The sequence below is a fragment of the bacterium genome (assembly GCA_021372515.1).
In the GTDB taxonomy this organism is placed as follows: Bacteria; Gemmatimonadota; Glassbacteria; order GWA2-58-10; family GWA2-58-10; genus JAJFUG01.
Genome location: JAJFUG010000197.1, coordinates 1 through 41,762, shown reverse-complemented (window position 1 = coordinate 41,762; position 41,762 = coordinate 1). Strand labels below are relative to the sequence as shown.

Annotated in this window: 26 protein-coding genes; 1 reads left to right on the top strand and 25 read right to left on the bottom strand. The window is 64.0% G+C overall.

Annotated elements, in window-relative coordinates:
- On the bottom strand, positions 1-309 hold a 309-nt coding region (locus LLH00_17805; protein ID MCE5273136.1), incomplete at its 3' end, for an NAD(P)-binding domain-containing protein.
- 261 nt (positions 310-570) lie between these two features.
- Here LLH00_17805 and rpmB point away from each other — a divergent pair.
- On the top strand, positions 571-762 hold the full coding sequence (rpmB, locus tag LLH00_17800) for a 50S ribosomal protein L28 (GenBank protein MCE5273135.1): 192 nt from the start codon (positions 571-573) through the stop codon (positions 760-762).
- Positions 763-801: 39 nt separating this feature from the next.
- Here rpmB and LLH00_17795 read toward each other — a convergent pair whose 3' ends face one another.
- The 24 genes from LLH00_17795 to LLH00_17680 form a co-directional block, all read right to left on the bottom strand.
- Positions 802-2,409 carry a radical SAM protein gene (locus tag LLH00_17795; protein ID MCE5273134.1) on the bottom strand — a complete coding sequence of 536 codons (1,608 nt, stop codon included), beginning with the start codon at positions 2,407-2,409 and terminating at the stop codon, positions 802-804.
- 189 nt (positions 2,410-2,598) lie between these two features.
- Positions 2,599-3,501: a tetratricopeptide repeat protein gene (locus tag LLH00_17790; GenBank protein MCE5273133.1), complete on the bottom strand. Its 903-nt coding sequence runs from the start codon at positions 3,499-3,501 to the stop codon at positions 2,599-2,601.
- Positions 3,502-3,507: 6 nt separating this feature from the next.
- Positions 3,508-4,146: a tetratricopeptide repeat protein gene (locus LLH00_17785; GenBank protein ID MCE5273132.1), complete on the bottom strand. Its 639-nt coding sequence runs from the start codon at positions 4,144-4,146 to the stop codon at positions 3,508-3,510.
- Between the two features lie 19 nt (positions 4,147-4,165).
- A complete protein-coding gene (locus LLH00_17780) occupies positions 4,166-8,356 on the bottom strand; it encodes an FG-GAP-like repeat-containing protein (GenBank protein ID MCE5273131.1) in 4,191 nt (1,396 codons plus the stop codon).
- Between the two features lie 32 nt (positions 8,357-8,388).
- On the bottom strand, positions 8,389-9,306 hold the full coding sequence (locus LLH00_17775) for a fibronectin type III domain-containing protein (GenBank protein ID MCE5273130.1): 918 nt from the start codon (positions 9,304-9,306) through the stop codon (positions 8,389-8,391).
- A gap of 411 nt (positions 9,307-9,717) precedes the next feature.
- On the bottom strand, positions 9,718-14,238 hold the full coding sequence (locus LLH00_17770; protein MCE5273129.1) for a hypothetical protein: 4,521 nt from the start codon (positions 14,236-14,238) through the stop codon (positions 9,718-9,720).
- Between the two features lie 394 nt (positions 14,239-14,632).
- Positions 14,633-19,201 (bottom strand): T9SS type A sorting domain-containing protein, encoded by a 4,569-nt coding sequence (locus LLH00_17765; GenBank protein ID MCE5273128.1) that lies wholly within the window; start codon positions 19,199-19,201, stop codon positions 14,633-14,635.
- An 860-nt stretch (positions 19,202-20,061) separates the two neighbouring features.
- Positions 20,062-20,271: a hypothetical protein gene (locus LLH00_17760; protein ID MCE5273127.1), complete on the bottom strand. Its 210-nt coding sequence runs from the start codon at positions 20,269-20,271 to the stop codon at positions 20,062-20,064.
- A 76-nt stretch (positions 20,272-20,347) separates the two neighbouring features.
- Positions 20,348-20,770 (bottom strand): hypothetical protein, encoded by a 423-nt coding sequence (locus tag LLH00_17755; protein MCE5273126.1) that lies wholly within the window; start codon positions 20,768-20,770, stop codon positions 20,348-20,350.
- Between the two features lie 207 nt (positions 20,771-20,977).
- Positions 20,978-23,221 (bottom strand): tetratricopeptide repeat protein, encoded by a 2,244-nt coding sequence (locus LLH00_17750; protein ID MCE5273125.1) that lies wholly within the window; start codon positions 23,219-23,221, stop codon positions 20,978-20,980.
- A 44-nt stretch (positions 23,222-23,265) separates the two neighbouring features.
- Positions 23,266-25,407, bottom strand: a complete 2,142-nt coding sequence (locus LLH00_17745; GenBank protein ID MCE5273124.1) for a tetratricopeptide repeat protein — start codon at positions 25,405-25,407, stop codon at positions 23,266-23,268.
- Positions 25,377-27,638, bottom strand: coding sequence for a tetratricopeptide repeat protein (locus LLH00_17740; GenBank protein MCE5273123.1), 2,262 nt, complete (start codon positions 27,636-27,638; stop codon positions 25,377-25,379). Before LLH00_17740 ends, LLH00_17745 begins: the two co-directional genes overlap by 31 nt.
- Before the next feature lie 118 nt (positions 27,639-27,756).
- Positions 27,757-29,199, bottom strand: coding sequence for a hypothetical protein (locus LLH00_17735; protein ID MCE5273122.1), 1,443 nt, complete (start codon positions 29,197-29,199; stop codon positions 27,757-27,759).
- 77 nt (positions 29,200-29,276) lie between these two features.
- Complete coding sequence (gene panC / locus LLH00_17730) at positions 29,277-30,140, bottom strand: pantoate--beta-alanine ligase (protein ID MCE5273121.1); 864 nt, start codon at positions 30,138-30,140, stop codon at positions 29,277-29,279.
- A 4-nt stretch (positions 30,141-30,144) separates the two neighbouring features.
- The gene (gene folK / locus LLH00_17725; GenBank protein ID MCE5273120.1) at positions 30,145-30,603 is read right to left on the bottom strand and encodes a 2-amino-4-hydroxy-6-hydroxymethyldihydropteridine diphosphokinase; all 459 of its coding nucleotides are present in this window, start codon (positions 30,601-30,603) and stop codon (positions 30,145-30,147) included.
- An 11-nt stretch (positions 30,604-30,614) separates the two neighbouring features.
- Complete coding sequence (gene folB, locus LLH00_17720) at positions 30,615-30,995, bottom strand: dihydroneopterin aldolase (GenBank protein ID MCE5273119.1); 381 nt, start codon at positions 30,993-30,995, stop codon at positions 30,615-30,617.
- A gap of 1,059 nt (positions 30,996-32,054) precedes the next feature.
- Positions 32,055-32,318, bottom strand: a complete 264-nt coding sequence (rpmA, locus tag LLH00_17715) for a 50S ribosomal protein L27 (protein MCE5273118.1) — start codon at positions 32,316-32,318, stop codon at positions 32,055-32,057.
- 47 nt (positions 32,319-32,365) lie between these two features.
- Positions 32,366-32,821: a 50S ribosomal protein L21 gene (rplU, locus tag LLH00_17710; protein ID MCE5273117.1), complete on the bottom strand. Its 456-nt coding sequence runs from the start codon at positions 32,819-32,821 to the stop codon at positions 32,366-32,368.
- A gap of 104 nt (positions 32,822-32,925) precedes the next feature.
- Positions 32,926-34,476, bottom strand: a complete 1,551-nt coding sequence (locus tag LLH00_17705) for an Rne/Rng family ribonuclease (protein MCE5273116.1) — start codon at positions 34,474-34,476, stop codon at positions 32,926-32,928.
- A 165-nt stretch (positions 34,477-34,641) separates the two neighbouring features.
- Entirely contained in the window at positions 34,642-37,221 is a 2,580-nt protein-coding gene (locus tag LLH00_17700; protein MCE5273115.1) for a TIGR03960 family B12-binding radical SAM protein, read from the bottom strand.
- A gap of 146 nt (positions 37,222-37,367) precedes the next feature.
- A complete protein-coding gene (locus LLH00_17695; protein MCE5273114.1) occupies positions 37,368-37,832 on the bottom strand; it encodes a hypothetical protein in 465 nt (154 codons plus the stop codon).
- 82 nt (positions 37,833-37,914) lie between these two features.
- Entirely contained in the window at positions 37,915-39,438 is a 1,524-nt protein-coding gene (locus LLH00_17690) for an outer membrane beta-barrel protein (GenBank protein ID MCE5273113.1), read from the bottom strand.
- Between the two features lie 87 nt (positions 39,439-39,525).
- A complete protein-coding gene (locus LLH00_17685; protein MCE5273112.1) occupies positions 39,526-40,344 on the bottom strand; it encodes a 3'-5' exonuclease in 819 nt (272 codons plus the stop codon).
- 537 nt (positions 40,345-40,881) lie between these two features.
- Positions 40,882-41,762, bottom strand: an 881-nt coding sequence (locus LLH00_17680; GenBank protein MCE5273111.1) for a sugar transferase, incomplete at its 5' end; no start/stop codon positions are given.

The following is a 41,762-nucleotide window of genomic DNA, read 5'->3' as shown; positions in this document are numbered from 1 at the left end:
CGGGTTCTTGGTCTTGTTCAGCGGCGTGGGCACGCAGATCGACATCGCATCCGCTTTGGCCAGTGCCTCGAACTCGGTTGTGGCCTTGAGCAGGCCCTTTTTCACCAGGGGCGAGACCACCGCCGGGTCGACATCCGGGATATGGCTGCCGCCGTGGTTGACCACCTTGACCTTGGACTCGCTCAGATCGATGCCCGTGACCGAGAACCCGGCAGAGGAGAACTCAACCGCCAGCGGGAACCCGACGTAACCGAGGCCGATGATTGCAACTTCCGCCTTGCGGCTTTGGATTTTTTCAATAAGTTTCAACTTTACCTCGTTCTGGAAACGGGATGAAAGCTGACCTGGGACAGCCCGAAAGTGCAGCGGATGACCGGGCTCAAAGTCAGAAATTTAACCGTACTGCATTTTCAAGTCAATCAATTTTGCCGGAGCCCCGGTTCCGCTTCCCGATCGGATGCACACCTCCGATAAGCCTCACGGAGCGCAGGCCCGCAGACATTGACGAAAACATTGCTTTTTTTCAGAATTGATTTAAATTTTGTCTTCTTTCCATTCGACGGAGGAATGATGGCCAAGGTTTGTGAAATCTGCGGGAAAATCCCAAGTGTCGGGAACAACGTTTCCCACGCCAACAACCGGACTAAGCGCCGTTTCCTGCCCAACCTTCAGGAGATACGGATCAGCGAAGGCGGCGTGAACCGTCGCGCCACGGTCTGCACCCGCTGCATCCGCTCCGGTAAGGTCAGCAAGGCGGTCTGAGCGCGCCAGAATCCGGCGGCGAAAATTCGTGAGAAGCCCTCACTCCACGTGGTCCCAGGGACGCGGAGCGGAGGGCTTTTTCTTTTGGTGCAGAAAAGCCTCCGTGTCGATCCCGGCCCGGCCGGCCGCGGCCAGAAAGTCCCGCCCCTCCGGCTCGGCGGCCTCCAGGGCCGCTGCCAGACGGCTATCGCCCAGCGATATCAGGGCCTGGATCAGGCTCCCGGCGGGCGGCTCGCACTGAAGCTCCACACGCCGCAGCGGGGACAGCGCCCGACGCACCTGGTTCAGCGCCGCCTTGATCTGACGCGGCGCGAGCATGGCCTCGTCCTGCCAGGCGGTCTGCGGCTTGGGCACGAACGGGTTGAGGCTGATCCGCAGCCGGGTGCGCGGACCCAGGCTGCCGGCCAACTCGCGCACCTGCTCGCCCAGGGCTGCCCGGTCGGCCTCGCTCTCACCCGGCAGCCCGATCATATAATACAGCTTCACCTGCTCGAACCCCATCTCGGAGGCCCGCGCCACAACCGAGGGCAGAAGCTCGGCGGCCGAGGGCTTGCCCAGCTCGCGCAACAGGGCCGCGCTGGCGGTCTCCGGGGCCAGGGTGATGCTGCGCGTGCCACATTCCAGCAGCAGGCCGAGGATCTCGTCGTTCAGCGTGTCGACGCGCAGCGAGCTGGCCCCCAGGCGCAGGCCGCGCTTTTGCACCGCGCGCAGCACGCGCGGCAGCTCAGGGTAGTCGCAGAGGTTGGTCCCGACCAGGCCCGCCACCTGGGCGCTCTCGGGCGCGTTCTCCAACAGCGCCTCCACCCGGAGCGGGTCGGAGACCCGCCAGGGACGGTTGATCCGGCTGACCAGGCAGAACCGGCAGGCGTGACGGCAGCCGCGGGCCAGCTCCAGCATGAACATCTCGGAAAAATGGGCCTTGGAGGTGATTATCACGCTGTGGGCCGGATCGCCGGTCAGCGGGGCGCTCTGACGGCGGACACGCTCCGGAGCGGCTGGAACTGCGGGCCGCGGCACGAGCACGCCTCCCTCCCCTGCCAACATCTCGGCGCGGTAGAGCGAGGGGATGTAGAACCCCGGCCGCGCGGCCAGCGCCTCCAGGAACGCCCCCCGCTCCCAGGTGCGCCGCGCGCTCTCCAGCCAGGTGTCGATGAAATCCGGCACCAGAACCTCGCCATCGCCCAGGCCCAGCGCCTCGACAAAAGGGGCCACCGGCTCCGGGTTGCCGCTGGGCACAGGTCCGCCGGCCAGCAGCACGGGGAGATTGCCCCAGCGCGCCTGCGCCCGGGTCGGAAGGCCCATCGCCCGGAGGAACAACGGCAGCCAGAGGCAGTCCTGCTCGTAGCTCAGCGACAGGGCCAGCACATCGAACGTGGAGGGCGGCGCGCCGCTTTCCAGGGCCAGCCAGCTCCGCTCGGCGGCGGGGTTGTCGCGGTCCAGGCAGAACACCCGCTCGCAGCGCACCTCCGGATGGGCGTTGAACAGGCGGTAGATGGTCTGGAAGCCCAGACTGGCCATGGCAACGTCATAGGGGCTGAGGGCCACCAGGCCCACGTTCAGCGCCGCCCGGTCTTTCCTGACAAGCGTGCCGCGCTCTGCGTCGAGCAGGCTCGTGCGAGTATTTTCGGTCTCTCCATAGCGGGCCACCGCCACTTCCTTATCTTTGCCGTCCCTTAAGGTGCAAGCATCCTGTATTCAACGGGGCAGGCCACCCGTCTCCGTGTATTGAACCTCATACCGGCCTGTGAGCTATCCCGCGCAAAGATAGGCAAAAAAAAGCCCCCCCGCAACGGCTGCCGTCACGGGGGAGAGAAGCGGATAGTCCTGCGGGCAGGATCAATAGGTGCGGTGACGGTCGCGGTCGGGCAGGCTGGGCTTGACCCGCGTGCGTCCGCCGAAAATATGGTGGTCGAAAAAGTATGAATCCACCAGGTTGAGCAACGTGATCCCCAGGGCGGCATCCACCATGTAGCCGCCTATCTTGTAGCGGGTCTGGCCCGTGTTGATGAAGCTCTGGTACTCCTCGCGGGTGAGCGCCTGGACCGCGCTGGTGTAGCTCTTGGAGCCGGCCGAGCGCAGCATGTAGCCGGCCAGGAACATCCCAGCCGTGGCCCCCAGAATAGTGTAGCCGGTCAGCATCGGCCGGGTCTCGGCGGTCTGGATCAGCCGCCAGCCGGGGACGAAATTGCCGATCAGCGCCGACTCCTTGACATCCTGCACCTCGCGGTAGCGCACCAGGGCGGCCTCCTCCTTGCGGCGCAGCTCGGTCATCACCTGCTGCTGCTCCTGGTTCTTCACCTCGCTCAGGCGCACCAGGTTTTCGGCCTTGGCCAGGTCGGGGTTCATCTGGAGGGCCTTTTCGGCGGCCTCGCGCGCTTTGGCGTACTGGTGGGCGTCATAGTACGACAGGCTGATCATGTACTGCACGTCCACGTTGTCGGGCTGCTGCTTCAGTACGATCTGGTAGTTCTCGATCGCCTTGTCGAACATCTCTTTGCGGCGATAGACCTCGCCCAGCCCCAACCGGGCCTGGATGTTGTTGAAATCCTCGGCCACCGCGTTCCAGTACTCGCGCTCGGCCTCATCCCAGAGGTTCATCTCCTGATATTTCTTGGCCCGGTCCACGCTCTGTCCGGCCTGGTATAGCTGCTCGACGGTCTGCATCTGGGCCGCGGCGCTTTGCGGCGCCAGGCAGAACGCCAGGCTGAGGGCAAGGGTGGCCAGGGCTGCTCGCATCATCACCGCTCACACTCCTTCCCGGCTGATAGTGAGCAATTGATTGATCTTGGAAAGCAATTTCTGATTGTAATCATCGGCGCTCGGGTCGAGCGTGCCGCCCGGGTCGGCAATAGCGGCCGCCTCCTCGTACTGCCCGAGGTTGAAATATGCCTCCGCCAGGACCGCTTTGACATCCTGCGCGTTGATCGAGGTGCGGTAGGCGAAGACGAAGCTCGGGTCTTTCTCCAGCACCACCACGGCGTCATCCCGGACTTTCTGGTAATCGGGCGGGTTGAGATCACGGTAGGCGAAGCTCAGGCCGCTCAGGATGTTGACGCTGTCCCGGGAGTCCTTCGGAGCGCGGTCCAGCGCCAGGTCGAAATTGAGCACGGCCTTCTGCAGCGAATCCTGCATCGCCATGGCCCAGCCCAGGCCGATATGGGCCTCATAATAATCCTGTTGCACATCCCGGGCTATCGCGGAGCGGAAACTGGTCGCGGCCAGGGCGAAATTTCCTTGGGCGAACAGACTCCAACCCTTGGACACATCGCTCAGATAGGCCGGCTCGATGTTGAACTCGGGGGCCGAGGGCGTGCTGCATGCGCAGGCCAGAGCGAGGGTCAGCAACAGACCCCCGGTTAGAATCTTCAGCCTGGTGTTCTCCATACTTCTCTCCCTCCGGGGTTCAGCGGATCAAGACCATCTTGCGGTTGATCGCGATGGAACCGGCCTTGAGTCGATAGAAATAGATGCCGCTGGGGAGTTCCCGTCCGCCCTCGTCACACCCGTTCCATTCCACCGAGTACACACCCGGCGTGTGGGCACGGTCGATCAGGGTGCGCACGAGCGCCCCGCGCAGGTTGTACACTTTGAGCTCCACCTGAGCCGTGCCCATTTCCTCGGGCACACGGTAGCTGATCGTAGTGGAGGGGTTGAACGGGTTGGGCACGTTCTGGCCCAGGGAGAAAGCCCGCGGCAGTCCGGCCGCGGACGGACCCATCCCGGACAGCAGGGCGAAAGTGCCGATAGTCGCGCTGGTCGCGGTGTAGAGGCGCCGCGACTGGTCGTAGCTCGTGGCCAGGGCCTGCCAGCCGCCCGACTCATCCAGGCGGCAGATCGCCAACCCGCTCCGGAAACCGTCCGTTGCGCGGAAGAAGACCTTGTAGCCGCCGGCGGTGGACTCGCCCAGCGGGATGAAGGTGTAGCTTTCGCAGGAAAGGCTCTCGTCGCCTGCGCCCAGGCCTTGCAGGCTCAGGCTCTCCAGCTTGTGCTTGAGTGCGCTCCCCGACGGCGGCAGGTTATGCGCCACCAGCACCTCCACCGACCCGGTCCCGGCAGGCTCGATCCAGGACGGCAGGGAGGCGGACTGCATGGCGCCGACCGAGGCCAGCATCGAGGGATAGGTCTGGACGAATTCGCCGGGCCGGCCGCCGAGGCTGGTGCCGGTCACCGACAGCAGGAACCCGCTGCGGGCGAAGTACTGGCCGCGCCAGATGTCGTTCTGACCGATCCGGGTCACGCCGAGCGCCGACAGGTTCACGGTGAGCTGCGGGGCGGCGGCCAGTGGGACGCTGGAGACGATGTAGATGTTCATGTAGCCGGTCAGCACGGGGTTGCGGCTGAGCAGCACCGCGAACTCCGGCGTCCCGCCCAGGAAAGATGTGTTCACAACGAAAGAGAAGGTGCTGTTCGAATACACCGGCGTCAGGGTGCTGTTCTGGGCGTAGACCCGCCACCAGAAACGGGTGTTGTCCGGCAGGTCGCTCAGGGTGAGCGTGGTGTCGGACAGGGTGGTGTACTGATTGACAATCTTGCTGGCGCTGAACAGGCTGTCCAGTGACAGGTCGAAACCGTAGCGCACCACGTCCGTGCTGTCTTCGGAATAGCTCCGGTGCCAGATGAAAGTGACCTGGGTCGCGCTGACCGTATCCGACCGGGTCGGGGTTATCAGGTCGAAGCGTGAGGGCAGGTCGCTGGGATTGATCAGACGGGCGCGGCTGAACACCAGGGTGTTGCGCCGGTCCTCCTGGGTGATGTAGAGGTCGGGACGGCTGTCCTGGTTGAAATCGGTCAGGCCCACCGAGGTCGACACGCCGATCCAGGTGGGCATCATTCCGGCGGGCGCCTCTGAGAAATAGCCGGTGCCGTCGTTGAGCAGCAGACGGTTGGCCTGGCTGTAATTGACGTAGTACAGGTCCGGGTAGCCGTCCATGTTGGCGTCGAAAGAGCGCACGCCGTAGGTGTTGTCGCTCTCCGCGGGCAGGCGCTGGGTGTCGCGCGTGAACACGCCCCGCCCGTTGTTCAGGAACAGCTCGTTCTGCTGGGTGTTGCTCTGGGCGACCACCAGGTCCAGGTCGCCGTCCCCGTCCACATCCACCAGCTCTCCACCGTGGGCCTGGGCCGCGCTGGCCGCGGTTATCTCACTGCGCTGGAATATTCCCTTGCCCTTGTTGGTAAGGATTGCGTGGTTCTGCGCCCGGTTGATCACCACGATGTCGATGTCCTTGTCCCCGTCGATATCGCCGGCGCAGGCCCAGACGCTCTGGTCGGCCTGGGAGTTGAGGATGTAGAGGTTGGTGACGTCGCGGAACACGCCCAGGCTGTCGTTGAACAGCAGGCGGTTCACCTCTCCGCCCGGGGTGTTGTTGACCATGTACAGGTCGATCGCCCCGTCGCCGTTGAAATCATCGGCCAGGACCATGACCGTGTGCCAGGCCTCGGCGGGCATGCGCGTGACACCTTCGGCCACTGTGCGCGTTGTGACATCGTCGAAAGCGCCCTTGCCGTTGTTGATGTAGAGACGGCTCTGCTGCCCGTCGTTGCCGAACACGAGGTCCAGGTCGTCATCCGCGTCCACGTCGATCGCAGCCACCGAGTTGCTCTTGTCCGAGGGCTGTATGCTGATGGCCTGGGAGGTCACCTCGTGCAGGGCGCCGTCGTACTGGTTGTAGAAATAGACGCTGTTGGGCTCGCCGTAGTTGGCGGTCACCACGTCCGGATAGCGGTCGCCGTTTAAATCTCCCACCGCCGCCTGCTCGGAGCGGTGCGCGTCGGTCGTGCCCAGATACATGGTCGTGTCGACATAACTGGCCTCGGAGCGCGGCCCCGCGGCCAGCACCTCGTAGCTGTACAGATCGGACAGGGGAGCGCGCCGTCGGTCGGCATCCACCCGGCCCAGGGAATCGGTCACTTGGATGAAATACTCGATCCGGCTGCCCACCGGCTTGGCCGGGATGCTGCCCCAGTAATGCGAGCCGTAATGCTCCATCACCACGTCGAAGAACGTCTCACTCTCTTTGGCGTTGCGCCATTTGATCACCGCAGTGCGCACGCCGGAATGCGCGGTCACCCAGGTTTCGACCCGGCGCGGACGGGTGGTGTTGGTGGTGTTCGACAGCTCGGTGGTGTGGGTGATGCCCATCTTGGCCTCGGGGCTGCCGCCCGGGGGCAGCACCTCGAAGCGGTAGGGCAGCAGGAACGGGTTGCTGATGAAGGAGTCGGGGCTCGAGACCCGGAACCCGGCTGAGTCGGAGGCCATTACAAAGTAATTGACCACCGAGTTGTAGGCCTGGCCCGGAATCCCGTAGCGGAAATCGTCCGTGCCCGCCTGGGCCATCATCAGGACCGTGTCCTTGTAGACGTTGCCGGATACGCTCCAGGCCATCCTGACAACCGGGGTGAAATTGTCCACCACGCTGGCCGTGATGTTGTAGGGGCCGAGATTGTCGTTCGTGTCGGCGTACTCTGTGGTGAAATAGATGAACGGCGGAGTCTTGTCCTGGGTGATATCGCCGGGCGGAGTGACAAAATTGATCATCGCCGTGGAGTCGAGGGCGGCGCTGTCGGGACGGCTGACATTGAGCGCCTGGATGATCTTGGTCTCGGACACCGTGGAATGGACCAGGCCCCAGGTCATGCCGTTGACATCCGTGGGCGTGGTGGGCTGATGGAAGGTGACGCCCTGCTCGTAGCCCACGGCGGCGCGCAGGCGGACCTCCACATTGGAGACCGGCTTTTTTGTCTTGTCCAGCACTGTCACCCGGACCACCGAGGCGCTGCGGCCATTGGCCAGCACCGGTCCGGTGGCTCTGACCCGTCCGTTCAGGGCCTCGCGTTCATCGACCAGCAGGAACACTCCCAGATCCTGCAACAAAGTGGATTCTGTAGCAGTCAGCAGAACACTGTCAGTCACCGTACCCTGGGAGGTGCCAAGCAGCTCGAGGTGGATCCAGGTCAGGCCGGGACGGTATACGAAAACCGACCCGTTGAAGTCACGGTAATTGGCCCGGTCATACTGGAATATACCCTGAACGTCGGTAAGCAAGGAGTACCACGTGGAACTGTCGACCACTGTCGTGCCGCCGACGCCGGGCCGGATTGTCTTGAGGTACGAACGGGCCAGCACGCGCTCCAGCGGATCATGGGTGGAACTGTTGACCACCTGGCCGTAGAACAGGATCGCCGCCGGAGGGAGCTTTTGCGAAAAAGTGACCACCGAGTCCACACCCATGGGGCTGACCGAATACTCCACCCCGTCGCTGCGCACCTTGAAAAAGTAGGTGGTGTTGATATCCAGGTACACGAGCTGGACATAATGGATAACGCTCGACTTACCGGAGGAAATTGTGGAGTCCCCCATCACTCTGTCCAGGTTGAGGCTGTTTTTACCGTAAAGCAGAACGTTGTTGAAAGTCGGCCGGCTGGTGCGCCAGGAAACGACAAAAGCGTTGCCGAGTTGGTTGGACACCTGAAGGTCGGTGATTTCAAGCGGCTCCTGTGCCCCCTGCGCCGCGTCTGGCATCCACAGCGCCAGGACAAGGCCGAGGGCGAACAGGACGGTCAATGCGAAGCGGTGCAGAACTTTTGTGTTGGCCATCTTTTCACCTTTCGTGTTTTCAAAGGTACGGCTCAGGCTGCACTGCCGCTCATCAACCGTAAAAGGGCCAGCAGGTCGAAGACATCGTACCGGCCGTTGCCGTCCACGTCCGCCGCAAAGGCCAGGCGCTGGTCACCGGCGACCGGCTTCGAGCCGCCCAGAACTTTAAGGATATCGAGAAGGTCGAAAACGTTCACTTTTCCGTTGTTGTCCAGGTCGCCGCGCATCCCCAGGTTCGGATCGTAGACCTGAACCGTGTGGGCCGGAATGAAAAAGCTGGCGCTTCCCTGGAGCACCACCGAGCTGTCCGTGTCGTTGGTCCAGTAGTTGGGAAAGTACTCGATGAACAGCCGGTCGCCGGCGCCGGGATTGAACGCATAGCCGGTGAGTTCCTCCCGCACGGTCGTCATGTCCACGTCCCACTGCCCGGCCACCTCACCGGTCCCGCCCCTTTTATTCAGCACGGTCTTCACTACCGAACGGTCACCGTTGGCCCGTCTCACCTGCAGACGCACCAGGCAGCGGTCCAGCGGCTCGCCCTGCCCATCGAACAGGCTGCCATGGGCCGTCCAGGGTGTCCCGCCGCCCACAGTCTCCAGGAAAGTCTTGAACGAGTACCAGCGGTCGCTGTTGTCCCAGAGTGTGCTGTCGGAGCGCAGACGGTACTCGTATTCCGTGCCCACCTTGAGGCCGATCAGGGCGATCAGGTGCGTGTAGGTCTCGCTCGCGTATTCGTCCGTGAAAACCAGCAGCGAATCGGAGCCCTTTTCCCGCACCTCGACCCGGTTGTCGAGGGTCTGGGCGTCGGTGAGCCAGGAAACGCGGGCGCTGGTGATGGACAGGTCGGTGCAGGCCAGACCGGTCATTTTGATCTCGGCGGCAACCGAGGGCGTCACATGGAAAATCAGGGCGGCCAGAGCCAGAGTCAGGATGGTGGATGAAGGGCGCATATTGATTCCTTTCAAAGCTTTATCGAAAAGGGTGGCTGGTTTGCATCTTTCATATCCTGGTCTTTGCAATATCCATACCACAGCTTGCTCCCTTTCGGCCGCGGAACATTCCTTTTCCGCCACGGCGGAATCACAGCAGTAGCCCTCTTACATCCAGCCCCGAAAACGAAAACATAGGGCTATGCAACCCATTGCGCCGGCATAACGCATCTCGGCTTTTTCTTGTTTAGGCCGTCCGCCCGGGAATGGCTGGCAAATTTTTCCGGCCGCCGGGAAAAACAAATCTCCCCTGCCAGCCCCGAATGCCAAAGCCTGAGCAAGGTTCTCCCTGAAAAACAACAGGGGCGGGTCTGTGACCCGCCCCTGCCGGGGTTGATTCCAGTTGAGGCCCAGGGCCTCACCCGTTCCACCTCACTTGAGGATGATCATCTTGCGCATGGCCCGGAACGAGGGTGTGGTCAGGCGGTAGAAGTAGACCCCGCTGGAGGCGCGGCGCCCGGCTGAATCGGTGCCGTCCCATTCCACCTGGTACTCGCCCGGCTCACGCAGAGCAGTCACCAGGTTGCGGATCATCTGGCCGCGCAGGTTGAACACATCCAGCCGCACCGAGACCAGTCCCGCGCCCTCGGGCACCGCGTAGCGAATGGTGGTCGAGGGGTTGAACGGGTTGGGCGAGTTCTGGGCCAGGCTGAAAGACTTGGGCAGCACAGCCGGAACATTCCCGCTGCTGGCGTCCGTTGCGGTCTTCTCCGAACCGGCCTGCAGGTCCAGGGCGAAATTGTGCGGGCTTTCCGGTTTGACCGTTGAGGAGAAGCTGCGGCTCACGCCCAGTCCCAGCACGGTCAGGTCTATCTTGTCGCCGGCCGACCACTTGTAGGGTATGCCGCTGCCACTTTCCTTCAGGTTTGCCAGGTTGAGCGTCCACATGCCGTCCCGGTCGGTCGCGGCGCAGATCGTCCCGGTCTGTTCGCCGCTCTCGGCCCCGGTCAGCTTGAGGAACACCAGCATCCCGGCCAGGGGCTGGTCCTGGCTGTCGGTCAGGCGGCCGTACAGAGTGTAGAGGTTAAGCCCGGCGCCCAACTGGGCCGTGGTCAGAGTGCCAGCCATTGTCTGGGCCACGCTCTGGCCACTCAGGCCGTCCACCGAGTAACGGTACTCGACGCCGGATTTCAGGCCGCTGACCAGGGCGTAGCTGAACCCACCCTCCAGGGTCCTGGGCTGCACCAGCGTCTCCCTGCCGTCCGGATCGGTCATGTGCAGCACGCCCGGCGTCTGGACCGTGGCGGCCCAGGTGAACGTGGCCGCCGAGCTGGTGACATTGGACACATGGATCCCCGGAGCGTTGCCCGCGACCGAGCGGTTACCCAGATCGAGGGCGATCGAGGGCGTCTTGGTGGCGCCCGAAGTGTTGTCCGCAGCCAGCAGGGTGCCACTGACGTTGGGGTTCCAGCTCGAGGCCGCGGTGACCTGGAAGATGTAGCCCTGGCCCACGTCGATACCGAAGTTCTCACCCCGATAGCTCGTGCCGTCCTTGAAATACTGCTTGTATTCCTGGGTGCTGGGTTCGTAACGATAGATTGCCTGTATACCGGTTACGGCCTTCAACACGCTGTTGGCGTCCCAGGAGCGGAACAACATATCATCCTGCGCCGGGCGCGAGACGAAAAACTGTCCGGCGGCCGGGAACTGGATGATCGGCACGTTGCGCGTGAAGGCACGTCCCTCGAGCAGAAGGTGGTTCTCGGAGTTCACCTTGATGAAATAGCCATCCTCGATCGCGATGTTGAAATCGGCCGCGCCAACATAGGAGCCGCTGATCGCCCGGGTGATCGACTCCTGCATGCCTGTGGAGCTGACATAGCGCGACAGGGCCGGGGTGCCGCCCAGTATCATGCCCAGAATGGCGTGGGCCGTGGAGGGCTGACCCTTGAACAGGTTGAGAGGCAGGCCGATCAGGTTCAGGCCGGTCTTGAGTTCGAGGTCGTAGCTTACGTAGGGCACGAGCTTGACCTTGTTGATCGCCATCGGGCTGGCCGCGTCGGCGGCGCGCAGGGTGTCGTATTGCTCGAAGCCCTTCTCGGCCCCGTCGAACTCCAACAGGAGGTAATCGCCCTGGGCGTGGCTGAACCCGCTGCCGTCCGACTTACGCAGGTTGGCCAGGTTCAGTTCCCAGAGGCTGTCACTGCCCACGGTGGCAACCAGTGGCAGCGAGGTGTCGGCAGTGCTGGTGGCATCCACCACCTTGAGCCGGACCGTGGCGTTGACGGCCGCGCCGCCCGAATAGTAGACTTTGCCCTTGAGCGTGTACATGCTGCTGTTGGTTCCGCTGGACGGCAGCGTGCGCAGCTTGAACGCGGTCAGGGTGGAGTTTTTGGCCGCGGTGGTGCGGTCGACCTTCTTGGGCCGGTAGGGCCCGTTGATGTTGCGCAGGCTGTCCGCCGCGAACACGCCGTTGGACGAGCCGATAAAGAAGCGGTAGAGCGTCCCGGGCGATAGGTTGGTCAACTGGATCACGTGGATCCCGTCATCCGCCGAGGTCTCGTCCTTGAACACGGTCACCGAGCTGCGGATCTCGGACAGACCGGAGTTGTATTCGACAAATGTCGGGAAGCCGTTGAACTTATTCACATCGGTGAACGCCGCGCTGTGGATGTCCAGCGTGTCGCTGCTGGCCGCCACCACGATGCTGTCGGCGCCGTTGAAATTCGTGCGGTAGCGGAGCATGGCGCTGGTGGCGGAGATATTGACCACCTCGATGTTCTCGTATCCGCCCGAATCGACCAGCACGGTGAACGGGTAGGTGTCGAACCCGCCGTAGATCGCGCTGATCACCTTGATCGTGTCGGGCACCAGGAAGCTGAGGCTCCGGTCGAGGCGCGAGACCGGAACGCCCGAGGGCACCGAGGCGACAATCTTGTCCTTGGCCCAGGAGATGATCTTGGCCGCTATGTTCTGACGGCGGCCGTTGAGGTCGGTGGCGTAGAAAATCACCTTGCTCGTGTCCTCGACGTTGCGGTCGAACAGGCCGAACCCGCTGCCGAAGATCGTGAACTCCTGGTTGATCGAGCCCTTGGCCGGGGTCACCCGCGAGATTGTGGGGGCCGGGGCCACGCGGAAGCGCACCTGCTGGGCGCTGGATTTGGCGCCATGGCTGTTGTTGTCAGTGGCCGTGATGTTGAAAGTGTAGGTCAGGGTGTCGGACACGCTCGGACGGAAGACGTTCAGGCCCGTGCTGGTGTTCAATGCGCCCTGATAGTCCCCGCTGTGGGAGAAGCTGAGCGGCCAGCCCAGACTGTCCCCGCAGAGGAAATCGGGATCGTAGACGTAGCGCGAGAAATAGGTGCTGTCGGTCTGGTTGTTGTTCAGGGTGAAAGGCCCCACGACCTGGATGCTGTCGGGCTTGGCCGCCGCCGGATTGGGGCTGAACACCAGGGCGCTGTCCGGCGGCAGACTGGTGCTGTCGCCGTCCCAGATGGGTGCGCGGTTGGTGTTGCGCACCTTGAGGGCGAAAGTGTCGGCCGCGATCGTGGTGCCGTCGGAAACCATTACCACCAGGGTATCGGCTTTCTCATCGCTGGTGGCCAGGTTGAACGGGATCTGAAGCTTGACCTTGAAACTGGGGATCGCTCCGCCGGTTAGACTGGAGACGGTGTCCGCCAGCAGGGTGTCGACCGTGCCGGCACGGTGGATGAACTGGTTGAACCCGGCTATCGGGCCGGTGGTCGTCCCGCCCTTTGGAACACCCTTGAGGTTGTCGTTCCAGAGCAGGCCGAAAGCGATGGGGTCGTTGCTCTCCCCCTGAAGGCTGTCCTGGTCCTGGGCGTAGAAAGTGAGCACCACGCTGTCACCCTCGAACACGCTGAACAGGGTGTCCTCCACTCCGGCCAGGTAGTTGAAAGCCCGGGTCTGGCTCACACCCAGAGAATCCTTGCGCAGCATGGTGCGCTTGGTAAAGCGCGGCGTGGGGTTGGGCAGCGAGTCGTTGACCATGATGAACAGGCTGTCGATGGCGGTGTCGTTGCCCTGGTTGCTGTCGTCGGTGGCCTTGAAATAGATGACGTAGAGGCTGTCGCGCAGTTCGCCCACACCGACGCCGACCTTGACGGCGCTGCTGCTGGTGTCGCCGGCGGCGCTGGAGGTTTCGGAAGTTGTGCTGCCGTTGGAGATATTGGCATCCACGAAATACCGTCCGCCGTGGATACTGTTGTCCGTGGCGCCGTCACCCTGCACGAAACTGGGGACCCAGCGCAGGCGGTTGCCCACGAAAGTGGCGCCGGCGGGAAGGTTCAGGGCGGTGAAAGTGACGTTGTTGGCCCCGTCGTAGCCGGATGTGCCGTCACCGTTCTGGCTTTTCAGGTTGCGGCCGGTGAAATCCTGATCCGCGGCCTGATCCCCTTTCACCATCTTGTTGTTCGGATCGATGAAACCGGAGATGTTGATCTCCAGGGTGTCACCCTCGTTGATCGCGATGAAACCGTTCATGCCGGTGTAGACCAGGTAGCTTCCGCCGCCGAGATCATCCGGATCGTAACTCGTCGCCAATATGCGCGAGCCGGGCAGGTTGGCCACTGAAGCCCCACCGCTCGTTCCAAAATCCGGATCGGAGCCGTACTCGGTTCCACCCAGGGTCAGACGGCTGCCGCTGGTGTTGCCGCGAGCGACCACGGTTGTATTCTTGTTAAGGATGTCGGTGAAACCCAGGAACCCGCCCACGTTGTTGTTCGAGGTCGGGTAAAAGAAATCGCCTCCGTAGAAAACACGCTTGTTTGTGCTGAAATTCGTGTTGATCAGCGAGGAGGCGTTGCCGTCCGGTGGAGAGATGATTTCGAAAGTGGTCGGCACCGGAGCGGTGTTCTGCGCCAGCAGTCCCAACGGAACCAGGACCAGCGCCAGGGCCGTTAAGGCGATGAGAGGACGGACACGGGACATCATCTGCTCACTCCTTGAGAAGTGGTGGTCTAATCCGTTAAACCGGAACAATTTTTCAGTTTCGAGTCGGGTTATGCTGGTGCAGAGTATGGCAACATGCGTGCCAATAGAGGAATGCCGTGTCCATCCTGTTCAATTACAACCACTTAGACACAACCGAAAAAAGAGAGCAATCTGCCGGCAACAGCATGAGGGTAATTTTTGCCACATTCTATGCCAATTTTAAAGCAAATAACAGGGCATTATTTTCCGCGCCGTGCTTTAAGGAATACCCGGGAGGTCGGACAGGGAAGTTTCGAGGGGTGGGTGCGGATCGGGCGCGGGTGGAGCCAAAAACAAAGCGGCCGGGGGATTGCTCCCCCGGCCGCTCCGCTCTGACTTGAATCCTGCCGTAACCTTACTTCAGCAGGACCATCTTACGGGTGGTGGTGAAGTCACCGGCCTTGATCCGGTAGAAGTAGACACCGGAGGAGACCATGTCACCCTTTTCATCCCGGCCGTTCCACTGGATCACATACTGGCCGGGCTGCTTGACCTCGTTGACCAGGCTGCGGATGAGCTGGCCGCGGAGGTTGTAGACCTTCAGCTCGACACCCACACCCTCGACCTTCGAGTCGGGGATGTCGTAGGAGATGGTGGTCGACGGGTTGAAGGGGTTCGGATAGTTCTGCGCCAGGGCGAACGCCTTGGGCAGAGCGACCCGAGCGGTTTCCTTCTTCTGCGCCGCAACCATTGCGTCGAGGTCGGAGGCCTTGACCACGTTCTGCGGGCTGGCGCCGCTGACCAGGGTGCGGAACGGGATGGAGGCGTTCTGGAAGATCGCGTTCACCAGAATCTCGTTCCCCACGTTCCACGGGAACACTTCACCGTCGGCCGTCTTCTTGAAGTTGGCCAGGTTGATGTCCCAGTAACCCTTCGCATCGGTCACGGCCAGCAGAGGCAGGCTGACTTCATCCTTGTTCTTCAGCTCGACATAGACCAGAGCCTTGGACAGCGGGTTGCCGCTCTCGTCCAGCAGGCGGCCGAACACCGTGTAGGGCAGCCCGGTGCCGACTTTGGCCGAGGTGAAGGTGAACGGCTGGCCGTTGTTGTTGTAGGTGGTGCCGTTGATCACGACCTCGTAATTATACTCGGTCTCGGCCTCCAGCTTCAGCAACTGGACCATCCGCATGGCACCATCCAGCGACTTGCTGTCGAACTCGGCGGTCTGGTTCAGGCTCTCACCGGCCTTGCCGTAGCGCACCAGGGCCTTGCCGTTCACGTCAGTCAGCCAGGACAGCGTGGCGGCCGAGCTGGTGACATCGGTGAGGGTCAGGCCGCGCAGGGTCGCCGAAGCGCCCTCAGGCGCCTTGGTGGCGTTGGCCGTGTTGAGAGTCAGCGACGGCATGTTCTCGGTCAGGTTGTCGAACTTGGCCGAGGCATTGGCCAGCAGCAGGCTCGCCGGGGTGTTCGGGTCCCACTGGCTGGCGGCCGTGATGTTCAGGACATAGCCCTCGCTCACGTCGATGTGGAAATCATCGCCGCCGAAAGCACCGCTGATCGGCTCAATGTAGCCGCTCTCCCAATGCTGATCTTCTTCGTTGTAGCGGAAGATTTCGCTCAGGTTGGCGATGTTGGCCAGCATGATCTTGGCGCTCCAAGCAAAGAACAGATTGGAAGACTGCGCCGGGCGGCTGATCCAGTAGTAAGCCGCATTCTGGAAAGTCTGAACTCCCAGCGAATCGCCGATCAGGCTTCCATTGAGCGTAACATACTGTTCCTGGGTCGTCTTGACGAAGTAACCCTGGAACAGGGCCAGATTGAAGTTTTCCGCGCCGATGAACCCGCGTCCGGTGGTGCCGGTGATGGCCCGGGCGATAGTCTCCTGGGTGCCGGTGGCCGGAACATAACGGGTGATCGAGGGCAGCCCCCCGGCGATGCGATTGAGCAGCGCCTCGGCGTTGGCAGGCTCGCCGACGAACAGCTCCACCGGCAGACCGACCAGGTTCAGACCGACTTTCAGGCGCATGTCATAGTTCACGACCGGGGCCAGACGGATGCCGGTAGCCGTGAAATCGATGCGCTGCGGGGTGCTCGCGCCACGCGTGGTGGTGAACTGCTTGGTTCCGATTTCCGCGCCACCCTCGATGGTGACGATGAGGTAATCACCCTGCTTGTGATGGAACACACGGTCCGGCACATCGAACGTGTCGGTCACGGCGTTGCCCAGGTTGACGAACCAGGAGCTGTCGCTCTGGACGATGGAAGTCAGGGCCAGTGCGGTGTCGGACACATTCTGATAATCCACCACCTTCACCGTGACGATGGAGTTCACCGCCGCACCGGTGCCGGTGTAGGCGTCACCCTCGACCACGAACGTCTCGCCGCTGGCAGACTGCGTCGGCAGGGTCTTGAACTTGAAGCCCTTGATTCCGTTGTTGAAGGTCGGGCTTGTACGATTGATCTTGGCCGGCTTGTACGGGCCGTTGACCCGGCCTGAGGTATCCCCGAAGAAATACCCGTTGCTCATGCCGAGGAAGAAACGGTAGACCTTGTTCGGCACCAGGTCGGTGATCGTGACATAGTGGAGCTGGTCCGTCGAGGTGGTCGCACCGTGGTAAACCTGCGCCGCCGAATTGACCTGGCTCGTAGTGACCTTGAACACAGGATTAAACGGGACTGTCACGCCCGCGTCGTCCAGGTGCAGCGTATCTTCCTCTGTAGCTACCACCACGCTGTCGATACCGGAGAAAGCGGTCTCCCACTTTAACCGCACCGAGGTCGAGCTCAGGTTGGCCAGCTCGAACTGGGTCACTCTGGTGCTGTCATACTCCGAGATGACAAACGGATAGTAAGTCGGCGAATTGAACACAGCCGAATTCACCTGGATCGTATCCGGAATCCATATGTTTCTGGTAATATCCCATTTCGTAACGGGAGCACCGGCGGGCACGGTCAGGTTGATCCGGTCGCGACCCCAGGAATTGATCGTGGCAACCAGGTTCTGAGCCACACCGGAGCTGTTGCGGGCACGGAAAGTGACCTTGCTCGGAGTGGTGCTCTTCTCGTCATACAGACCGAACCCACTGCCGAAGAGGGTGATGTTCTGGCCGGGATAGGCCGTGTACGGGTACACCGAGGCGACCAGAGGTTCCGGGGCCACCCGCAGGATCAGCACCTTGTTGCCGGTCTTCGGGTCCGGAGTGAAGCTGTCCGTGCCCTTAATGGTGAACGGATAGCTCGTGGTGTCGGTGCTCGTCAGCAGCAGCACCATCAGCCCGTTGGGCAGGAACGTGGCGCCCGAGGGCGAACCGACCTGCGAATAGCTGATGCTGTTGCCCAGCGAATCACCGATCAGGACGTCCGGGTCATAGATGTACTTGGTGAAAGTGATCGAATCTGTCCGGCCATTCGCCACAGCGATGGGCAGGAAATCATTGATGCTGTCGGCATCGACTGCGCCCGGATCGAGCGAGTACACCAGGTGGTAAGGTGTAGGCTTGCTGCTGGTGTCCGAATCCCAGATCGGAGCGCGATTCACGTTGGCGATCCTGAACAGCATCGTGTCCGGAACATCGTTGCCTGACGAATCATGCACCTTGACGACGAGAGCGAGAGTATCGCTGGTCGCGGTGTCGCCCACATTGAAGGCCACCTTGAGCCGCACGCGGAAAGAGCCCGGAGTTCCAGGGGTCTTTATCGACACGGTGTCCAGAGCCATCGAATCGATATGGCTGCTCGCGCGGTGGATGAAATTGCTCCAATTGACTACCGAGTAGTCTAGGACGTCGTTGATTTCACCGCGCGCGCTGTCCTGATCCACAGCGTAGTAAGTGATGACGATGCTGTCACCCTCGCTGTAGTGCAGGAGCGAATCAGAGGCGAACTGCACACTGCTCTTGGTATAGGTGCGCAGCAGGCCCTGACGGTTGATGACCTCGCGCTTGGTGATTATGGGCGCGGGGTTGGCGATGGAGTCGTTGACCATAATGAACAGGGAATCCGTACCCACTTTCGACGGAATTCCGTCATCCGTGGCCGTGAACAGGATTACGTACAGACTGTCTTTCAGCTCACCCTTGCCACGTCCAATAAACTGATGATTGGTCGGGTGAACGGTGGCATCCTCACTGACAGTGTCCAGCGCCGTTCTGGTCGCTGTCTCGGAAGCAGTAGCGCCGCTGGAAATGTTGGCGTCGACAAAGAAACGCCCGCCGCGGACGCTGTTGTCCGTGGCGCCGTCGCCCTGAATGAAATTGGGCACCCAGGTGAAAATCCCGCCGTTGAAGTTGGCGCCGGCCGGCAGAGTGGAGGGGACCACGCCATATTTGACGCCGTTGGCCGAATCATTGGACGGGTGCGCCAGATCGAAAGCATATGACATGCTCTTCATGTTGGCGCCGGAGAAATCACTTGCAACACCCTGAGCCGTCACCAGCGTATTATTAGGATCGACATAGCCGGTCAGACGGATAACCAGGGAATCTTCCTCGTTGATCGCGATGAAGCCGTTGGCGCCATGGTAATCCAGAACCCCGGCGGCTCCGCCCGCGTCGTCATCGTCGAAAGCAGCGGCGACACGATCCACATTCGTGGTCGGGTCAATGCCGGGAAGGTTGGCGACCGCAAAAATGTCGACACCTGCGAGAGCACCGGCGATATCACTCGCCGTGCCGCCCAGGGTCAGACGGCTGTCGGTGAGGTTGCCGGTAGCAACAGCCGCCGCTGGCAGGGTGAACCCCAGGAACGGGCTGTTGGCCACGGACGAAGAGGCAAAATCACCACCGTAGAAAATCCGGTGGTTTTTGCCCGTAGCCGTTCCATAACTTGTATTGATCTGGAACGGGAAGTTACCGTCCGCCGGGCTGAGGATTTCAAAGGTTGTCGGCACGGGGGCGGTATTCTGCGCGTACGACTGCACGTATGATAGCGTGATCAGAAAAGTGAGTAAGGTGATTACTCGGGTCACCTTAAGTAAAGCTCTCATTTTTCTCTCCTTGAGAAAAGTTCGTTTACTTCAGATTAGTTCCCCTCCTGGAAACTAGCACTGCTGTTCTGTCACCCCGTATCATAGCAGAATACCATGTCCCCTCCTTTACATATTGTCCTTCAAGCGTTCCCGTCAATTTTGTTCAAATTTGCATGCATCTGGCCAAGTTTGAGCGTAGAAAGGGGCAATACACTACTTCTTTAAATCGGCGCAGGCCCTTCAAACTTTAAAAAAAGTTTGGAAACTCACAGTTTCCGCGGCCTCTGCGTCGAACAAAGTGAATCTTGCAGTCTGAATTTTATGTTTAGGGACAATTTCTCTGGAATTTTTTACCTTATCTTTTCCTCCGGTCTGAAACACCTCACCTGGCCCGACATGGAAGGACAATACAGTCACAACCACTCGCCTCGAGCCCTGAGGCTTTCAGCGGGCGGTTCATCCCCTATCCCGGACACAGGAATCCCCGGGAGTCAAGACTGAACTCAAATACTTGGCCTAAAGAGTTAAATCGGCATCCTGCTTTCAAACTTTAGTTTTGACTTGCTATGGTTCACGGGCCGGGCTTAACCGTTGGACTCCCAGCCTGTAATGGTCAGCAGAATAACCGGTGCGGCGGCTGTTGCTGCACGGAAACGGGCGCTCCTGGCTGAAATCGCACAGAAAATCCCACATCGCATTACAGGGCTTCTGTCGGTCAAAGACCTGCAAGCTCAGCCAGTGGCTGTCCTCACACCTTGTCTGTCCGATCGGCAGCGGAATCCGAGTTGTAATAAGGGCAATTGGCATACCGCCGGAGGCAAAAAGCCGCACCCGTGGTGGGTGCGGCTTCAGATCGGTCCGTTTACGTCAGGCTCTCTCTATTGCAGCATCAGGAACATTATCGTGATGATCTGCCAGGTGCCGACCAGCAGGAAAATCCCGGCGACCCAGAAATCGACGAACTGTTCCGGCGGGATGAGCCACTCCAACTCCTTGCTCGATGAATCGAGCAGCTCATCGAAAGAGTGACTCTCTTCCGAGGTTTCCTCTTCCGTTCCCATCAAATCCATGCTTGTCAGGTCGGCCATGGTGCTGTCCCTGTAAATTGATCGCTATATTAAGTTAAAGCCGGCCGGACCGACTTTCAAGTCCTGCCGGAGCATTTTACCGGCCCCGCTGCCCGCTGGTCAGCCAGGCCCCGTTCTGGACCGGACGGGCCGCCGGATTGGTCCGCGCGCGGGGCTCCGGACGGCTTTTCGGCTGGGACGGCCGGCCCTGCAGGCGGATAAACTGCAACACCTGGATGCAGAACACACCCAGAAGCAGAAAGAGAACCGACAGGACCAGGGCTTTCTGAAGGTGATAGTACGGAACGTGCGAGAACAAGAGCCAGCCCGCGAAAGTGGCGCTCAGCAGGAAGCAGAATATGGCCAGCGCCGCCAGCAGGATCTGCACGATACTGTCGTGGCCGATCCTTAACGCCGATTTGCTCAGATGCCTGCGCCCACGGCGAAACAGGACATAGAACAGGTAGAACAACGACGGCAGGCACGACATACCGATGACAAGCAGCAGCTTGTTTCCCATGAGAAATCCCTTTCTCCCTGAGATCATCCCTGATTGATTCCCGGAACGCACCGGCCGGAACTGTAGTTCCAGGAGGGTGGGGTGACTGTGCCAGACCAGTCAGCGCGCTCCACCGGCGCCCTTGCGGTCCCGCCCGGCCGCATCCTGCGGCTCGGCAGTCCAGGCACCGGTTCCTTATGATAGAATCGGAATGCAGAGTGGTGGGCTTTAATTTTTCGGGGAAACATCCGCCCCGCGGCCCCGGCGTTCCAGGACCCGTGAGGGAGGATTCTGCATTGCAGCGTCACAGCGGCGGTAGATTTCACTTGCCTTGTCACGGCGTCCCGACTGCCAGAGAGCATCCGCCAGGCCGAGAAGGGCCTCGGAGGCGCCGGGCCGCGCCTTGAGCACCCATTCGAACACGCTTGCAGCCTCGACGCCGCGCCCCAGGTCGAGCAGCGCCAGTCCGCGGGCCAGCTCGACATCCAGGCGGCTCCCCTCCAGCGCCAGGGCCCGGTCATAACACTGGAGGGCCTGAGCCGGACGGCCCTGCTTGCGGGCCACGTTGCCCAGGTTGAACAGGGCGTCCGGGTAGCGCGGATCGAGTTCCAGGGCGCGGCTGTACTCGCTCTGGGCAGCCTGAAGGCTGTCGAGGGCTTCCAGCGCCACGCCCACGTTGTTGCAGGCCGCGGCCGTGGGGTGGGCCGAGCTGTCGCGCAGCGCCCGGAAAAGGTCCAGCGCCCGGGTGTACCGGCCGGAGGCATAGCAGCCCGCGGCCAGACGCTCCAGCCGTTCGGCATCGAGATAACGCACCGGCAAGGCCCCGTAGAGAATGGCCGCGGCGCTCCAGTCACCGCTGGCGAACAGACGGTCCGCCTCGCGGATGGCTATCCCGCGGACATCCCGGTCGTCGCTCGCCCTCCCGGCCAGGGCCGCCAGGCTGTCCAGGCGTCCCAGGCCGCGCCAGGCCTCGGCCAGAAGCTCCGGCTTGCCCATCGTTTCCCCGTACAGCTCCACGCTGCGCCGGAAAGCCTGACGTGCGGCCAGGCTGTCGCCCCGTCGCTCGTAGATCTGGCCGCTGTACAGGGTGGCGCGCAGATGTTCCTTGAAACTGTTCACCACGCGGAACGCATCCAGCGCTTCATCGTCACGGCCCAGCTGCATATATGTTGCGCCCAGGCCATAGAAATTGAACTGGAAATTCGGGTAGGTGCGCGCCGCCGAGCCCCACAGGCTGACCCCATCCCGCCAGGCGCGGCAGCGCGCCGTGGAAAGCACGGTCAGGGCGGCCAACACAAGGGCTCCGGCGGCAACCAGAATGCGGCGCCGGGCCGGAGAACTCTGCTCCAAACGGCGCAGCAGCACCAGCCCGGCCAGCACCGCCCCGAAAGAGGGCAGGTAGAGGTAGCGGTCGGCCATGAAGATGCTGATCGGCAGAAGGCCCGAAACAGGCAGCAGGGTGAGAAGGAAAAACGCCAGCCCGAAAGAGACCATGCGCTCGCCGCGCCTCACGGACAACCACAGGCCCCAGAACAGGGCGGTATCCAGAGCCAGGTAGGCCGCCAGGCGCCAGTCGTACCGACCGGAGAAAAACGGCGGCGGGTAGCTGTTGCATAGGTTGACCGGCAGAAAGACGATCCTGACGTACTTGGCCAGCACCGAGGCCAGGCTTAGGATGTGCACCCGCAGGCTGTCCTGCAGAAAGCTGCCGGTGAACGCGGTGCTGCGGAACACGTAGTAGAGGCCGGCCAGGGCCACCGGCGCGGCGAACGGGGCCAGCCGGGCCATGCGACGCAGCAGGCCGCAGTGGCGCTCACCCTCTGCGGCGCCGGGGTTCAGGAGCTCGAACACAGCCAGGGCCAGCGGCAGCGCCGCCGCCGTGGGCTTGGACAGAAGGCCCAGCAAAAAGAAAAGCAGGGCCAGGGCGTACCAGAGCCGGCTGTGCCCTGCCTCGCGGCTGCGCAGCCAGGCGTGGAAACTCAGAAAGCAGAACAGTCCGCAGAGCAGTTCCTTGTTCGCAACGACCCAGGCCACCGCCTCCACGTGCACCGGGTGTACGGCGAAAAGCAGCGTGCCGGCCCAGGCGTACAGGTCGCGGGTGCGGGGAGCCTCGAATCCGGGAGTCAGGCCCAGCAGGCGGCGCAGCAGCACGAACACCGCGGCCAGATTCAGCCCGTAGAACAGCAGGTTGAACAGGTGGAAGCCGAACGGTCCGGCGCCCTGCAGACGCCAGACCAGCGCGAAGGCCAGGTCGCGCAAGGGCTGGTAGGCGCCGCCCTCGTGAAGGCTGAAAATGCGCTTTACCCCGTCCCAGGAGAGCTCGCGCAAGTGACGCCATTCCGGGCGGTTCACCAGGGCGTCATCGTAGTTCACCATGCCGAAACCCAGGCTTTGCGCGTAGACCGCCAGGACCGCAGCCACGGTCAGTCCCAGGAGCAGAAGTCCCGCGGCCCCGCCCGGGAAACGTTCCATGAGGCTACTGCGACCACCCGGCTCCCTATGAACAGGTTGTCCGCTCACTTGGCTCTCTCAGTCGCGAGCTTTTCCAGGCGCGCCGCGCAGGCGGCAGCCGCCGCGCTGTCACCCGCGGCGAGGCAGGCGCGTCCCAAGGCCATGACCACCGCCGGGTCGGCGCAGCCGCTCAGGCTGTCGGCCCGCGCGTAGAGCACGCGCGCCGAATCGGTCCGGCCCAGCTTGAGCAGCACGTTTCCCCGGTTGAACAGGGCATCCGCGTACAGGCTGTCCAGGGCCGCGGCCCTGGCGTAAAGCGTGTCGGCCAGTGACAGATCGCCCCGGTTCTCGGCTGCCACGGCAAGGTTGTTCCAGCCGCGGGCCAGAGCCGGCTGGAGCTGCACCACCCGCCGGAAATACCCCTCCGCCCGCGTATAGTCTCCGTCCCCGAAACTGCGCGCCCCCAGGAATTCCAGGCCGTCCACATCCAGGCGGCCCGGGTCCAGCGCACGATAGATATCCAAGGCCTCCCCTGCCCGTCCGCTGAGCGCGCACAGGCGGGCGCGTGCCAGACGGGCTTCAGTCGCTTCCGGATCGTGGCTCAGGATCCGCTCAAGAAGGCTGTCCGCCCGTCTGTAGTCGCCCTCGCGGATCAGAAGGCGGGCCAGGGGGACGTTCAGTCCGGGGTCCTGCGGGGCCAGTTTCACTCCCAGCTCAAGAAAAGCGCGCGCCTCGCGCAACCGTCCCTGATGCGCCAAGGCCACCGCCGAGCCGCCGAGTGCGGCCAGGTTGGGCGGGTTCTGCCGCAGAAGCGGGGCGAAAGCGCGCAGGGCCTGCTCATCCTGCCCCTGCTGCAGGTACGAGTTCCCGAGCATGACATGCCCCAGGGGCATCTGCGGGTACAGGGCCGCCACCCGTCCCCACAGCGCGGGGCCGTCCTTCCAGTACCCCACCTGCACGAAACACAGTCCGGCCAGGACCAGCGCCGCGCTGGTCCCCGCCCCGGCCAGGGCCGCTCTCCAGCGGCCGGCGTTCTGGTACAGCCGGGCGAAAGCCCAGCCCGCCAGGGCCGAGAACGCGTATGAAGAAAGGTAGTAATAGCGGTCGGCGCGCTCGATGCGGATGGGCACCAGGTTCATATTGGGCAGCAGGGCCAGGGCGAACCAGGCCAGGAAAAAGCCCCAGGGCCGCCGCTGCCGCGCGGCCTGCGCTGTCACACCGAGCAGGGCTGCGGAAACGCCCAGACTGGCCCAGAGACGGAAATCGGCCGCGCCCCGGAAATCGAACGCCGGGTAGCGGTGGACCAGATTCAGGGGCAGGACCAGCTTGAGCGCCGAAAAGGCAAGCGCCCCGGCCGCCCGCGCCAGTCGCCCGGACAGGCCGCCCTCGGTCAGCACCGCTCCGGTGCGCGCCGTGGTGCCGATGAAATACAGCCCCGCCGCCACTGCCGGCAGCAGAAGGAGCGCGTAGAAAACCAGTGTCCCACCCCGGCGGCGTCCCGAGAGGCTCTCCGGCCGGAAGAACCGGTCGTAGGCGGCCAGGACGAGCGGCAGGCTGACCGCCGAGGGTTTCGAGCCCAGGGCCAGGCCGTAGCAGACCAGGCAGAGCAGCCTCTCCCACCCTGCGGGCCACTCGGAGCGAGTGTAGAAATAGAGGCAGGCGATGAAGAAAAATCCGACCAGGACATCTTTCTGGCCCAAGGTCCAAGCCACTACCTCGGTGTGAGAGGGGTGCAGGGCGAACACCAGGCTCCCGGTCAGGGCCGCCAGGGCGGCGGTGCCGGCGCTCAGGCCGAACCTCTCCCGCGCGAACAGCCGCCGCAGAAAGGCATACAGCAGGGTCACGCTCCCCAGGAACAGGCCGACAGAGAAAACGTGATACGGCGCCCAGCCCCAGGCCCTCGGCAGCACTCCCAGCAGGGCCGTGGCCAGCTCGCGCACCGGTTGCCAAGTGGTCCCGCCGGCAGGGAAAAAGAACCGGACGACCTGTGCCAAGCTCAGCCCGTCGGCGAAAAGCTCGCGCCGCGCCAGGGCGTCGTCCCAGTTCACCAGTCCGTAGTTAATCCCGCGCAGGTAGACCGCCAGAGCCGCGGCCAGCAAGGCCCACAGCCAGCGGTCCCAGGCTGGGGACGGGTCAGGATTGTCTGTTTTCGGTTCGCTCGTCATGCCATTCAGCCTCAGGGTGTGGTTGTTTTCTGCTCCAGCCACCCGTTCAGCCTGGCGCGCAGGTCAGCCAGGGCGGGCGTGTCGCCGCAGAGGGCCAGGGCGCGGGCCAGGCTGGCACGGGCGGCCTGTTCGTGGCCGCGCTCGCGCAGGTAGAGGCCCAGGTTGACCCAGCCCTCGATGAAGGAGGGGTCGGCGCTCAGGCAGCGGCGCCAGGCATCGAGGGCCTGGCTCTCCTGCCCTCCGGCGGCCAGGGCCAGGGCCAGGTAATTCAGCACGCGCAAGCTGTCCGCCCCGGGGGCGCCGAGCGCCCGCTCGAAACAAGAGGACGCCTGCGCGAAATCACCGCTCCGCTGCCAGGCCGAGCCGAGCAGAACCAGGCTCTGCCAGGACTGAGGATCATCACGCAGGGCGCGCTCCAGGCTGGCGCGGGCCTTTTCGGTCTGCCCCTGCACGAGCTGAAGGTTGCCCAGGAGCTGCAGGCAGCGGCTGTCGAAGCCGCTCTCGTTCTGCCCCAGCTCCAGCAGCTCCACTGCCAGGCCGGCCCGTCCCAGACCATCCAGGGTCCGTCCCAGGTCGAGCCAGGCCGCGGCGTTGATCTGGCCGGGCCAGGTGCGGGCCACGCTTTCGATCTCCTCCAGGGCCGGCCCGCTGCGCCCCTGGGCCAGCCAAAGCTTGGCCCGGTTGTAGCGCGCCTGCCACTCCCATTTGTCTTTCAGCTCCAGGGCGCGCCCGAAAGCGTCCAGGGCCAGGGAATCCTGTCCCCGCGCGGCGTAGCTGTTGGCCAGGTTGACCCAGACCGCCCCGCGGTCCGGGCGCAGGACTGCAGCCCGTTCGAGCGCCTCCAGCGCCCCGGCCGAATCGCCCTCGGCGCGCAGCACCGCCCCCAGGTTGCCCCAGGCGTCCCCGTTGGCGGGATTGATTTTCAGGCTACGTCGGTAGAGGCTGTCCGCGGCCGCCAGGTTGCCTACTTTCAGGTAGGCCTCGGCCAGGTTACTGGCCGCCAGGTCGTGGCCCGGATAGACCTGCAGCACCCGGCTCCAGAGGCTGACCGGGCCGCGCCAGTCGAGCTGACGGCGCAGGCTGACCGCGCCCAGGCCCAGAAGGACAATCCCAGCGGACAGGATCGCGGCCAGGGCCGGCCCTCTCCCCTTGCCCTCGACCCAGGCGAAGACCTGCATCGCGGCCAGGCCCAGCGCCAGGCTCAGCCCCAGCGAGGGCAGGAACAGGTAGCGGTCGGCCATCAGGGTGCTGGTGGGCGCCAGGCCCGAGGTGGGAAGAAGAGTCAGTCCGGCGAACAGAAGGCCGAACCCGGCCAGACGGCTGGCCTTGCCGGAGGCGCGAAGGACCAGCCAGGCGAAAACCGCCACAGCCAGCGCGCCCAGGCCGCCGCCCGCCCAGGGCGGCGAGAGCGGCACGCTCAACGGGTAGCGGCAGCAGATATTCACCGGCAGGAAAAATTTGGCCAGGTACGCGGCCCAGAGCGACGGGAGCATGACCAGGCGTGCAACGAGCGGGGTCTGCGCGGCCGAGGCGTGCGTGACCGTGGACAGGAAAAGCACCTGCAGGGCCACGGCCAGCATGGGCAGGAAAAACGCTCCCGCAGCCAGTAAACGCTTGCTGGCCGAGGGCGCCGTCTCCGCCGGAGGCGGCAACATGAACTCCGCGGCCAGAATCAGCGGCGGGAGCGCCACGGCCAGGGGCTGGCTGGCCAGGGCGCAGACAAAAAGGCCGAAAGCGGCGGCCAGGCTGGACAGTTTCCCATTGGCCCGGAAACGCAGCCAGCTCAGCAGCGCCCCCAGGAAAAACACGGCCAGCAGGCTGAATTTGCCCCCCTGCAGCCAGGAGACAGCCTCCACGTGCAGCGGGTGGACCGCGAAAAGAGCGGCGGCTGACAGGGCCACCCACCCGGCCCGGCGCTCTTCCAGTTGTTCCGGGAACAGGGAGCACAGGTGTCGCACGGTCAGGTAGAACAGAAAAACGGTCAGGCTGTAGAGCAGCATATTGAGAACAAGGTAGCCCTCCGGCCGCAGGCCGTCCGCCGCATAGACCAGGGCGAAAGCCAGGCTGCGCATCGGCTGCCAGGTGAGTGTCCCCCCGGCGCGGGGCAGGAAAAGACGGGCCAGGTCGGCGGGCGCCAGAGAGCGGATGGAGGGGTCGTTCAGGATGATACCGTCGTCCCAGCCCACGTAGCCGTTGCCCAGGGAGGGCAGATACAGCAGCAGCGGGAGCAGAATAACGGTCAATACGTTGAGGAGCCTGGCTTTATCGCTCATCGGCTGGTGCATCCGGACGGGTCTGAGCCGCGCTGAGGTCGAGCAAAACAGGGTCCAGCGGACCCCGGGGATCGCCACGCCCCGGCTGCTGCAAGAATCAGGCCCTTCACCGCTCGCGTCAGTTCAGGCTGCTGCGCAGTTTCTCGCCGAACTCGGCCGCCCGCCGGCGCAACGAGTCGGCGCTACGGCCCGACTGCGGCCCGGCGACAAACCCGGCCAGGCTCTCGCGCAGACCCTCGGCGGACGGCAACCTCGATTCCAGGCCGAAATCCCGCGCCGTGGCCAGCAGGTCATCCAGGTAGGTGACCGCCAGTCGCACCTCGCGCCGTCCCGTGGGGCCCGACAGCTCGGTAAGGTTGTGGCTCAGCACCTCGAGGGTGATGTCGGACAGCTCGCGGAAATAGTTGAGCACCTCGGCGGGCGGCTCGGGCAACCACTCCGCGACTGGAATTTCGTTCAGCTCCGGCTCCGGGAGCGCTGTCTCCGTCCGGAGGCTTTTCTCCGGCGCCGGGGCGGGTTTCACGGGCTTGGGGGCCGGCACAGGCGTCTTGGATGCGCCTGGGTTCACCGTCTCGGGACCGATTATCACTTTCGGCCTGTCTGTCGCGGCAGGGTGCGCGGCTGCGGTCGGCGCGGGACGGACCGGGAGTGCTTCGGCTGGACGTCTGGCCTCGGCCCTGGGAGCCGCAGCTTTCGGCGCTGACGGCTGTGCGGCTGGAGAAACTTTCGGGAGGGGGAATTTTTCCGCCGCCGGAGCGGTATTTTTTTCGCCTGCGAAAAGCCCGATCTGGGCGTTCCGGAACGGATTTTCCTCGGGCTTGCGCGCCGCCGGGCGGTGGACCGGGCTGTCCGGGCGCGCCTTTCCGGCCGGTTCGGCGCCGCCTCCGGCCAGGGGCTGGACCATCAGGCGAGTCACCTGGTCGAACCACTCATCCACCGAGCTGGTAATATCGGCCCTGGCCCCGTCCGCGGAGGTATCCTGCCTCGCCGGAGCGCCACGCCCGGGCGTCTCCGTTCTGTCCATAGTCTGCGCACGGGGAGCTTTCTCGCTCCAGCCCATCGACTCCTCTTTCAGCCTGTCGGCCAGCGGGGCGACTTTTTCGATCAGCCGGCGGCAAGCCTCCAGGCAGGCGATACTGGCCGTACCCGAGACCAGGCGCGACATCTCCTGGCTGAGGTCATCCAGCAGCATCCGCTCCTCGAGCGAGACCTTGCGGCCGAGCAGGGCCAGGGAGGACAGGATGGAAAAGGCCAGCTCGAACATCTCGCTGAACGGCCCCACCGGGAAACTGTCATCCCCGCGCCAGAGGGTGCGCCAGGTGCGGTTGAGGTCCCGGAGCAGGATTATCGCGGCCGGGTCGGGCTCCGGACGGGACATCTCCAGGGCCAGCATCTGGAGGACCTTTTCCCCCTCGACCTTGAAATAGAGGCTTTTCTCCTCAGCGGTCAGCGCCTGGCCGGAAAGCGGGGAATCCGCGGAGCGCGGCTGGGTGCGACGCTCAAGCGGCGAGGTGTCGATCTCCAGGTTGCGGCTGAACTGGGGTTTATCCTTTTCGCTCACCGGGCTCTCCTTTGACCGGGGCCTGACGCCCCGGATTGTCTTCTTTTTTTGTTACACCGGCAACAGCCGGAATGTTGTCATTCTGTTTCCTCATCCGGCCGCAAGGCGACATTGTCGATCAGGCGGGTGCGCCCGAGGAACAGGGCCGCGGCGATGTAGCGGCAGTCGCCGGCCCGGCTCACTTTCTGCATCGCGCTGTCCACGGCGGTCAGGTAGTCGATCCGCCCGCCGGTGGCGGCCTCGATCCCGCTGCGGGCCCCGGCCAGCAGGGGCTCCAGGTCGTCGCCGGCCCTGGCCTGACGGACCCGCCCGGCCAGGGCGGCCAGGCCGCGCTGGAGGTGCGGCGCACGGGCGCGCTCCTCAGGGGCCAGGAAGACATTGCGCGAGCTGAGCGCCAGCCCGTCCGCCTCCCGCACTATGGGCGCTCCCACGATCCTCACCCGCATGTCCAGGTCGCGCGCCATGCGGCGCAGCACGGTGAGCTGCTGCAAGTCCTTGCGGCCGAACACGGCCACGTCCGGGTCCACGATACCGAAAAGCTTGGCGACTACTGTAGCGACGCCCCGGAAATGGCCCGGTCGGCTGGCCCCGCACAGCCCGGCGCTGACCGACTCCTCGTTCACATAGGTCGAGGCGTCCGGGGCGTACATCTCGCCCACCGGCGGGGCGAACAACAGGTCGGCCCCGGCGCTCCCTGCCAGTGCGGTGTCGCGCTCCAGGTCGCGCGGGTAGCGCTCGAAATCCTCGCCCGGACCGAACTGGGTCGGGTTGACAAACAGGCTCACCACGGTGAACCCGGCCAGCTCACGGCTCAGGCGAATGAGGCTCAGGTGGCCCGCGTGCAGGTAGCCCATGGTGGGGACCAGGCCCACGCCCAGCCCGCGGCTGCGGGCCGCGGCCACAGCCTGACGGACCTTCTGTTTGGTGTCGACTGTAATCATGCCCTCACTGCCTCTGTCCCGCCTGCGGCCTGTATTGCGGCCAGCGGCGCAGGAACTGTGGGTCGAGTGTGGAAATAAGCTCCAGGAAAAACGGACGGTTCCAGACCTCCGGGTGCGGCAGGGTCAACGTTTCCCCGCTCCGGACCAGGTCACCGTAGAACAAAATGTCCAGGTCGATCGTGCGCGGGCCCCAGCGCACGCGCCGCTGCCGGCCGAGCCGCAACTCCACGGCCAGAAGGCCGCTCAAAAGCCGCTCCGGCCCGGTCTCACAGCTCAGCCGCAGCACCCGGTTGACAAAATCGGGCTGGGTGGTCAGGCCCACCGGCTTCGTGCGTCGAAGCGGCGAGCGGCCGGTCAGTCTCACCCCGGGCATTGCCGCCACCAGCGCCGTGGCGCGGCGGATATAGCCCCAACTGTCACCCAGGTTCGAGCCCAGGCTGACAAACACGCACTCCTCGGACACTGACCACTCCCCTACTCCGTGGCCCCCTCGACCGGACGCGAGCTGCGGGTCAGCTCCACCTCGGCGCACTGGATGAACCCCTTGACCGGCACGCGCGGCTTGCGGCAGCGCACGGTGACCCGGTTGACCGGGAACTCCTCCAGCGTGCGGCGGGCGATCTCTCCGGCCAGACGCTCCATCAGGTTGAAACTGCTTTTCTCCATTATTTCTTTCACCATGGAGAACAGCAGCGGGTAGTTGACCGTGTCGGCCAGACGGTCGGACCAGGAGGCCTGGGTCAGGTCGAGCCAGCAATCGAGGTCGATCTCGAACAACTGGCCGACATCCCGCTCGAAGGAGTGGATGCCGGAATGGGAGTAGAACTGCATGCCGCGCAGGGTCAGACGGTCCATGGGAGTCGCCCTCCGGCTGACTGGAAAGTTAATTATACTGAATGCTTTATACCTATGTATATTTTAAACGGGCGACGCGTCCCTGTCAACGGATACGTGGCTGTCTGGAGCAAAGATTCTACAAAGTACACTTTTCTAACACAATTCGGGGAAATGGAATCCGGAGGATTTGCCGCGAGGGACATTCCGGCGATGAGCAGGTAATCGGCTGGGCCGTTTTGACGTCGGGGGACGTTGCACCGTGCCAGTTTTACACACACTGACGCTTGGGTGGCCAATCGCCGTTACAATGATGAATTTGAATTTTTCTTGGATAAATCCCCCCCTACCCCAGTAATGTCCGGTTAGGAAAATGCATCGCGGAATCGACAGGCAACTACTTTCTTGTCCTTTTCCGGCTTGTGGAAAAGGACCAAAAGACGCTTCGGGGCCGTAAACTCGCATTAGCCATGGCTTTTCTTCTGCCCGCGCTGTGCGCGGCGCCCCTCTGCACGCTGCCAGTGTTGCGGGGTGACGCTGACGCTGATTGCCCGCCCGGCTTCGGGGGCTTTATCTGCCTCCGCTGTGCACGGGGAGTATACTCCGCTTCTCGTACGCGGCTCGGACAGTACGGCCCCGGACGGTCCTGCGGGCCGCCTGGGAACAAGGCCCGGAAACAGAAGCTATTCCCGAAGGCAGTCAGGCCGCCGCAGACCTGGATACGCGCTGTGCCGTAAACGGCCGCATTTCCCCCGCAGGGGCGCGGCTTGCCGTGCCCGCCTATCTTTTTTCGCTCCTCCCTGCAACTTCCTAACCGGACATTACTGCCCCTACCCCCTGCTAAGGGGAAACAAAAGCCCGGGCTAACACCTCCCCCTGCTTTGGAAAAGGGGGATTGCGGGGGGTTTAATACATGAAAAAGGGCACGGCCGACCGCGCCCCTGCAAATGCCGTAGACAGCAGAAGATTGGAGATTAAACGCACGGCCCCGCCTCTCGCCCGACATATTCTGCCGCACAAAACAAAAAGGGGCCGCCCTTTCGGACAGCCCCTCTTATACTCGCTCTCATGAAACTCCGCTCAGTTTTCGGCCGGCGGATAAACCGAGACCTTTTTCTTGTCCCGGGTCTTGTGCTCGAATGTCACCACACCGTCCACCAAGGCGAAAATCGTGTGGTCACGCCCCAGGCCGACGTTCAGGCCTGGATGGATCCTGGTGCCGCGCTGACGGATGATGATCGTGCCGGCGCTGACTTTCTCGCCGCCGTAAGCTTTCACACCCAGGCGTTTGCTCTGGCTGTCGCGCCCGTTCCGGGAGCTCCCCACGCCCTTTTTATGCGCCATCTGTGACTCCTTGCGTCAATTCGGTTTCAGTCGGAAGGGCCTGTGATTCACTCGGCCGGAGCGGGGGTTTCGCCCTCGGACGCCTCGGCGCTCTTGCGACGGCTGCGGCGGGGCTTGGCCTCGCCAGCTTCGGCCGTTTCGACCTCAGCCGACTGGGCCTCCTTCGGCTCCTCGACCGCGGCGGCAGCACCCTGCTCCATGATTGCATCGATCAGCAGCTCGGTGTAACCCTGACGGTGACCGATGGTGCGACGGTAATTCTTGCGGCGCTTGTACTTGATGATACGGATTTTCGCCGCACGGCCGTGACGCACCACATGCGCCTCGGCGTAAGCGCCCTCGACAAACGGAGCGCCCACGGCGACAGTGTCGCCGTGGCTGAGCAGCAGGATCGAGTCCAGGCGCACTGTATCGCCGACCGCGGCTTTCAGGGTCGGCACCCTGACCTTCGAATTCTGCTCGATTTTAAACTGTTTGCCACCACTTTTGGCTATCGCGTACATCGAGAAAAGGGCTCCTTTTACCCGCGTTTCAGTATTCCGGGGACCTGTTATTTTCATAAAAATTAAAAATAAAGGCCCTTCCGAGACCTGTCAACATAATTTTCTCAGTTGACATTGATCTGTTTTTGAGAAGGCAGCGAGTAAACCGAGATGGCATCCATCTGCATCATCGGGTCATCCCGCAGCTTGAGCTCTATGCCGGTCTGCTGCTCCAGCAGGTGCATCACCTCCTGCTCCTTTTCCATCAGATGCAGGGCCACCACCGGGTGAATCCGCACCAGCAACTGTTTCTCGCCCCCCTCGGCGCTCACCTTGCGCACCACGCGCTCGATCTCGGTGGCGATCACCTCCGGGGTGAATATCCGTCCGCGGCCCTCACAGGTCGGGCAGGGCTCGCTCAGGCTATGATAGAGGCTGGAGCGCACCCGCTGACGGCTCATCTCGATCAGGCCCAACTGGCTGACATCGAAAGCCTTGGTCTTGGCCCGGTCGTACTTCAGCCAGCGCCGCAGCTCATCCAGTACGGCCTGACGGTTGGTCTTGCTCTCCATGTCGATGAAGTCGCAGACAATGATCCCGCCCAGGTCGCGCAGGCGCACCTGGCGCGCGATCTCGCGGGCCGCCTCGATGTTGGTCCGCAGGATGGTCTCCTCCTGGTCCTTCTCCCCGGTGTAGCGCCCGGTGTTGACATCGATTGAGACCAGGGCCTCGGTCTGCTCGATCACGATGTAGCCGCCCTTTTTCAGCCAGACCCGCCGGTTGAATATTTTCCGCACCTCGTCATCCAGGTTCGAGTGCGTAAAGAGAGGCACCGCGCTGGTGTAAAGCTGGATACGGTCGGTGAGCCCCGGGGCGATGATCTTGAGGTAGCTCTTGACCTGCTTGAACTCCTCCTTGTCGTCGATCACCAGAGAGTCCACGCGCTCGTTGAAAATGTCGCGCAGCAGGCCGCTGATAAGCTTGGTCTCGCGGTAGACCAGGGCCGGGGCCTCGCTCTGGCTGGCCTGACGGCGCACCTTGCGCCAGAGGCTCTTGAGCTGCTCGTACTCGTTGCGGAAATCCTCCTCGCGCGTGTCCTCGGCCGCGGTGCGCACAATTACGCCCTCGCGCTTGGTGATGATCTTGCGCACCAGGTCCTTGATCCGATTGCGCTCGGCCTGGTTGTCGATCTTGCGCGAGATGCCCAGGCGGCTCTCGAACGGCGCGTAGACCAGAAGCCGTCCCGGGATCGAGACCTCGGTGGTCACCCGGGGGCCCTTGGTGCCGATCGGCTCCTTGGTCACCTGGACCAGGATCTGCTGACCCTCTTTCAACTGGTCCTGGATGGCCTGGATTTTCTTGCGACGGCGTCCGCCGCGCTCCTCCTCCGGCTCGTCCTCGTCCAGCTCGTACTCGAACAGGTCATCGCCGATATCGCTGACGTGCAGGAAAGCCTGCTTGGGCAGGCCGATGTCGACGAACGCGGCCTGCATGCCGGGCAGCACCTTGCGCACGATGGCGTTGTAGATGTCGCCCACCATGCGCTTGTCGCTGTCGCTGTCGATCAGCAGTTCGGCCAGACGGCCGTCCTCGAGGATAGCGGCGCGGGTCTGTTTCAGACCCACGGAAATAATGATGTCACGCTTGATGCTTTTGGGTCCTTGCTGGTTTCCCATAAATGTATTCCTGAATCCTTCCTTCTTGAACCTCAGGCGGCCGCGCCTCAGCCCTTGGCCGGGCAGCACTTGCCGCTTCCGGGATTTATGTTCGCAAAAACACTCCCGGATCAATTTAACACAGTTTTCACCGCGCCGTCAAACTCATCTTCCGATTTCCACGAATCAGAAATCCAGAGGTTGGCTCCGGCGTGGGTCCGCGCAGAAAGCGGTCTCCTTGCGGATGCACCAGGCGGCCGCTGTCTCGGGGCCGCATCCATGCACATACTGCAAGAACCGGTCCGCGCGGCAGGCAGCCTCGCCCTGCAGGTCGAGGCGGAAATCAAGCCGCACTCCACCACCGGCCTCAGTCTCCACGCTCACTGTCCCGAGCGCGGCGCGCAGGTCCAGGCGGTGCGCCTTTTCCTTGCGGTCGGTGTACTCCAGCACCCCCCCCTCGTCGAGGAGCGCCTGACGCCGGGCCGCGATGAACGCCTCCCAGTCGTCGCTCCCGGAGGGTGCCTCTCCGCTTTCGAGGCGCGCGCTCCAGAGCGCGGCGACAATGTCCTGAGCCAGGGGCGGCAGCACTCCGGCGGGCATGGCCTTCAGCTCCAGCAGCTCGAACCCGCCCAGCGGCGCTGCGGCACGCTCCAGGGCGGCCCGCAGCTCGCTTTCGGCCAGGGGCAGGGTCTCCAGGTCGAAATACTCGGCCCGGCTCTCCAGGCCCAGCGGCAGCGGCGGCGAGAAAGAAAGCCGCATGCGCGGTGTGAACCCGCCGCTGTAGAGCACCGAAGTCCCGGAGCGCCGCAGCAGAAACTCGATGTTGCGCACCATGTCCAGGTGGCCGGTGTAGCGCAGGCGGCCCAGCTTGGCGTAGCGCACCCGCCAGAGACGGCGGTCGGTCTCGGGAGTGAGGAGGTTGATCCGCGGCGGTGCGACATCGGACTTGCCCTCCCTGTCCTCCGGGGCTTTCTCCACACTGCGCAGGCTACGGCAGAGAGAGGCTTCCTCGGCCCCGCACAGGTGGCAGCGGCCCTCCCGGCAGTCGGTCACGTTCTCGGCCCGGAAAGCCGCCTCGCGCTGGGAGGCGAGGAACTCTCCGCTCACCGGCTGGCGCACGAAAGCCCAGGGCAGCGGCGCACCCGGCTCCCGGGAGGCCATGAACTCGGCCGGGTCGAGGCCGCAGGCCTCGAACGCGGCCAGCCAGCGTTTCCAGCTGAAATACTCCCACCAGCCGTCGAACTGCGCCCCGCTACGCCAGGCGGCCAGGATTACAGCGGCCAGGCGACGGTCTCCGCGGGCCAGGACGCCCTCCAGGGCGCTGGACTCCGGCTCGTGGTACTTCACCTGCACGTTCCTGGAGCGCACCTGGCGACGGATACGCTCGATTTTCTCCCGGGTCGCCTCGGGACGGTCCTGGGCCTCCCATTGGAAGGGGGTTCCTGGCTTGGGCACGAAAGGAGAAACGGTGATGTTCACGCTGCGTCGCCCGGGCAGGCCGCGTCCCAGGGAGGCGATCCGGTTGATCAGGCGCGCGATCTCATCTATGTCCGCCGCGGTCTCGGTGGGCAGGCCGACCATGAAATACAGCTTGACCAGGTTCCAGCCGCGGCGGTAGGCCTCCTCGACCAGATGGACCAGGTCCTCCTCCTCCACCTTCTTGCCGATCACCCGGCGCAGCCTCTCGCTGCCGGCCTCCACGGCAAAGGTGAGCCCGCTTTTCTTGCCCTGCTCCAGCTCCTCCAGCAGCGGCAGGATACGGCTGTCCACCCGCAGTGAGGGGAAGGAAAGACGCACGCCCGCGGCGCGGGTCTCGGGCAGCAGCCGGGTCACCAGCTCGGTGATCGCTGGATGGTCGGCCGCAGAGAGCGACAGAAGGGTGACCGAATCCCAGCCCGCCTCGCGGATGCCGCGCCGAACCGCCTCCACTATGCTTTCCACGTCGCGCACGCGCACCGGACGGTAGAACATCCCGGCCTGGCAGAACCGGCAGCCGCAGGTGCAACCGCGCATGATCTCCACTGCCAGATGGTGCTGGCTCAGCTCGATCAGCGGCGCCGGGAACGGCCCCGGAGCGGCCTCAGGCTCCAAGGCATGCACCCGCCGCACCTCCACGCTGTCGCCGCCGGAGGGCGGCTCGGCGCCCGGAACATACACACCCGGGATACCGCGCAGGACCGCCAGACGCTCCGCCCGGCAGGCTCCGCGCTCCTGCAGCCCAAGCAGCCTCTCCAGGACCATCCGCAGGGTCTCTTCACCGTCGCCCAGGACAAAGAAATCGAAGAACGGGGCCAGCACCTCGGGGTTGACCGCGCAGGGCCCGCCGGCGCAGACCAGGGGATCGCTCTCCCCCCGCTCGGCGGCCAGAACCGGAATGCCGGACAAGTCGAGGACACTGAGGATATTGGTGTAGGTGAGTTCGCTCTGCAGGGTGATCCCAACCAGATGAAAATCTTTCAGCGGGGTGAAACTTTCCAGTCCGTACAGCGGCACCGAGGCGGCACGCATGCGTTCCTGCATGTCCGGCCAGGGGGCGAAAGCACGCTCCACCGCCACCCCATTCACTTTCGAGGCCACGGCGTGCAGGATCTTGAGGCCCAGGTTGCTCATTCCGACCTCGTACAGGTCGGGGTAGACCAGGGCCAGGCGCAGCCTCACCGGGCCGCGCTCCGGCTCGGGAGGGCCGGCCTCGCCCCCGGTGTAGCGCCCCGGGCGCGACACGAACGGCAGGACCTTGCGCTCCAGCGTTTCGAACAGTTTATTCATCCTCACCCGCAGCCAAAAAAAATGAGCCGATCTCCCGGCTCGTCCTCACGATCCTGCAAAAAAACCGTCAACTCGCCTCGTACTGCAATATGAAACTGAATCTAATCTAACGGCAACGGAGGTAAAGTCAAGAATTTACTGACAAATCAGTACAGAAACCGCACCTGCCATTGTCCGCTGAACACACCGCCCACCACCGTGCCACCCAACGACTCGCCGTCCAGCTGGCCCTCGAACACGGCCGGAGTCCCGCTGCCGTCCAGGGCCCGCGTGCTGAACGAGACAAAGGTGGTGGAGACCGAGCCGCCGCTCACCAGGAACGTGTCCACGCGCGCGGCCCCGAACGAGCCGGCCAGCGGATCGGTGCGCAGCACCAGACCGTCGAACATGAAATCGCGCTGTACGAACTCCAGGCGCAGGCTGCTTCTCTGGTGGGTGGTATCGCCGCCGGTGGACAGGCTGAGGCTGCCCTCCCAGACACCCTGGACACTCTCGGCCGCCGGCTCGACCTTGAGCCCCTTGTCTCCGCCGCAGCCGGACAGCAAGAGGCAGGCCGCCAGCGCCACAGCGGACAAAGTCAAAAGCAATCTGTCGATCTTTATCCTCACCATCCGCCATCCATCGTAGGGGCGGCCCCATGTGGCCGCCCGGGCGCACACACGGGTGCGCCCCTGCATTTGTTTAACCAGAAGATCAGAACATCACCCGCAGGCCCACGCCCGCGCGCAGGGCGCTGGCCGCCCCCACCGATCCGTCCTGACTGAGCGGCAGCACATCCGAGTACACCAGGTGCAGCATCTCTCCACGCAGAGCCACCGACCGCCCCAGGTAGAGGTCCGCCCCGGCGCCGTACTGGAACAGGCCGTAGCGGGTGGTGCCCTCGGGGGGACGCCCGCCGCCACCCAGGCTGAGCGCTCCGCCGCCCACGGTCAGGTACGGCCCGCTGTAGCCGCCCCAGGGGTAATAGAGCACCCGTCCGGTCAGCTCCATTCCGTTCAGCCCCAGGCCCTCCAGGCCGTCGTTCAGGTCGATCTTCTGCCAGAGCATCCCGGCCTCGAACGCCAGGCGCTCCCACAGGCGGTAGCCGACGGAAAGCCCGGCCGAGGGGGCGCCGTTGGCCGCGAAGCGGCGGCTGAACATCTGCCAGCCCGCCGTGGGCAGAAGGTAGATTTCGCCCTTGGGCCAGCCGGCCTGGCGTCCGTGGTAGGGCGGCACGTGCAGCGAGGCCCCCACCTGCACCAGTTGCAGGATACGGTTGCCCTCGGCCAGCATGCCGTGGCCCTGGTAGCCCGCCCGCAGGGCGAGGTCCGGGGTGAGGAACAAACGGAACCCCGCGCCGAACGTGAGGTCGAGCGCGGTGAACGAGCTGTCCGCGGCCTGGGTGTAGACCGCACCGCTGCCGATTTCGAGGTAGGGCACCAGAAGGTTGCCGGGCCTCCAGTTGTAGACCAGAGCGCCGGTGACAAACACGTGCTCGAAATCCCCGCCCAGGCTACCTTTCACCTCCGGGTCCATCCGGGCGAACGCGACCTGGGCTTTCCAGGCGAACTCGCGGCTGAAATTGCGCTCCAGCGACATCCCGCCTGCGGTCAGCGAGTTGCCGTCCGAGAGCAGCACCCCGAGGAGAGGAGTGAAACTGAACCGCTCGGGGTATTCCTCGCGCGAAAGGGTCAGCACACTGGCCTGGCTGCCGGGCAGCGGGGGCGGCATGACCGGAGCCGCCACCACGGTGTCTTTCTTCTCCAGGGTGTCCAGGGACGGCATCGCGCTCAGGCCCAGCAGGCTGAGCATAGTGTCGCGCTCGGCCTCGCGGTTGCGGATGCGGCCCAGCAGGGCGGTGGAGCTGTCCTGGAGCGCGTTGATCCGGCCGGAGCCGGAGTCCACCGCGGCCTTGAGGCTGTCGGCTTGCTCATCGGTCAGGGGGAGCTTGACCGAATCGAAGGGCTGGACCAGGTCCTCGCGCACCCAGCCGATCCGCCCGTCATCCAGCACCACGCGCAGCCAGTTGCGGTACTTGCGCTCGGCCTCCATCCGGTCGCCTTTGTAGAGGGTGGCGATCTGGTCGTAGCCCGTGCCCGGGCCTTTGCGCACGTTGACAAACCGTCCCGGCACCACCATCACACAGGGGAGCTGCTGGGCCGCCAGACGGGGCGCAGGGGCGGCCAGGGCCAGCCCCAGAAGGATGAGAAGTGTTCCGGCGCAACGCTTTATTTTCATGTCCCTGTCCGTTGAACGTGACTCTGCCGCTGGCGCAAAGAGAGGCTTTCCGCTAAGTCTCTAAGTCGGTATAAACGGGCGCGCGCTTTAAATTTTCCTGCTCGCGCTCCGCTTGCGCGCGGGTTGAAGGTGCTCCAGCAGGCGGCCGAGGTCGGCGAAACCCTGTTCCGAGGCCCGCTCCAGAAGGCGCAGCAGCACCTGGGCCGTGACCAGGGCATCGCCCAGGGCGCGGTGGCGGCCCTGGAATTCGAGGTTGTAGAAATGGGCCAGCTCATCCAGGCTGCGCCGGCTCAGCTCGGGCAGAAAACGCCGCGCCAGGGCCCGTGTGCACAGGCAGGGGTTGAGCAGCTTGCGCCCGGCGGCCAGTTGCACCTCGCTCTGAATGAAACGCCAGTCGAACGGGGCGTTGTGCGCCACGAACACGCTGTCACCCAGGAACCCGAGGAAGCGCTCGCAGAGGTCGCCGAACAGCGGCTGGCCCTCCAGCATGGACCAGGATATCCCGGTCAGGCTGGTGATCGGCCCGGGCACCGGGCGGCGCGGGTTGATCAGGCTCTCGAAACGGTCCACCACCTTTCCCGCCTCCACGCGCACGCAGCCCAGCTCGATCACCCGGTCGGCGGGCGGGCTGAACCCGGTGGTCTCCACATCCACCACCACGAACGACTGCGCGGCCAGGGGACGAATAGCCGAGGGCGCCACGGCCAGGGCCCAAAGGCCGCCCTCCAGGCGCACGAAACGCGGGTCCGCGCCCAGCAGGGTGTCGCATAGCCGCGCGGCCAGGGCCTCCGGCAGACCGCTCTGCGCGGCCAGGGCGCGGCGGCAGACCTCAGCGGCGCTCAAGGGGCCCTCGGCAAGAAGCTCCAGGGCCAGCTCGGCGCTCAGCGATCCAGGGGCGTGGGGCATACTGAAAAACCTTTCTCTATCAACGGAAACCCGTTGCCTTCCGTAGGGGTGAACCTCGTGTTCGCCCGGCCTTTTTGTCTTAGCCTTTCATGTAGGGGCGGACCCGTGTGTCCGCCCGAAAAACCTTTCGGGCGGGATATATCCCGCCCCTACGACAATCTCACTCACAGCAAATATAATTTCCGCGATGTCGGCTGGAAACCCGCGGGATACCAAGGCAAAAGCGGCGGCCTGGGGACACAGGAGAAACGGACTCCATTATTTATCGCCGCCCTCGCCGTTCCTGCCGCGCAATCGCCGCCCCACAGCGGAGAATAACCAACCCCTGCCGTTTCGAGCGCTATTACACGCTGCCCCGGCGGGAGGCTCAGACATGCGCGGCCCCCAAAGACAACTGCGGCGGCCTGCGAGCCGCAGCGGGTTGTTCTTAGGATCACCAAGCCTTCTTAAGGCGCTCCGAAGCTTGGACTTCCGCAGTCTTTTAATGTAGGGGCACGGTGCACCGTGCCCAACTGCATCGGCTGAACGCCGTCTCTATCACTTCTCGCCACCCTCGCCGTTGCGGCCGCGCAACACCTCCCACTCCTGCCGCACCAGCATCACCGAGGTGCGCCAGAGGATCGCCAGGTCGAGGGCCAGGGAATAGTTGCGGATATAGAAAAGGTCGTAGCGCACTTTCAGCTCCACGCTGGTCGACTCGCGGCAGCTCACCTGGGCCAGGCCGGTGAGCCCGGGGCGCACCGCCAGCCGTCCGCGGTAGAGGTCCGGGTAGGAGTCGAAGAAAAAGGCCCGCTCGGGACGCGGCCCCACCAGGGACATGTCCCCTGTCAGCACGTTCCAGAACTGTGGCAGCTCATCCAGCCCGGTGCGGCGGATAAACCCGCCCACTCCAGGCACCACGCGCCTGTCCCCCGGCTCCGACCAGACCGGGCCGCTGACACTTTCCGCCTCCTGGAACATCGAGCGGAACTTCCGCAGCCGGAACGGGCGGCCGTTGCGGCCCACGCGCTCCTGCACGTAGAACACCGGGCCGGGGCTGGAAAGCCGCACGGCCAAGGCCACCAGCGCCCCCAGCGGCAGGGCGATAAGCAATACGATTGCGGCCACACAGATATCCAGGCCGCGCTTGAGCGCGGCGCTGAACGGCCCCAGCGGCTCGGCAAGAGCGGCCAGCGCGCCGCCCTCCGGGCTTTGCTCCAGGGCCAGAGGCGGGCCCGGCTCAGCGCCGGTGAACAGGCGCAGCGGCACCCGCGCCGCGGCCAGCTTGTCGGCCAGGCTCAGCCAGCGCGACGGACGGATGCCCTCCGGGTCGAGCAGCACCAGGTCGGCCCTGCACCTGCGGGCCAGGACCGGCAGTTCCTCCAGGCAGACCGCCGGGGATTTGTCCTGCGCTTCATCGGTTGAGGGGCAGTCCACCG

What these genes read in the sequence shown, in the direction of transcription:
- rpmB (MCE5273135.1), top strand. Translation starts at nt 571, where the DNA reads ATGGCCAAGGTTTGTGAAATCTGCGGGAAAATCCCAAGTGTCGGGAAC.
- LLH00_17790 (MCE5273133.1), bottom strand. Translation starts at nt 3,501, where the DNA reads ATGATGCGAGCAGCCCTGGCCACCCTTGCCCTCAGCCTGGCGTTCTGC.
- LLH00_17785 (MCE5273132.1), bottom strand. Translation starts at nt 4,146, where the DNA reads ATGGAGAACACCAGGCTGAAGATTCTAACCGGGGGTCTGTTGCTGACC.
- LLH00_17780 (MCE5273131.1), bottom strand. Translation starts at nt 8,356, where the DNA reads ATGGCCAACACAAAAGTTCTGCACCGCTTCGCATTGACCGTCCTGTTC.
- LLH00_17775 (MCE5273130.1), bottom strand. Translation starts at nt 9,306, where the DNA reads ATGCGCCCTTCATCCACCATCCTGACTCTGGCTCTGGCCGCCCTGATT.
- LLH00_17770 (MCE5273129.1), bottom strand. Translation starts at nt 14,238, where the DNA reads ATGATGTCCCGTGTCCGTCCTCTCATCGCCTTAACGGCCCTGGCGCTG.
- LLH00_17765 (MCE5273128.1), bottom strand. Translation starts at nt 19,201, where the DNA reads ATGAGAGCTTTACTTAAGGTGACCCGAGTAATCACCTTACTCACTTTT.
- LLH00_17760 (MCE5273127.1), bottom strand. Translation starts at nt 20,271, where the DNA reads ATGGCCGACCTGACAAGCATGGATTTGATGGGAACGGAAGAGGAAACC.
- LLH00_17755 (MCE5273126.1), bottom strand. Translation starts at nt 20,770, where the DNA reads ATGGGAAACAAGCTGCTGCTTGTCATCGGTATGTCGTGCCTGCCGTCG.
- LLH00_17750 (MCE5273125.1), bottom strand. Translation starts at nt 23,221, where the DNA reads ATGGAACGTTTCCCGGGCGGGGCCGCGGGACTTCTGCTCCTGGGACTG.
- LLH00_17740 (MCE5273123.1), bottom strand. Translation starts at nt 27,638, where the DNA reads ATGAGCGATAAAGCCAGGCTCCTCAACGTATTGACCGTTATTCTGCTC.
- panC (MCE5273121.1), bottom strand. Translation starts at nt 30,140, where the DNA reads ATGATTACAGTCGACACCAAACAGAAGGTCCGTCAGGCTGTGGCCGCG.
- folB (MCE5273119.1), bottom strand. Translation starts at nt 30,995, where the DNA reads ATGGACCGTCTGACCCTGCGCGGCATGCAGTTCTACTCCCATTCCGGC.
- rpmA (MCE5273118.1), bottom strand. Translation starts at nt 32,318, where the DNA reads ATGGCGCATAAAAAGGGCGTGGGGAGCTCCCGGAACGGGCGCGACAGC.
- rplU (MCE5273117.1), bottom strand. Translation starts at nt 32,821, where the DNA reads ATGTACGCGATAGCCAAAAGTGGTGGCAAACAGTTTAAAATCGAGCAG.
- LLH00_17705 (MCE5273116.1), bottom strand. Translation starts at nt 34,476, where the DNA reads ATGGGAAACCAGCAAGGACCCAAAAGCATCAAGCGTGACATCATTATT.
- LLH00_17700 (MCE5273115.1), bottom strand. Translation starts at nt 37,221, where the DNA reads ATGAATAAACTGTTCGAAACGCTGGAGCGCAAGGTCCTGCCGTTCGTG.
- LLH00_17695 (MCE5273114.1), bottom strand. Translation starts at nt 37,832, where the DNA reads ATGGTGAGGATAAAGATCGACAGATTGCTTTTGACTTTGTCCGCTGTG.
- LLH00_17690 (MCE5273113.1), bottom strand. Translation starts at nt 39,438, where the DNA reads ATGAAAATAAAGCGTTGCGCCGGAACACTTCTCATCCTTCTGGGGCTG.
- LLH00_17685 (MCE5273112.1), bottom strand. Translation starts at nt 40,344, where the DNA reads ATGCCCCACGCCCCTGGATCGCTGAGCGCCGAGCTGGCCCTGGAGCTT.